Genomic DNA, 46,141 nt, shown 5'->3' on the forward strand with positions numbered 1-46,141 from the left:
GCCTTCGTCAACCAGCTTCATTACAGCAGTGGTAAGTAACATTTTACTGGTTGAACCAATGCCGTAGATCGTATTCGAAGTGAGAGGTATCTTGTTATTTATATCGTTTTTGCCGGTTTGACCGGACACTACAATCTCTCCAGCATCGATTAATGCATATTGCACACTGGTCGTACCGTACTTCTCGGTAAGGATCTTGGCTTTCTCCGCTACTATTTTCTTGGTTGGTTCATACGTCAGATTACTGCTGTTCAGGGCAGCCGGTGCGGCCATTGCAGACATTGGAGCTAACATCGTTAACACCAGGGTTAACGCAGCGATTGAAGTTCGTTTTCCCTCTTGTCGTCCCATTCACATCATCTCCTGAGTTTACATGTTTTGGTTGATTAGAGGTCTTCCGGATCTATAAACTTCACCTCTGGATACATGTCGCTCGGTCCCTGAAGCAGATTGCCACCGGTTCCTTTCAGCTGCTTATTAAAGAAATCGAGTACATATTGATTTACGATGTTTGATCCTCTTTTACCATTGATATCTCCTGTTATCCCCGATAGTTTAATCAACTCTGAATAGAATTGAAGGTCCGTGAAATTGAAATGTTGGGTTCCTTCTACATAAATCACATTTCCCCCATGATTGATTACATTTTTCATAATGTGCAGCTCATCTGAAAGAGATTTAGTTACTTCGTCATCCGAATTTCTATCAATTTCAAAATTGGCTAACCAGTCTTCAAAACTTCCCGATCTGATGAACATAAACGGCTTGTTTATATCATCTCTATTTTCCACTTCATATAGTGACCCGTCCATATTAATCCCGGCCTTGACTCTATGATCTAAATAAGTTGTATTAAATGCCGTTGCACCCCCAAAAGAATGCCCCATTACGCCTAAGTTATTTAAATCGATTTTTCCTTTAAACTGACTTTCGATTGCACCTGAATTCAGCTTTTCGATTTGATCGATTACAAACTCCACGTCTTTCGTCCATATATTCCCTGTTTTTGTACGTTCATCTAGTGTAGTCGTACTTTTTTTATAATCCGTTACACGGCCATCTGGAAAAAGGGTAGCAAAGGTGCTATAGGTATGATCGATGGTGACCACGATAAACCCATAACTGGCCAGATTCTCGGCCTGTGATGCATGTAGAACTTTACTGGTTCCCATGCCATGAGATAGCAGTACCAAGGGATAAGGACTTGTAGAAGACAATATTTCACTATTTTCATAAGAGTTGGTTCTACTATACTTCCAGTAGTCGAGAACAAATTCGGGCAGGTGTAAAGAAGTAGAGAAGCTCTGAATATACTTTTTGAACATTTCTTTATCTTTTGGAAACAGCGTGTCACGCTTGTTGTTATTAATGTTCTCAGTAGGGTACCAAACTTGAACCATTAGTTCCCTCTTATCACTTTGATCATCAGTTAATACTTCATCTCTGTTCTGATCTGTAAAATGAAATGTTTGAGTACCTACTTTCTCTGGACCATCAAGTTTCGGCAAATTAAAGACAGGTAAGTATACAGACAAGCCGGTAGATACAACAAGTAAAATGACGATCAAGGAAGATAAACTATATTTCAAGAACTTCCCTATTTTTAGATTCACCATCTTTTCGGAATGTCTGAATAAAACGATGAGTATGAATAGCGCCGTCATGATATATACCAAAAGCAACTGCCATCTGTATCCCTCAACAAACAATTGAACTAATAATATAACGCTACTTCCTATACCCAAACCCAAGCCTATTTTCTTTGCACTTCTTTTAATAAACAGTAGATCTACGAGTAACGCGAAACAGGATAGAACTAACAGTACTTCAAATAATCTCATGTTGAATTCCTCTCTCTCTTTAATCATGGACATCGTCCGAATTGGATTTACTATGAAAAACCGCCTCGCAGGACGGTTTTTCATATTCGTTCATGAACACCTGTTAAGTCAAAGAATGTACGTTTACACCCTATTTATTTCGCTTCGTTCATAAAAGCTCTAACGTCTTCAGCAATTTTTTTGAATTGAGTATGGTGTAAATAATGTGAACCATCCATTGTGATTACTTTCCCATGTACCGATTCTTTGATCTGTCCTTCATGCAGCGGTATCCATCCTTCTACACCTTCATTATTCGCTTGTACAAAGAGAAGAAGTGGAAGGCTTTTAGGGAAAGTTAAACCTTGAGCACCTTTAAAATTGGAATAAATATGATCCATTTCGTTTAATGACGTAGGATTATACATGTTTTTATTCGAGATCATTTTCATCTGCTCAACCGTCTGATCATCAAATGCAAGTCCCTCATAGGGGTCTGCACTCACTTTCATCATTAATCTTAAGAGGCCTGTATTTCTGAGAAGAGCAAACGTTTTTAATGGGAACTTGGCATCTGTAATACTTGGTTGGGTGGAAACACTACTGTCAATACCGACGAAAGCAGTTACCTCATCCGGATATTTGTTCACATAATCAATACCGTAAATGCCTGCAATAGAGTGACCCATGAGCATGTACTGATGAATATCAAGTTGCTGCAGAGCTTCATGAACTTCACTTACGATATTCTCTGTGGTTCTTTCTTTTTCTGTTCCATCACTTAATCCATAACCGAAAGGCTCAACTGCAACAACTTTGTAAAATGGAGATAATTCATCAATAAGCAACTTGAAATCAAGCGCTGGTGTTGCTGTTCCATAACCGGGCAGAAGCACAATCGTTTCCTTGCCTTCACCTTGAATGAGCACATTCATATTTTTCCCGTCTACAGATACATGCTGACCGTATGTCTCTATCTTTTTCGCCTCTGAATTAGTACTGATCACATTTGTGATATAAACAATACCTAGAAACAGAACAATGGCGATTACGATTGCTCCTAGTATTTTAAGTATAATGTTTCGTACTTTCTTGGCCCTCGATCCATTCTTCGCTTTCTTTTCCTCTGGTTGTGTCACTCTCATCTTCTCCTGTCTTGAACTGTTTGTTTGGCTTTCTTCTTTGCTGCTAATGAAATCTTAACCAATGAAAATGTACTCCCCGTGACGTCAATATGAACTGAATATGAACAAGCAAATAAATTAATAGTTACGGAGACGTCATAAACCCCCTGAATTTTTCAGCAATTTCTTTGGCATGGGAACGATACAAATAATGATTTGCTTCCAACAGCACCACTTCACCGTGTACAGAATCCTTTATTAACTTCTCGTGCTCGGGAATCCACCTGTCCGTTGCCGGGTGATTCTTTTGAATAAAGAAAAGAACAGGGAGATTTACAGGGAACGTTAGCTGTTCAGCTGCTATAAAATTGGAATACATGCTTTCTGCCTCATTTAATTGAGTGGTATTATACATATTTTTGTTTATCAGAATTTTCAATTGTTCTTTAGTTTGTTCATCATAAGGTAGTCCATCATAGGGATCAGCACCCAGTTTCAGTTGCAATCTGCCAAAACCTAATTCTCGCAGTATTTTAAGCGGTCTAGTCATGGAAGAATCAATCTTTTTTTCACTCAGCGCTGGAGCACTGCTATCTAGTCCGACAAATGCACGTACTTCATTTGGATATTTGTTCACATAATCCAGGCTATAGATTCCCGATATGGAATGACCCATAAGGATATAACGATCAATATGGAGACTCTGTAAAGCTTCATGAATTTCACTTACGATATTTGCCGTACTGCGTTCCTTTTCGGTCTGATCGCTCAACCCGTAACCAAAAGGTTCTACGACGACGACTTTATAATATGGAGATAGCTCTGTGATAAGTGGCTTAAAATCAAGTGCTGGAGACGCTGTTCCATAACCGGGTAGAATTACGACGGTTTCATCCCCTTCACCCTGAATGGTGACATTCATCCGTTTCCCATCTACAGACACATGCTGTCCATACGTCTCCATTCTTTTTTGCTCCGAATGACTACTGATTTTGTTAACGGTATACACGATGGCTACAAAAAGTAGGATGGCTATAACGATCGCGCCTAATACTTTAAGCAAAATGTTTACCACTTTTCTTGTTTTTGTTCCACCCCAAGGTGTTTTCTCTCTTTCTTGTGTCACACACATCTGCTCCTGTCCTCATCTGGTTAATGGCCGTAACAAGCCGTTAATGCAAGCCTAACCAACCAAGATGTCCTCCCCGTGACGACAACATGAACGGAATATGAACAAACACAAAAAGCCACGTTTCACATACAAGGAAGCTTGCATGTGAAACATGGCATGAAAATACGGTTTAGACAATCGGATGGATATTCTATACATCGACCTATCCTATAAGCCTAACTATCCATTGGTGGAGTGATTGGCAACGTGACAATAAAGGTTGTTCCTTGACCAGGTTTACTCTCCACTCGGATGTCCCCTTGATGAAGCGATACAATCTGTTTAACGATAGCAAGTCCCATACCACTGCCGTCATACTTGCGACTGTGAGAACGATCCGACTTGAAGAATCGTTCAAATATGCGCTTCTGGTCTTCAAGAGGGATACCAATACCTGTGTCGGAGATTCGAATAGTCACGTTCTTGATATCCTGCTTGGTGCTGACGTGAATCATACCGCCATCTTTGGAAAATTTGATGCCATTGCTGAGAATATTCGTCCATACCTGGTTCAACTGGTCGTGATCAGCCAAGACTTTAACGGCTTGGAGATCAAGCTCAAAGTGAATGTTGCGAGCAGACCATTGTGGCTGGAGAGTTACAATGACCCGCCTGATCTGTTCATCAAGGCTTAATGTGATGAGCCTCAGTTGCTGTGACTGAGATTCTAGCAAACTCAGCTTGAGCAGGCTATCGCTCATTTTGGACATTCGCTTCGCTTCAGCGATGATAATATCCAGATAACGGCTTCGTTCGTGATCTGAGAGATTGACTTGCTTAAGCGCCAGAGCGTAACCGGATATCGAGGTAAGCGGAGATTGCACCTCATGCGACACATTCGTAACAAATTCCCTCCGCATCTGCTCCAACTGCTGAAGATCATTCATCATTTCTTCAAAGCTGCGGGCGAGCGTCCCTATCTCACTCGTTTGCTTAATGTTCAGCTTGACGTTGAAATCTCCAGCTGCAATCCGCTTGGTCGCTTGGGTCAATTTCTTGATCGGTCTAACCAAAAATACAGAGGCTACCAGAATCAACAAGCTTCCTGCAACCAACGAACAGGTTGCAAAGATCAAGCCAAACTTGACTACAAAGGAAGCAGAGGGAGGTGAGAGTGTTTCCAGAAACATCGCTTTTGTGCCCATTTCCGTCTTGATCGGTAACCCCAAAAGAACGGTAGCGATACCCTTGGGCGTGTCCTGTACAACCCCTCCGTTTAAAACTTTCTTGAGTTGCTCCATCGATACGGCGGCTGATATCTGTCCGTTAAGCTTTCCATAAGACTGGAACTCACCCGTTACATCATAAATTCGAATGTGATACGAATTAAGCTGTTTCATTCTACTAATGAATGATTCCGCCTCATCAACAGGCATTGCCTTATAAATCTGTACTACATCTTGGCCAAAGTTGCGTATGTTAATTTGAGCGTTTTCGTTTAATTTATCCTCAAATATCCAGGTAGACACAAAAAAAGAAATGACCGTACCTGCGATGACTGAGACCAAAAATGTCAGAACTACACGGATATATAAAGATCTAATCATTCGTAAACCTCAAGCCGGTACCCCAAGCCTCGCACAGTTTCGATTCGAAAATCGGGTGTTGTTGCGAACCGTTCACGCAGGCGTTTAATATGTACGTCTATCGTTCGATCATCTCCGGCGTAATCAATGCCCCATATCTGATCAATCAATTGCTCACGTGTATAGACTTGTCCGGGTGTTCCGGCCAATTTATAGAGCAATTCAAACTCTTTTAGCGGCAACGTAAGCGACTCCGTCCCTCTCATCACCTTATAGGTCTGACGATCCAGGATGACGTTTCCGAAATGAATCGTCTGCGTGGAGCCAATTTTGTATCGTTTCAGTAATGCTCGAACACGAGCCGTAAGCTCCAACGGATCAAACGGTTTCGTCAGATAATCATCCGTCCCCAGTTCGAATCCTTTCACCTTCTCCCAGGTCTCGCCTCTCGCCGTCAGCATGAGTAACGGAAGATCAGGATTGGCTCTTCGCAGCTCTTTGCATAACGTCCAGCCATCCATGATAGGCATCATGATATCAAGCACGACAAGATCAACATGCGTTGAGCCGTAAACGGTCAGAGCCTCCTTGCCATCCGCGGCTTCAGCCGTTTCAAATCCGTCATTTCTCAAAAATAAACAGACGAGTTCACGAATGTTCGGATCATCGTCAGCAACTAGTATTGTAGGCATTTGTTTCCTCTTTTCCTGTTTCCATGTCATGTAGTCGTAATCATTATACTATTATTGAATTTGTAAAAAGCAAGAAGCAAGTAAGAATTATGAGATAGATACGAATAAATGATCTAACAAAGTAAGCGTATCCATTCCTTGCTGCTAGCCAGAACAGTTTAATCCCGCCATTCCCTCAAATTTTTCTGCATCCCCGCCTTGTTATGAAGAAACTGTTTCACACGAGAGCCATTGGCACCAGATGGATGAGGAAATCCCCATAAAATCTTCCCTCCGTCTATCCGATGTTCATCAAGCAATTGATGAAGTACAGCCTCCACCGACTTTCCTAATGGAATAATAAGAGGATGCTTCAGCTGTTCCAATTCAGGCAGAAAAGACTCAAGTACGGCTTCATACAGAAATGGATTTTTAGAAATGGAAGGCTGGTGACCATTGTAATTTTGCTTATTCACCAAGACTGGATATCGAATCAGGGAGGTTGTATGTAACAATGTACAGTCTGCCTCAAATAGTCTTTGCACATGGGACACTGTTAAGTAGTCATGCAACCCTATCTCCTGGAGCATTTGAATCAAGTTGGTACGCATGGACCCGGCCATTCTTGCCCCCATTTTGGCTTTTTTACAGGCTTGCTCATATGAATGATGTTCTTTCAAAGCTTGGATGGCCGTTCTATAAGCAATCTCCATCTGTTGCCAACCTGGTGTGATGCCCACAAGCATGACTTTTGCGGAAGGATTGATATATTCATTATGCGGAGAATAGAACATCTCAATCTCTCCCGAAGAGCTTAATTTCAGATCATTAATCAGCAGCTGTGTTTTAGAATACTTAGGTTGTATCGGGAATGAATTCATCACGTCAATCAGACGCTTTTGGTGAGTGGAAGATATCAGCACATTGCTCACTCCTTACGGCCTTATGTATTGGGCTACCCTGCAGATTATCGCTTATATACCTTATTTTGTACAAAAAAAGCCGAATTCATTGAAATAAAAAGGGTAATTGACAGACAACGTCCATCGATTGCCCTTTATGGTATTCTTTTTAGGCTGAACGGACCGGAAGTTGTACCGTGAATGTCGCACCTTCTCCCGGTTCACTAAACACAGAGATGGTGCCATCATGCATCTCCACAATCTTATGCACGATGGACAAGCCCAGCCCACTGCCTCCCATGGAACGTGTACGGGATTGATCCACCTTGTAGAACCGTTCGAATATGCGAAGCTGATCCTGTTTGGTGATACCGGGACCACTGTCCGTAATGCGAACATTGACCTTGTCTTCACTCTGCGAAAGGAAAACATCAATCTTTCCACCTTCTGGTGTGAATTTGATTGCATTATGAATCAGGTTGATCCACAACTGAATCATCAAGTCCTCGTCAGCAAAAATTTCAACTTCTTCCAGCTCTACGTTCATATCAATTTTTTTGTCATCCCATTGGGGTTCGCAAGCCAGAACAAGAGTCACCAGCTGCCGATCCAATCGGTAAGATGTTTTATGAGATGCATGCTCGGATGAATCCAGAACGGCGAGTTTCATTAAATTATCACTAAGTCTGGACAAACGGACACATTCCGTCTCAATGATCGTCAGATACTTTTCCCGTTTCTCCTGATCCATATCTTTATTTTTCAACGCCCTGGCGAACCCGCTGATTGACGTGAGCGGTGATCCGATCTCATGTGATACGTTCGAGATGAACTCCTGACGTAAATCTTCCATCACTTTGAGGTTCGCTGCCATATCATTAATACTATCTACCAGCTCGGCAAACGGATGATTATGTCCTGGCCTTCCGTTTCTTTTCACAAAATCCGAATCCAGATTCACACGAAAATCACCACGGGAAATACTTCTTAACGCCTGAATCATCTCGTGAAGGAAGTCATACTCCCTACCTTTGACCAGCGGGCCGATAATGACAATGAATAATCCGAAAAAAATAAATCCGAGCATGGCGTTGATGAGTAAACTAATCAAGTCATGCGGATTCCACGAAATATAGGCATACGCACTCTTGGTAATGTAGAATGCCGCTGTCCAGCAGGCAAACAGGGCCAGAGATACCAGAATGACGTTTCTGGCAACATGAAGAAATCCGGGCCCCTGCTTCATTGCCTTACCTCCAGACGATAGCCCAAACCTCGCATGGTACGAATGACGAAAGCATGCTCTTCCTCCGGAAACCGTTCACGAAGACGTTTGATATGCACATCAATCGTTCTCTCGTCTCCTTCGTAATCATAACCCCAGATCTTTTCGATTAACTGATCCCGGGTAAAGGTCTTACCAGGATAACTCGCAAGGGTAAACAGCAGTTCAAATTCCTTGCGTGGCAACACAATATCCTGATCCCCCTGCTTGCACTCATACGTATCACGCCGCAGGACAAGTTCTCCAAGGGGTATCACTTGTGAAGTCATAATACGATATCGTTTCAATAAAGCCTTCACCCGTGCGACCAGTACTAGCGGATCAAAAGGCTTTACTAAATAATCATCCGTCCCAAGTGTAAATCCTTTAATGATCTGCGAAGTTTCTCCTTTTGCCGTTAACATCAGGAGCGGCAGATCCGTCTGCTGCCTCAACTGACGGCACAGCTCCCATCCATCCATACCCGGCATCATAATATCGAGAACGACCAGGTCGACCTTATGGTCAGCGAGTAATCGCAGTGCATCCAGTCCGTCAACAGCCTCGATGACGTGCAAACCCTCCTGCTGCAAAAAATGTCCAACCAGCTCTCGGATATGCGGGTCGTCATCAACGACCAATATGCTTGTCAATGTGACCACCTCCATTTTTCCAACCTTGCCTTATACTCCACATTCTGTCAAGAAGGAGACGTTATACATAAGGGCATACGTCTCCTTCCTGACAACCAACACTTTTCAGCAAAATTTCATGACTTTCATTTACGTTCTGCGCATATATGCACGTACTGTCAATGGTGCAAAAATGGCTACAATAACCGCAGCTCCAGCTAGGCTAGTCACCAGATCTGTGCCCATGGTCCCTTGATTCGCCAATTCCCGTACCGCTGAGACCAAATGGGATATTGGATTGACATTGACAACCCACTGAAGCCAATTCGGCATCGTATCTACCGGAACGAAAGCGTTCGAAGCAAAGGTGAGCGGAAACAGCACGAGCATAGAAATTCCTTGTACACTTGAAGCTGTACGAGCTATAACACCGAGAAAAGCAAAAATCCAACTGATTGCCCAGGCGCATATAATGACCAGCAATCCCGCCAAGGCGACATGCCCTAGTCCACCTGCAGGGCTATATCCCAATAAATAACCAATCGTAAAGGTAAGGCACGTTGCAATGGTATACCGAATCGTATCTGCCAATAACGCTCCGGCCAGTGGCGCAATACGTGCTATAGGCAACGATTTGAACCGGTCGAATACCCCTTTATCCATATCCTCACGCAATTGCACACCAGTAACGACTGAGCTTGTAATTACCGTCTGCACCAGTATACCCGGAATAATGACCAACAAATAAGATTGAATATTTCCCGAGATCGCACCACCAAAAATGTACGTAAACATCAATGTGAAAATAATCGGCTGTAGTGTAACATCGAATAACTGTTCTGGTGTACGTCTAACCTTCAAGATCCCACGATAAGCCATCGTTAAGGAATTCCGGACGGTTTGCCCAAAGCTTGTGTATTTTCTCAGCTTCCGACTCGGGTTTGATTTCGCTATTGTACTGTTCATACTTGCAACTCCTCCACTGCTTTTGATTCTTGAGATGTTTGAGACGCATGGCCACTCGCATCTTGGCCTGTAATGGTAAGAAATACTTCATCAAGTGTAGGTTTCTGGACACTCATCTCTGCCAGATCAATGCCTGCGGAGCGGAAGGCAATCAGCAGATCTGCTGCAATATTCGCATTCGCCATCGGTGCAGTAATTTTCCCTGCTTCCGCCGATACACTGGTTTCTGTCCGGAGAATCTGCTCCACAATCTGACGGGCGTGTTCAATCCGCGTCGGTTCCTGGATGCGCAGCTGAAGAGATGCAGTGCCAACTGAAGCTTTCAAATCATCCACCGTGCCCTCGGCAACGACATGGCCCTGATCGATTACGGCAACACGGTCGGCCAGTTGATCCGCTTCATCGAGATATTGTGTTGTCAGAAGCACCGTTGAACCTGTTTTGACCAACTGGCGGATCGTATTCCACATCTGTGCACGTGTCCGTGGATCAAGTCCCGTCGTCGGTTCATCCAGAAAGATCAGCGGCGGCTGAGCAATAAGGCTTGCTGCCAGATCCAGACGGCGGCGCATACCTCCCGAGAACCCTTTGATCGGACGTTTCGCTGCTTCCGTCAAGCCAAATTCTTCGAGAAGCTCAGCTGTCTTGCGTTTCGATTCTGCACGGCCAAGGCCCAATAGCCGTGAAAATATCATCAAGTTTTCATTGGCACTAAGTGACTCGTCAACGGATGCATATTGTCCAGTGAGTCCAATCAGTTGGCGCACAATATGTGACTCCTTCACCACATCATGCCCAAATATTTTGGCTGATCCTCCATCAGGCCGGAGCAGCGTGCCCAGCATACGAATCGTTGTTGTTTTCCCTGCTCCATTCGGACCCAGTACGCCGTAGATCGTACCCGCCTTTACATTCAGATTCACACCATCCACTGCATGTTTATCTCCAAAAGTTTTCACAAGTCCCTCTGCCTCAATGGCCCAATCCCCAAGGTCATTGCCTGTTGTTCTTTGTTGTGTATTGTTCAATTGTGGTTCCTCCCATATCGTTTATAGGGGAAGAATAACGCACTTTTATGAACTGAATATGAATGGAAACGAAAGTTTGCAAATTCAAATCACAAAACCCCGCCAAGGTCCAAATGGACATCGGCAGGGCTCGAATCGGATTTATAATATTTTAATTTGCAGGTTTGATATCAAAAAAGTCCAGTTCCCCATATCCTTCACCTTTGGAGAAGCGAATTTTGTTCACACCAGCATTTAGCTGAACTCTCGCTGTAGACAGTCCCCAGTTCTCCCATCCCTTGTTCGTGATGTAGAAAGGGCTGGCTGTGCCTCCATTTAGACTCAGCAGCAGGTTGGACCAGTTGCCACCTGCTGTGCCATTCGCCGTCCTCGCCAGAAGAATATATTGGCCAGCAGTTGCTGCATTGACGTTAAATTCCACATAGCTGTCGGCCGTATCCATATGACCAGCTTTCATGCTGCCCGAACCGGAAGGGCTCTGGGAAGCGTAAGCGATCCCCCCAAAGGTTCCCTCTTCTCCTTCATATCGAACGATTGACTTTTCTCCCGAAGGCAGAGCAATAGGTGTGTTGGGATTCACCGGTGCACCCAAATTCGGGGTATTGTCGGCATTCCAGGTGAACTTCTGTAAGCGGATTTCGCGATTCCATCCGGAATTATTGAATTTAGCTGTGTGGTACATGATCCAGTCCTCAGTCCCATCAGGCGATTTCGTAAAGGAATGATGACCCGGACCATACAAGCCGTTTCCGGATTGGAAGATAGGCTGACTGCGCTTGCTCCAGGATGCCGGGTTCAGCAAATTGCTTGAGGCGTTGGCTGTAATAAGTCCCAGACAATAGTCATTGGTCCAACTTCCGCTTGCCGAGTACACTAGACTGATGACACCGTTTCGAACGATCACCTGCGGTCCCTCATTTACATTCGGGGAATGATTGGTTTCCCAGGCGTAGGTTGGTCGAGCAATCTCCACACGATTCGAATTGATGGTCCAGGGATTGCTCATATGGGCAATGTATAGATTCTGCCTTACATTTGTATCTCCTTCCCAACCCGACCAGATGAAATAGAGCTGTCCGTTCACTTGTAATACCGTCCCGTCGATGGCCCATTTGTTGGTTGGGTCCGTAATCTGTCCTTTGTATTGCCAGGTTCCCTGGGTGGGATCAGCTGATGTATTTTCCATAACATACATGCGGTGATTGACGTTGTCTCCATCATCCTTGGCATAATAGATATACCATGCACCGTTGATGTAATGAAGCTCAGGGGCCCAGATGCCGCAGCAGCCGGTATTCACCACTGTGGTTGGAGCCGCATCAATGGTTGTTAATTGTGCTGACTTCCAGATGGTAACGTTGCCACCTGTCGTTTTGGTGAAATAATAGAATCCGTCTGTGTGCTTGTAAACCCATGGATCCGCTCCATCCTGCATCACCACATTATAGAAGTTATTCTGAACGGTAGCTGCATGCGTCGTCTGTCCAATTGGGAAAATAAGAAATGCACATAAGGCCAGCAACAATTTGCTCCTGTAATTCACGATTTTCATCTACAGTCACACTCCCTATCCTATCGGATTATGAATCATGCACGTTACTAACCTTCAACGTTCAATCTTCGATGGCAGCCTTGCGGGAATTGATGCGGCGAATCGTTTCCGGGTCGAATTTGGGACGGCGGTCATACGTGAACAGTCCATTCACTTCCTGTTCCACATCATATAGCTGGGTATAACAAAACCCGAACATCTTTGGATGGTCCAGCAGGACATTGGTTAATCCCTCATAACGTGCAATGAAAGCTTCTTCGGATTGGGGTCTATCTCCATATCCCCAAGCATTCTCATCTTGCTGATCCGGGTTCCACCAGATGCCACCATACTCGCTGATAAAATAAGGCTGCCCTTCATACGTCTGCCGATCCGGAAAGGTATTGAACACTCCCCCGCCGCTTTTCATCGGTTCATATCTGGCCCGGAACGTTTCCGGGTTCTGATCATAGTCATGCAAATCGAAAATATCCGTCACCACATGAAAGTTACCGCTAGTATCAATGACAGGACGTGTCGGGTCCATACGTTTAGTCATCTCATAAACAATACGGAGCACATCGTTATCCTGCCGGGTTCCATCACGATCCCACGTTTCGTTGAATGGACACCAGCCGATGAGGGATGGATGATTGAAGTCACGTTCCATGCCTTCCATCCATTCCGGCAGGAACCGGGCGAGACTTTCGGTCGTTGTAATATCCTGTCCCCAGTTGGCATGTTCTCCCCATACCAGATAGCCAAGCTGGTCAGCCCAATATAGGAAACGTGGCTCAAACATCTTTTCGTGCAATCTCGCGCCATTAAATCCAAGCTCCATGGAGATCTCAATGTCCTTTCGCAGATCCTCGTCACTTGGTGCCGTGTAGATACCATCCGGGTAAAAGCCCTGATCCAGCACGAGACGCTGAAAAACGGACTTCTCATTGATGCGAAATGCCATGCCATCCAGCCTTACCGTACGTAGTCCGAAATACGAGGCAACCGTATCGCTCGTCTGATTCTGCCCATGCAGCCTCAGTTCCAGATCATACAGTTTGGCATGCCCAGGCTCCCATAAATGGATTTCAGATAATGGAACGGTAAGCTTCACAGAAGGCCCATGAACAACCGCCGTTACCGATCCAACATCCTTGCCGTCAAAGCGGGCAGTTGCAGCCAGTTCCCCTCCAGCTGCGTTACCGCATATTTTCACTTCCAGGTGCACGCATGCATTATCCGGATCAGCGGCGACTTTCATGTCGGAGAGATACGCCTCGGGCACCTGCTCCAGCCACACCGTTTGCCAGATGCCGGTAGTCCGCGTGTAATCGCAGCCATGCGAGTGGAATCGTTCGCTCTGTTTGCCTCGCGGCTGAAGTCCAGAACGCACATCGTCTTCCGCATAGACCGTGACTATATTCGTTCCCGGCGAAACGTGGGATGTGATATCAAAATGGAATGGCGAATAGCCTCCCCGGTGCTTGCCAACGGCTTTTCCGTTAACCCAAATCTCCGCTTCATAATCCACAGCGCCAAAATGGAGCAAAATGCGTCCATTCATCCAGTCATCCGGGATGGAGAATTCCCGTTTATACCATACCGCTGCCATAAAATCGGTATATGCCACCCCGGACAGCTTACTCTCTGGACAGAACGGAACCGTGATTATTCCAGAGAGGTGATGTTCGGACTGCTCATAACCGCGTTCTTTCCCACTTTTGCCATGATCCATTTCGAACTGCCAAGTTCCGTTAAGATTGGTCCAATTGCTCCGTACCCACTGAGGGCGAGGGTATTCCGGGCGTGGTATCACTGTCATCTTCTCTTTATTCATACGTTAATCACTCCTATTAGCCTTTGATTGAACCGATGTATACTCCTTTGACAAAGTACTTTTGCAGGAAAGGATATACCATCAGTATTGGAATGGTGGACACAACAATGGTGCAATATTTGACCAGTTCCCGATAAGCGGTCGAACTGCCCGCACTATCAATCACTACACCGCTTGCACTGCCCATACTTGTTGCGGTGGAGTCATTTGCTACCAAAATTTCTTTCATTAACAGCTGCAACGGAAATTTGTCCCGGTCCTGCAACAGAACCATGGCATTAAACCAGGAATTCCAGTTGCCGACCAGATAATAGAGGAAAATAACCGCCAGGGTGGCTTTGGATAGTGGCAAAATCACGTACATCAGTATTCGTGCCTGACTCGCCCCATCAATGGTTGCTGCCTCTTCCAATTCCAGCGGAATCGCCTGAAAGCCGGTCCTCAGAATGATGATGTTCCAAGTACTCAGCGCCGTAGGCAGAATCATTGCCCACAGATTGTTGAACAAGCCGATATCCTTCATTAAAAGGAACCAGGGAATCAGTCCTCCTCCAAAGAACATCGTAATCGTGATGACAATCATAATTGCATTTTTAAAGTACAAATCGCGTCTGGACAGGACAAAAGCTCCCATAATGGTCATGACCATATTGACGAAAGTGCCCAGTCCCACGTAAATTAGTGTGTTTTTATAACCCACCAGGAGACTGTTGTCCTTAAAAATCAACTTGTATCCATCCAAAGTGAAGCCTAATGGCTTGAGTAGAAGTCCCTTGTGCGCCACCAGTCGAGCCGGGTCGCTGAAGGAGGCAAACACAATATGCAAGATGGGATAGAGACAGGCCAGTGTCAACAGAGTCAGCAGTGTATAATTTAAGATATCGAACATTCGGTTTCCCATCGTTTTTTGATATTTCATTTCCGTTCACCCCCTCCCTACCATAGGCTGACCTCGGAGTGGCGTTTTGCAATTCGGTTCGTTGCCCACAGTAAAGCGAAATTGATAATTGCGCTCAACAGTCCAACAGCCGTGGAATAGCTCAGACTTGCTTCCCTTAACCCTCTCCGATATACGTAGGATGCAATGACATCGGCGGTATCATAGGTCAAAGGATTATATAGAAGGATAATTTTCTCGTAACCGGATGCCATCAGACCGCCAACTGCAAATATAAACAGAATGACGATAACCGGACTGATCTGGGGCAACGTAATATGCCACATCTTTTTAATTCTCCCTACGCCATCCATATCCGCTGCTTCATATAAAGTAGGATCGATCGTGCTCATCGCAGCCAGATAGATGATGCTCTCCCACCCAATACTCTGCCAGATACCCGAAAAGATATAAATCGGCCTGAACATGGAAGAGTACCCAAGCAGCGAACTGTATTCCTTACCAGTGATGAACTGCAATACCTGAGTAATGATGCCTTCATCTGCAGTAAAGATATGGATCATGCCGCAGACTACGACGAGTGAAATGAAGTGAGGCATGTAGGTAATGGTCTGCACGACTTTTTTGAATCTGCTGTTCCGAGCTTCATTCAGCATTAATGCCAACAGAATGGGGGCGGTGAAACCTAACACAATTCCCCACACATTTAACAGCAGCGTGTTCTTCACTACTCTCCAGAAATAGGGACCCTGAAAAAATTCAATAAAGTGCTTGAACCCAACCCACTGGCTGTCTGCGAAGCCAAGAAGGGGCTTGAAATCTTTAAAGGCAATCAGTACACCCCACATTGGTCCGTAACAAAAGACGAGAAACCAAGCGATCACTGGGATCGCCAGCATGTAGGCAAACCAGTTCTTTTTAAAATCCTTTTTTATGAGATGTCTTTTGTTTTTACGCCCGGGAGTGATCAAGCCGCCATGCCGTTTCCTGTTTTTCCGTACTGTCAGCATCAACTAGCCACCTCGTTTCCGACTCCTTACCGTTCAGAGATATACACTATCTTTGGTTATAGCGATCTAACGCTGCTTGATGAATGTTTAGAAACTCATCCAGGCCCATTTTCTTGGCAGCGGTTAGAAATTTGTCATATGCATCCACGGGCAGCTCACCCATAATAATCTTGGCAAAATACTCTCCACGCAGCGTGGACAGCTGATTTCCAAGCTCAGCCTCACGTGATGCTTCTTCCTGGGTAAAGGTAATTGGTGGCATGGCCATGCTGGTATCCATGCTCTCCGTCCACTCCTTCCGGATATCCCCGGAATAGCTTCCTTTGGCAACAATCAGTGGATTCGAATTATGCTCGTCACGAATGGCTGGCCAGGAATGCATGCGGTATTTCAACAAAGTCGTGGCAACAGGTTGGCCGTCCGGATCTTTGTAAATATAGCTGTCTTCAGGGAAGTACGGCTTGCCGTTCTCATCAATTAAATGAACGGTGCCGTATTCGCCGTAGTTGAGGATTTCCCATCCCTTTTTGCTATAGTTAAAATCAAGCCAGGCCATGGCCGCTTCAACATCTTTGCACTGGGTTGTGATTGCCGCTGTGGTTCCTGTTCGTTTGAAGTTCTTGTAGGTCGTTGCTGATTTATCACCTTTGTTCAGGACAGGATTGAGTGCACCAACAAAATCGATATCGTTCTGCTGCTTCCAATAGCTCCACATCGTATCCGGCGAATCCATCATCACAGCGGTTTTGTCCGAGATGGCGCTGGCCATTCTTTGATTAAAATCCGCGGTTGCCCAATCCCGATTGAGCAAGCCTTCCTTATTCCATTGCTGCATGGTCGTCAGATATTCCTTGGCCTTTGGCTGTGCAGGACCCCAGGCGACCTGGCCGTTTCCATCCAGGAAAGTCCAGTCCCATACGCCGTATGCACCGTTAATGATGCCTGTAAAGACCTGGCCGTAGGAAGATCCGTAATTCAGCGGTTCAGCAAACCCAACTTCCTTGCTTTTTTTCAAAAAGGCGTGCCATTCCTCGATCGTGGTCGGTACTTCCAATCCCGTCTTTTCCAGTGCTTCCTTCTTGATCAATGTACCGAACCAAGTCCATTCGGAATACGGTGCGATTCCGTAAAAACCGAGGAGCTTACCACTGTCGGTAACGGTCGTCTTTCTTCTCGTCTCGTCTGAGTTCCGCCATGCTGAATAATTGGGAGCGTTGGTCTCCATCAAGTCGGTGAGATCCAGATAAGCCCCGTCATTCAAACCTGCTTCGAGACCTCCCGGATAACGTTCAGGATTGATAATGATATCGGGCAGCTCCCCGGACGAAATCATCAAGGTAAAAGCGTCAGCCTCTTGTCCCACAGGTGGTGTGATGAAGTTGACCTTAATTCCGGTTAGTTTTTCCACCTGTTTTTGAACCACCTGTTTGTTCATATCCGGGATGTTGGGATTGGCTGGCATCCAAATGTTCAGCGTGGCATCTGTTTTATAGGGATAGGCTGAATAATCGTTGGGAATGGTCTCCTCGAACATATCCTCCAAATAGGTATCATTTAACGTGTGGTTTATCTCGTCACTCTGCGCTTGTGTAGGTGCCTTGTTTCCGCGGATGTCCTGACTTATATCTGCAAACGTGATGTTGTTCCTCTCTTTGGCAACCTCCTTCTCCTGCGATACCGCTTCTCCCGCATCATTTCCACTGCTGCATGCTGCAGTCGAAACAATAAGCACCGACACCATCAATACGCCGAATAACCGCTTTGTGAATTTCGCCATATCCATCCCCCCGCTACGAATTTGAGATTCTCCCCAGAACGATGTTGATCTGAATTGTAATTTTCTGTATTTGAATCAAAGTATAGTTACACAATAATTAGATGTCAACGCTTTCAATTCATTTTATTGTAATAAAATGAATTTGTTATTCTTGATTTTTTCTCCTAAAGCAACAGGATTAATCATTATATAAAACTGAATTTGCACTGTTAAATGCGGTATTATCCAATTCAATTCACATAGAAGTTTCGCTTCATTCAACGTCATGGCCGCATGCGTTTTCATCAAATTATTTACTTGCATTGTTTTTAATTACAAAATAATTGTAACTATAAGCTTACCTATCTCGAGTCTTTATTTCACTCTCCTGATGGAATTTGGAGCGCATGATCATCGCTGAAAGGCACACCGAAATCAGGTGTTCCATCCCTGTTCCATTCAAATTTTTGAATGCGCGTTGCCCGTAAACCGGTATCAGCACCCGGTGCAGGAAGAGCATGATATACGATCCAGTCCTCCAGACCATCCGGTGATGTTGTAAAGCTGTTGTGTCCTGTGGCATACACACCATTCTCCGCACTCTTCCGAAAAACAGGCTGCGGGGACTTGGTCCATGATGAGGCCAGCATCGGATCAGCCTCTTCATTCATGGTCAGCATGCCGAGTGCATAATCTTCCGACCAGGTTGTGCTTGCCGAGAAAACCAGAAAAACTCGTCCGTTTCGATGCAGCGTAACTGGGCCTTCATTAATCGCCATTCCGCCTTGCTTTTCCCAGGAAAGCGTCGGCGCTGTTAGCAGCACATGGTCACCTGTTATAGAGTAAGGGTCAGACATCCGCATAATATAGATCGCTGATCCATAGTCCGGAAAATGGCCATAACCTGCGTACAGAAAATAAAGCTCGCCACCCATCTTCAACACGGTGCCATCCAGACCGGGGACAGGAGTATCCAGTGCCCCCTTCCATACCCAATCACCTTCCATGGGATTCACACTTTCATTCTCCAGTACGCAAATCCGCCTTGAATCGTCCCCTCCTCCATCATTGGCCGTATAGTATATGTACCATTTCTCATTCAAAAAATGGATTTCCGGTGCCCACAAATGATGGCTGTAACGCCCACCAGGCTCAGGTGTCCAGATGATTTTCCGTGTCCCTTCGTCAATTTGTGATAATTGGGACGATTGAATAAGCTCCAGGTAATTAGAACGTGTGCGCATAAAATAGTAATTGCCATCGGAGTGCCTATAGACCCAAGGGTCTGCGGATTGCAGTGCCACCGGATTACAAAAAGTTGTCCTGTTCGTCATCTCTTTTCTCTCCCTTCATGTCGTGCTATTTTCTATTATCTGGCAGGATTCGTTTATAGACAATTGTGAAAACGCTTTAAATAGATTATAAAAAAAGACAACCTTCAAGCGATTTCGTCGGTCGAAAAAAACCGTCCGCAGACGGTTTTCCTGTTGAAGCTCTATTGAATGTTTTGCAATCTCCATTCTAGTGGGGTGACCCCAACAGATCTGACAAAATAATCATAAAATCTGCTGGACGAGGTAAACCCTACTTCCGAAGATATCATTTCGACTGCCTTGTTAGTTTGTTGTAACAACCGTTTGGCTTCCATTAGACGAAGATTGATAATGTATTGCTTCGGAGAAACCCCAACCGTTTCCGTAAATTTCTTTCGCAGATTGCTTTCGGACAGAAAATGTCGAGAGGCCAATTCACTAACCGTAATCGGCGTGTAGTAAGACGAATGAATCTCTTTCAGCACTTCCTGAATTATGCTTTGGCCTGTTGGATCTTTCACAGCATGAGGAGCTTCGTGCGAGCAATTCCGCTGGAACAGTAGCAATGTAGTCTCCAGCGCCAGACGTATTAAATGACTGGAGTCAATGCTTTGCTTGTCTGCGGACCGCCACTCCTTCTCCAATTCGGATAAACTGATATCTGCCCAGCGAAGACTGTCCTTATTGAGATGGGCAAGCTGAATGCGATTCCTCTGATGGTCCTGCCCATTGAAGAGATATCGACAATGCACAGGCAGGTATTCATTGTAATAATGCACGGAAACGCCCTGCCATGGCTCAGTACACACAAAACCGTGATAAAGCCCTGGCGGGATCATAATGAGGTCACCCGCAACCACTTTGACATTCTGCTCAGGTGAGCTGTAATACCCTTCCCCATCCAGAATAAGTGTCAATTCATCATAAGCATGTGAATGGGACTTAAATAAACCTTCACCCTGCTCCAGATGAAACAAGTTCGGTTTAAAACGCTCGATACTCACGATAAATGAGGTACCGTTATTTGGCATATCTCGCATCCTTATCACCCGCATTCATCGTATACCTCACCTGCATAATAATGTTCTGTTCATGATCCCCGAACTCATTACCAAACAGGTTTATGCCTCCCTGATGCTTCGCATCCGGATGAATTCCAATGCGTAATCTTAACTTGGGTTTATCCTCAAGATGAAGATCTGACAGAGACACATCCGAAATTTTATCCTTGTCCAGCATAGTCTTATTGCAGTCCACACGCCATTTTTTGAGAATGCCGTATTGTGTGGAGCCGTCAGACCACCATGCCGGATTCAGTTTACCACGGCGGTCGCCCAAATCTCCGGGACTTGTCCACATCCCAATCTCAGTGCCATTCACCCAGACGGAAATATCCGAAGGCCAGTCATTGTTGTAGGTGGCTACTTCAGAACAGATTTCCATGGACAATTCCAAAGCTTCAATCGTTGCACCTTGCGGAATATCCATCGGAAGTAAATATTCCAGATAACCTTTTGCCAGCCAAATGATCTGAGCATCAATATGCTTGGGATGATAAAAGCTTGCCGGGTCATCTTCCTTTAGAATCATATCCTCCGTGCTCGCCATGCCACAGGTTGGCGCAACTTCACAGTCGCTGTAATGACCGATCGGCATCTGTACTTCATAGACATTCGTATCCCGTGTAGCAAAGGAACTCACTCGATCCAGTGCAATATGAATATCATCATAATTGCGGCTGCAAACCTTCATCGCCCCGCGAGAGGCCGGGAGCATTTCCGTATGTATTAAATGGGCCGCCTCCAGCACTTTAATATGGTTGGCTACCGTTGACACCGGCAGGTTAAGTGCTTCGGCAATTTCAATAATGTTTAATTTGCTGGCATTTAGAAGCTGGAGAATGTCAATCCGGGAACGAGTCGACAGGGCGTGTGTTACAGTTACCAGTTTTTCCGGGTCGTTAAAGCTGAGTTCCAGCACGTATTTGCTCTCCTTTGGAAAATATTAATTAAAAATAATTCTACTGAATAAAAGGAATAAACACAATGTTGCCATGCTTCATCCTGCTTTCGGAAGAATTTATTTTGAGAACATTTTCCACGTAATCTTTCCTATAACGAAGGCAATGAATAGAAGTAATCTGTATTCTTGGGAGAGGAAGGTTATCGTGATAAGTGAAATCAATAGCTGGATCAGGCATATTGCTTCTAACTATATATTGATTATTGCGGCAGCTGTTATTTTCTTCGCGATTAAAGCGGTGATCGGATTCTATACCTACAAGCATTACAACAAACAATTGGACCATCTGCACCATAAAGTTGATTTGCTCATCAAAGAACAACAGCTTCTCGCTCAGCAGTTAACCATTCCTAATAGAAACAGAGACATGACGCAGAAAGAAGACCACTTCGAGTCTACATCGCAACCTCCTCTAATGTGATCTTCTCATATGAGATTATATGGTTACTCTTCTAAGTCCTTCTCTACTCTGTTACGTAAACAGCTGTTTTGTCATACGTATTATCATTTGCAAGCTTTAGCATAAATTCAGCTAAATTGCTACGGGACAGCTTCAGCTTGCGTGAGTTATCCCCATGAATCTCTGCCTCATGAATATACTTTCCATTATATGCATCTGATGTAAGAACCGGAGGTTGAATCAAAATCCAATTGAGCTTGCTGCTGTTGACGATTGCATCCTTTTCCCGGTGATCACGAAGCAAGTTCGTCATGAATGTTGGGATGATGTACTTGTATAAAAAGCCCAGTTTACCTGCGTCTGGATGAACACCGATAAAGGACACGTGAATGAGTTTCCCGATTTCGTTATTCTCCGCCGCCCGAACGATGTTCTTCATGGCATCAATCAATGGCAAGTCCCTTTTGAACATTCCTTTGGCACCCAACGCTGAAAAAACTGCGTCATATTTCTCCTTGCTCAGCACATCGTTGATATCCGAATAACGTGTCGCCTCACCCTTCTCTACGTTCAGATTACGATGCGATACACTAATCTTGGATGGATTTCTGACAAATGCAGTAACCGTGTGGCCTGCTTCCAGTGCACGTAACAACAGCTCATTTCCTGTTCTTCCGGTAGCTCCAAAAATAATGATATTCACATACTCACTCCCCTTTGATCGATTTGTCCTGAAATTCATTAAGAAAGGTTTCGATATTGCCAAAAAGTTTTCTAAGCTTCGAAAAATCACTCTTCGTTATATCCAAAAAATAAAAATTCATGGTTCCTTCCCGACTTACTTCAATAAGATTTGCATCTTTTAATATCTTCAGGTGATGGGAAACCGCTGGACGAGATAAATTCGTCTGTTTGGCCAGATCCCCCACACGAATTCCGCGATCACTGTCTATTTCACTCTGAATTAATGCTATAATAATGGATTGACGTGTCTGATCTCCAATAGCAACCAGCGCTTGTTGACAATCATTGAAATCACTTGCCAGTCTTTTCATGCGATCCTGTTTAGCCATGAGCCTTCCCCTCTGTCAAATGGTTTAATTCTACGAACCATCCTAGCACAAAAAACAACAAAATAATCATTGGGAAAGATAATCGAGACGAATGACTGAGACCTCTGCTTATTCAAAATAAAAACAACTGGTCAGATATTTCAAAAAATCACTTGAACGTTATACAAGCCGTAGATCGGATGCTGTATGCATCGAATCTACGGCTTTTGTTATTTTGACTGTATGATATTAACCTTTCTCCTAGTGCACAATCTTCACGGGCAAGTACGTCAGGGACTGACCTGGAGCCGAGACGGTAAGATTTTTTTCCAAATCAAATGATTCAACCGATTCGATAGAGGGCACCCTTTCTACAAATGCGGTCAAAGCAACACTCAATTCCATTCTCGCCAGCGGAGCACCCAGACAGAAATGTGGACCATTTCCAAAGGTAAGATGTTTTTTGTTATTGGGACGGTGAATGTTTAAGTCAAACGGATTCTCAAATATTTTCTCATCCATATTTGCCGCACTCATCCATGAGATGACGACATCCCCTTTTTTCAATTCTACACCCAATAGATTATTATCCTTCTTAACAGTCCGATGCCGTTTGGCGTTATGAAACCGATAACGAAGCATCTCTTCCACCGCAAGTGGGACGAGCTCAGGATTCTCTCTTAATTGAACATACAAGTTGGGGTCATCATAGAGAAAAGAATAAAATGTACTGGATACCATGTGACTGGTTGTTTCGATACCGGCTCCGAGCAAAAGCATTGTGGTCCGAACAACCTCATCATCAGAAAATTTCTCGCCGTCCACATCCACTTTCAACAGATCCGTAATGATATCGTCACCAGGCTGAGTCCGTTTCTGAACGACAATAGGGTACAGGAACTGGTAATACTCCTGCGCTGCGACCTGCTTCTTTAGTTCCATTTCCTCTGCATTTTCTTTAGTTGCCGGTTGAAACAGAATATCTACCCAGCTTTTGAAGCGATGGCTGTCCGTTAGCGGGATACCCAACAGATCAGCCATAACCATTGAAGGCAATGGTGCTGCCAGTGCTTGTACGATATCGATCGTTGTATCGAGCTCGATGTCATCCACCAGTTGCTTCGCAATGTTCCGAATCCGTGGCTCCCAGTTTTTCAAGCTGCGGGGTGTAAAAGCAGCAGAGAGTAACGAACGGCTTTTTTGATGGCGTGGAGGATCAATGCTCGAAATATTCATTTTGTCCGGCGGTGTACCTTCCTTGTTTTTGGCACCAACGGATATGGTTGTTCTTGAGCCTTCGGATGAAAAATATTCATGATTGCTTAGTACCTGCTTGACGTCGTCGTATCTGAACACATTCCAGGTGTCCGTATCCTCATGATAGTAGACAGGTTTCTCCGACAACATTTTCCGAAACCAGTGAAGAGGAAAAAACTCTTCCGATCTGGACTGGAAATTGGTTATATCGTGAACACGAATCACTTCTTTGTACATCCAAACACCGCCTCTCGAACTATTTTTATCCAAAGGAAAGAGTAAGAGTGATTTCTCCCATGCCACTGATCATCCATGTCCTGGCGCCACTCCAGTTCATCGGCTTGATTTTAGTTGCGGAATTATCGTTCACTTTCATTCCTCCTTTGTTGGCACATGAATTGACAGTTCAGCGCACAACCAATTTTATACTAACCGTATATTATTTGGAATGAAACTTTTGAACTAAATTCATAATATGTATAATTTAAGGTAGGTTTTTATACTATTCGTATATTTTATAACGATAATCAAGAAGGAAGCTGTTTTCATGCCAAGCAGTTTCATAACTCCTGGGATGAACATGTCTAAACCGAATATGTGGACCATATGGTTTACTATGGTATGCTTGAACACTAGGCTCATTTTTTGCACATCGGGGTTCGTTCGGGAGGGATACAGTGAATTGGATACGTCCATTGAATAGCGGAGAATCTGTCTTTAAAGTTAAAAATAATCGCATTATCTACTTTGCAAAATTATCTATTCCACTAAATGCCCTTATCGCAGTTGGAAAAATACTCCTGGGGATTTTCTCGCTCTCCTTCTTTTTATGCATTAACGCCTTTTATAATATCGGCATTGCTGTTGCCAAGTATTACGCAGCAAAAGCACATGAGGACTCGAATCTTGATGATTCCAGCCCGGAGGAAATCCTAAAAAAGCAATACGCTGCATACCGATTTATAGGCAATATTGTGCTCGCTTCAAGTGTAGTGTACATCATTTATTGCAGTAAGTTATTATTTGTTGCAGGCAGCAGAACACATTATCCTCACTATGTCGCCTTCATCATAGCTGCCGTTACTTTTACCGAAATCGCGGTATCTCTTGGGGGCGCGATTATGGCGAGACGGAATAATGAACCGGTCATTGAAGCCATCAAACTGACAAATTTCTCCTCCTCATTGATCTCACTTTCATTAACGCAAACTGCGATTATGTCATTCACATACAAAGGAGATCCCACCTTTTACAATGGGCTGTCGGGCATCATTTTTGGTGCTCTTGCAGCACTCATCGGGCTGTACATGATATTACGAACTCCGGCAGGTGAATAAACCATTTTATAAGCTGTTGAAAAGACATCTACGTATAGTTGAACCTGACTATAGCTGGATGTTTTTTTGTTATATCAAGTCATTGTAAGAATAAGCACGAATTAAAGAAAACTGTTTGGCAAGAAAATGCGGTGCATAGGGCATGTCATTGCGAAGCCACGAAACAATGGTGCCAATTAGGGCTGAGGAACTGTACCAAATTGCGATCTCCTTATGAATACCCGCTTGTGCAAGAGAGCTTCCTATCTCCAAACTTTCAATCTTGGCCGATACGAGTTTCGTTAGCAATTTCAAGAGCCTTTCCGTAAAAATGGGTGTTCGTCTGGAAGCAAGAACGACACGATAGAATTTGGAATGTTCGGCAAAGTGTTCAAGCAATTTCACAAGCACTGGCCAACCATCGTCTTTGGCAGCATCTTCAAATTGAGGAGCATGTTCGTCCACGATCCGTTCAATGTGCTCGATCATCTCGTCCGCCATTTTCTCCATCATGTCTGTGATGTCCCGATAATGCAGATAGAAGGTCACGCGGTTGATCGTCGCTCGTTCTGCAATCCGATTGACGGACAATTTCTCGATGTCCATTTCCTGTAAAAGATCTACAAATGCATCACGAATCAATTGTCTTGTACGAAGTATACGAGGATCTGTAGCAGACTTCTTTTCATTTTTCATGCACAATCACTCCTCAAATTTTAAAAATTACAATTTTAAATGATCAGTCGTTTATTTTCGATTTAGACTACATATTTTATTTTTTCGTAAAATAAGCAACGAAAATACCCAAAATCGTAAATTGTAATCTTCGGGAATATGTATATAATTCAATAAATACAATGTAAACTATACAACACGTTGTAAATTTAGTCACGTGTAGATTGAAAGGATGGAATGGATTGAGCCAGGCTAGATTAAAAGAAAGAGATGACGTAAAAAAAGGCCCCATACTGTTTGTTATGATTTTGGGTGCATTTCTTGCCACATTGAACCAAACCGTAATGAGTGTGGCAACTCCGGAGCTGATGGGTGATTTTAATATCTCAGCAGCAACAGCCCAATGGTTTACGACAGGCTACATGCTGGTGAATGGGGTACTCATTCCCATCACGGCCTATTTCATGCAACGCTTTTCGACAAGGCAATTATTTCAAGCTTCAATGTTTATATTCCTCATCGGTACGATTATATCTGCCCTTGCGAGTAATTTCGGTACATTGTTAACAGGACGTATGGTTCAAGCAGCTGGTGCTGGTATTATCATGCCATTGTTAATGCATGTCATTCTAACCTTGTTCACTCCTGAGAAAAGGGGCGCCGCGATGGGTATGGTCGGTTTTGCCATCATTTTCGCTCCGGCGATTGGGCCGACCCTTGCTGGTTATATTCTTGAGAACTACACATGGCAAACGATGTTTTACGGGATGATCCCACTAACCGTTATAGTTATTGGTTTTGCGTTTGTATATCTCAAAAATGTATCGGAACGAGTTAATACCAAGTTCGACTCACTCAGTGTATTGCTGTCCACGATTGGATTTGGTGCATTACTGTATGGCTTCAGCCGGGCAGGAAGTCTGGGATGGTCAAGTGCAGAAGTAATCATATGCCTTGCAGCAGGAGTCATTTCTCTTGGACTATTCACATGGCGCCAACTCGCGTCTGCAAATCCCCTGCTCGATCTGCGGGCTTTCAAGTATAATATGTTCTCTCTGACCACGTTCATTAATATCGCGATCACGATGATCATGTATGCTGACATGATGCTGCTTCCTTTATACCTCCAAAATGCACGGGGTTACACTGCATTGGAGTCCGGATTATTGTTGCTTCCGGGAGCGCTTGTCATGGGCTTCCTGATGCCGATAACGGGTAGATTGTTTGACCGTTTCGGCGCAAAATGGCTGGCGATTATCGGGATGGTTATCACAATCGTAACCACTATCGGGTTCATCGATTTAACTGATTCTACCAGTTATACGTACCTGGTATTAATGTCAACTGGTCGTCGGATTGGTATGGCCTTGCTCATGATGCCGATCCAAACTGCAGGTTTGAATCAGCTACCACCAAGACTTGGGCCACATGGTACAGCGATATCCAACACCGTCAGACAAGTGGCTGGCGCAGTAGGCACTTCATTACTCGTGAGTGTGATGACCAGTCGCACAACGACACATGCGCAAGATATGGTCGCAACAGGTGCAGCCAACGGTTTAACCCAGCAGCAGTTGGGAATGGAGTCCATGATCCAGGGAATTAATGATGCTTACGTTGTCATTATTGGCATTGCTGTTGTCGGATTGTTACTTTCCTTCTTCATTAAACGTACCAAACAAGCAACAGAGGAAGACTCCAAACAACCTGTAAGACAAAAAGTCTCGATGAATACAAACTAAGAAAAGCTTTTACATGAATTGCATCATGTAGAGTGCATAGTACCTTATACACAAAAAGCGGCAGATCAGGACCCTAAGCTTTCCGTCCGATCTGCCGCTTTTTTTTGTGTATTGCATAATAAAAATGAACAATAGCTTTTCCACTGAAGTTAGAACTACTTCGTTAACGTTTCATTTCGTGTCCATCGGGACCCGCCTGATTTGTTCGAGATACGATCTGCAATCGTTGACAATCCTGCTTGCCTCGAATTGAAGAGAACCCGACTCCAATTCCATTTGAAATGCCTGTAAAGTTACTTCCAACATGGAAATATTGATCTCTTTCTGCTCGACTAAGTAAAGCAAGCCTTTGGTCAGTTCTTTCGCTTTAATAGACACTTCCGATTGGAGAATGGAATGACTGAATTTCTGAAGACCTGCAATCAGGTTGTTTTTATCCAGGGCAATTTCTTTGGAATCAGGAGCAATCATCGAAAGACTTGGAAAATCAATAATATGCTCCTGTCTTTCCAGCATGGAACGAAGCAAAATTCCAATGTAGTTCAGGACTTTGGGCACAAGATGGTTCCAATCCGGTTGGTCAAGATGAAAATTTCTCCACGTATTCGAGATTTGATGTACCATGCCAAAACAAAAAATAGCTCCTTCAAACGCAAAGGGTTCTAATTCTTCGCCAAATACCTGTACCAGTCTTTCCGACAACCAGTTTAACTGCATGCGCGTCAGATTTTCCAGATCACAATCTTCAGAATAAAAGCCTGTCCAGAATAGCTCCACAACACGCTGTTTTTCAGGCAAAATCATCGGCATCATAATCTGATCCACCAATAAATCAAAATCGGAGGCATAACTTTGACTCTCCAAATCTTTGCGAATCTTCATATCTTCCTGTGCACGTTGCTCTAGAATGGCTAGAATACACTCATCCTTCGAACCAAAGAATTTATAAAAAGTTCCTTTGGACACACCTGATTCGTCTAGGATCATTTGTATGGAGGTGCTGGTCACTCCATGTTTCTCAAAGAGCACAAGCGCTGAGTCCAATAACATTTGTTTCCGTTTATTCATAAGTTCCCCCTGGATGATTTAGGTGGTTCACGTCACGATATCTTAATAATCTACCGCAAATCCACTGCAAACATCAGATGTTCCTTCCATATCCCCCTGATTTTAATATCCTGCCGGTCCATCTCCTGGAAGCCAGCTTTACGTAGCACTCGAATAGATCCGGCATTGTCGGGCAGCGCACCTGCCTCCACTCGTTTTATTCCCGCAACATTCATGGCAAAATCAAGTGCTAGTTGAAGGGCTTCACTCATGTATCCTTTGCCATTGCGCACCTGGTCGAGCACATAACCAATAATCCATTTTTGGGTGGAATCCAGTTCAAGCTCGAACAGAGAGATCTCCCCAATGAGCTCATGCGTCGTGTTCAGGAAGATCCCGAAAGAGTAACGCTTCCCTTCTTCTTTGGCCTTGTTCCAGCCTTCTAGAAGGGCGACCTGACCCTCCAGTGTATAGAATGTCTCCGATCGTTCACTTGCAGATATTTTTTCAAAAACAGCCCGGTTACGGAGCTGTAAATCTAGTAATGTTGCCGCGTCCTCCACGTTCAAAAATCGTAAATAGATGCGTTCTCCACGATTGTTCATCTGTATGTTCACCCTTGTCTCTGGTTGTAGTTAGTTTCATTCATCATCATAAGTAGGAGAGTTGCCGGTTATAAGCCATATCCCAGAATAGATATTCAAATTCAACGCTTCTTCTAAATATGTCTTCAATGGCTTCCAGTTCCTGCTCGGTTTTATGTTCACATAATGCATCCAGTGTATCATAGAACCATTCGAATGAGTCGCGGAATTCATCGCTTGCATAATTTTCAATCCATGTCTGATAGAAATTGCCCTCTAATGAATCCCGATATTGTTCTTTTAATCTTGTGGCATAGTCGTAATACGTCCACGCACAAGGAAAAATGACGGCAATGATTTCGGCAACCCCGCCTGTTTGTGCAACACTCATCATATTCGATGTATACGCCTTGTTGAAAAGAGATGGTTTCACAGTATGATTTTCATCCAGCGTAATCCCAAATTCATTCATGTAATTCCGATGCAAATCCATTTCTTCGTACAGAATAGCATGTTGAATGACCGTAAAGTTCGTCATCAGTTTTTCATCCGCAGCCTTCACTGCACCCATCGCAAAAATCTTCGCATATTCAATCAGATATGTATAGTCCTGAAGAAGATAAAACTTAAACACTTCCTGATCCAGCGTGCCGTTCCCCATTTCGTGCAAAAAAGGATGATTGTATCCATCCTCCCATACGGTTATGGACTTGTCTTTTAACGTTCTTGAAAATGACATGATCATATCTCCTTATCCAAATCATATTGTCCCATCTTCAATCCAGCTATTGCTTCCTGTTAGGAAATATGCAAACCAAAAAGCCCTTGTCCTATTTTCGGCAAGGGCAAAATAACATGAGTACATGTCATTTGCTCCCTACGTCAGTATTAACTAACAGGTTCAAAGGGTCAGGTTTTAACCTTCTCAACTGCGAACAGTCCCCCTGCAAATAGCTCAGGCTTATTACAACATGTGTATTTCCAAATGTCAAACCATTCCTATTAATCTTCGAGTTTACCTAAATCATCTTGCAAGTTCTTAAGACGGGCGCGAATGGTTTTAATCATACTCTGTACTTTGTTTAACTGATCCACCAGTTTCTGCTCATTAGAGATGTTCGGCACTGAAGTTGAATACGCTGGAGACGTTCTTAACTGGTTCAAATCCGCTTCGTGTGCTCTTTGCTCTTCCTCGGCTTTTGCCAATTCATCCTCTGCAACGCCAATCTGGTGCTCCAGATATATGATGTCAGAGGAACTACCATGAGTTAATCGTTGTGAATACGTCATGATTCACCTCATTTCTGGTCTTCCATTGCTTTTCCTATATCATATGGCTGAATATCGATATCCAAATCCATACCCAGAGCCAATTTGGCCAGTTGACTTCCAATAAAAGGCCCCATCGTCAGACCGGACGCTCCAAGCCCGTTGGCTGTGATCAAGCCATCCCAACCAGGAACAGTACCCATTACCGGAAGAAAACCCGGTGTGAACGGACGGAAGCCTACTCTTACTTCCTGAAACGTGCTATCAACTAAACCGGGAGCCAGTTCCAACCCTTTATTCAAAATTTCCTGCATTCCACCTGCGGTTACTCTTGTATCATAGCCTTCAATATCATTTTCGTGAGTCGCCCCAATCACAATCTTCTGTTGATCAAAGGCTAACAAATATTGATCCGAAGGAGGCATGACCACAGGCCATTTCCCCGTGTCTTCTCGATCGTGAACCTGCAAATGCATAATTTGCGCCTTCTGATAATGAACCTTAAAATCAATGCCCAAGGGCTTGAACAGTTCATTGGCCCAAGCGCCGGCACATACAATAACCTCGTCAGCCGATATGACTTTTCCGTCAACAACTACTCCAGTTATCCGGTCCGATTCATACTGAAGAGTCGCGTCCCCATCAATCAGGACCGCTCCATTTCGCTGTGCCGATCGGATTAAGGCATCACGCAGCGCACGTCCATCGATACGCGCAGCGCCGCTGATGTACACAGATTGAAAAGTTTCCTCTAGTAGAGGAAAACGCTGATGGGTTTCTTTTGCATCCAAAAGGGTAATATCTGCAATCTCCGGTGCATCTTCTTTACGAAGATGTGCCCGTTCCTGCATCTTATTAATTTTCTCCACATCAGTATGAATACTAAGAGCCCCCACTTGAGCGTAACCCGTTTCCGTTTCCCCTTCACTCTTAAGTTCTTCAATCAACCCGGGATAAAAACGTGCACCTGCCTTGGCAAGCTGATACCAATCCTGATTGCGGCGTTGGGATAACCAGGGACAGATAATCCCGGCGGCCGCATCCGTAGCCTGTCCTCGATCTTTCCGATCTATAATCAGGACCTCTGCACCCCATTTTGTTAATTGATAGGCTGTTGATGCCCCTAGAATTCCTGATCCTACGACGATGACTTTCTTCATGATTGCATCCCTTTCCTAAATCACTGTATCCATTATAGCGTATACTGTTTGCTCTGATAATGGCAAGGCATCGACAAGGTGATACATATTCCTAAAAGGTTTTCGAAAAGTGGGGCATCGAATTGAATAGATCGTTTAAATTACTGTTATTTATGTAATATAATTCAAATCAAGTTTCTTTTAACTCTGTATCTTCGCCATTTACACACACGACCTTTAACGAAATGAGGAAAAAAACAACGATGCCGAAACGTACTATGGGGAATTTACTGGATACCGATATGCCACTTATGATTACAGGTCAAAACCAGCTGACCGTAGATGAATTAATGAATTGGAACGGCCATTCACGGGATTACAGCATTGTGCAGTGTATCGGGGGAACAGGGAAAATCAAAGCCAAAAATCATGAGTACTCGATTCGGGAAGGAACAGCTCTTATTATGTTTCCAGAGGTGACATACCGTTACGACAATCTTAGTGATTCATTGTTGTTCGATTGTCTCTCCTTTAATGGCTATTTATTGCCCCGGTTTCTACATACCTTGCAGATCGGGGAGCTGCGCGCCTTCAAGCCGGACGGAATGCTTCATATCCTGTTGCATGAAATTACGTTGGCGCTGCAGTCCCGGCACAAGGATCAGATCTGGCATGTATCCGCACTGCTGTACATGCTTCTAGTCAGGTTAACGCTTGATGGAGATCGTTATGGTACTTATGAACGCTCGGATGCACGATTAAAGCTGGCCGGACTTGTTACTTTTATCAAGCAAAATTATCATCATGATATTTCGCTCTCCATGCTGGCTCAGCAGATGAACGTCACCGAACAGCATTTGAATCGGATATTCAAAAAGGAATTTCAAATGACTCCACTTGATTATCTGACACGATATCGGTTGTTGAAAGCCAAGGAAATGCTCGTCCATGACGCCGGAATAACTGCCCACGAGATTGCCCGGGCTGTCGGTTTCAACAGCGCCAGTTATTTTGGATCCGTTTTCAAAAAATATGAAGGGATCTCCCCTATCGAGTTACGCAAGCAATACCAGGGTTAAAGAATTTCCATCGTGATCTCTGCCAGCGAGGTTAACCGCAGATCATACTTCGAGAATTCCAGATTACGCGTTACCTCGTTAGGCACAATGACACAGCGAATTCCCGCGGCTTTGGCTGCCTTCAGTCCATTTGGCGAGTCTTCGAACACAACCGCTTCGGATGCCCCTATCCCGAGACTTTCCAGGGCAAGCAGGTACAATTCCGGGTCCGGTTTGACCCGCTTGACGTCCTCGGCCGTATGAATGACATCGAATAGTTCGAAAATGCCGAGTGTTCGCAAATAACCATGAACCCAATCCCGGGTAGAGCTGGAAGCAACGGCAAGTTGAATCCCTTTTTTACGGGCAGACTGGAGCAACTCATGTACACCTGGAAGAATTGCTGCCTGTCCCAGATATGCTTCGTATTTCTGTTCAGAGAGCAACTTGATATGATCGTGATCAATCGGCTTTTGCAGTGCTTGCTCTAAATACAGAAAAGGATGAAATTCCTCAAATGATGTCCCTACATTTTTCGACCAAAGCTCCACGCCAAGTTCAAGTCCATGCTCTTTATAAATATCCCGAAAAGCATAGAACCAGGGAGTCTCCGTGTCTACAATTAGTCCATCAAAATCCAAAATAAAGGCTTTTACCATTCAGCTTTTCTCCTTCCATTAATCAGCCGATTGGTAGGGGATGAGCTTAGAAGCGTGCAGTCACGTCCGGACGGGTAACATTCATGGATAAGAATTGACAGGTACAGCCCGTTCCGGCTGGTGACTGTCCAACAACTCCAGCCCGGATCTCCCCCTCCATCGGCATGCCAAAATATCGAATCAGTTTCCACTCCACCCCATCGGGTGAGTAAAAAAATGAAATGCAGTCCTCCACTTTGCGTATGCGCAGATAAGGATTGGTTACAGGAACTTCAACCGAGTTGCAATCGTCGGATGAACCATCCTTCGTGACCACCGACACAATAGTAGCTGCTTTTCCATCGTACTCAAAACAAAGCTTGCACCAATTTCGTTCATCCGCCATCACCATTAAACATCCGGAATCATACTGGTGTTTCATGTCCACGGTTAGCTGGGTTGTCATTTCAAAATCGGTAGGCACGGGCATCGACAGAAATGGCGCAGTTGCACGGATGTGTTTACCCGCCGGGTCCTGGAAAAAGTCTGTATCGGCCTGAGCTTCTACAATGAGTACGCCTTGTTCAGTATACGACCAGGTATTCGGCTCATTGATCCACTTCATTTGGTTTCTTGTTTCTGCTGCAAATACATTTGTCATCTCTTTGCCTCCCAGGTTCATTTTCTGTATTATATATTCGTTTCATATACAGAAAACCCCTCCTCCTACATATTTTTGTAAGTACTGATCACTTGGGAGTGTTTCTGGGGATCAGGGAGGAACAGCATAATGACCATGAGTACGATGTAAAGTACAAGAATGACACTAAACAACAGAACGGGATTATAGTGATACAACAGACCTGTCAAATAACCTGATGGAATCGCTGTTAACGTCATGACGGTCTGTACTGCCGAAAACATATCCGCTTTTTCATGTGTACCCAATCGGTTCATGAGCAGTGAGTCGCGGTACGTTTGCAAGATGAAATTGCCTGCCGCCAGTACGATCAGAGTCAGAAATAACATGGCTATATTCCCTACAGGTATCAACAGAAAAAGGATTGCGCCCACTGTACTCAGAATGATGGAGAAACCGACATACTTTTCTTCCGAACGCCGTTTCAGACGCGGGATGATGACCAAATACAGCAGCATGACGGTTACTGCGGTGACGACCGGGATAAATGAAATAATCTGATCATTGAATTTTAGCTGTTCCTTGAAAAAAATGACCTGAAAAAAATTCAGCTGCAGGATCAAATTGGAAAGTACCGTAATCAGAATAATCGGTAAAAGCCTCCGTTTGTAGAACGATTTGCCGAATAGCCGCAGACTGGAAGTCAGACTCTGTATCACCCGGATCTGGCTATGCATTCCCATGAGCTCCTTCCCGACTGCGGTCTCATCCGTATAGCGGTTGCGAATGAAGAACATCACGGTCATCAGGATTCCACCGACAAAATAAATACTGGCTAGTGTTGGCACAATGCCAAAATCGGCAATCACTACCCCGGCAATCGGCGTCAATACTCCAGCACCTGTAATAATCATGTTGAGAATGGCGAATACCTTGGATCGCTTATGTTCCTCAACATCCTCGATAATTAGACAGTTAAAGGAAACCGTCACAAATTTGGAGGTGGCATTCAGCAGGTAAGCGATAAGAAACAGCCAAAAATTCTGAGAGAAAGCCCATATGAACATGGGAACACTCCAGGCAATCAGATCAAAAATCAGCGTTGTTCGCTTGCGACCGAGCTTATTCGTGATTGAACCCGCAAATAACTGAAATATAAACGCAAAATAAAGATTCACCGAATTGATCAAACCGATTTCAATATCCGAAAGTCCGGCTTCCTTCATATATAAGGGAGCATAAAAAAGAACAATCGTGCCCGGAATGGCCCATACCGGTTCAAGTAAGATGGAATACCGCGGATTTCTCGGCAAATCCTGTAGCAGCTTCAATCGATATCTCCCCCTTTTCTGCGGTGGTTTTCACCGCTGCGAATTCCTGCTTTTCGCAGCGGCAAACCCGACAATGTCTACATACTTACAAGATCAAAGCTGTTTTAACCGAATTCATGGGCAGGGTCTCTCCGGTACGCAGGTTATAACCAATCGTCCCGTTGAACGCCTGTTCATAATCACTCAGCAGTTCTGAAGATGTAACCATTTGCTCCAGTTCCGGAATGCTTTGTGCGAATTTCAGTGCCGTACTAATCATCGAGTGATTAGCTACCGCGCCGATTATACTGATACCGTCATTAATCACATGTGTTGATTTAAACGTCACTTCATAGCTGTCGTCATAGCCCATGGGAATGATTCTGCCCCCTTTGGCAATTAGCTCAAACCCTACATGAAGCTGGTTTCCGACAGCATCCACCACGATATCAAATTTCTTATTGTTGTTGATCTCGTATACTTTATCGAGCGTGAGTTCCTGAGGATAGAAAACATGATCGGCTATGCCTTCAGCAAACTCTTTGCGGTATGAATCTACTTCTGTTCCTACAGTAAGCCGGGCTAGTCGTTTACTCACAAGCTGGCATAACGAACCAATGGCCCCGGAACCCAGGACGAGAACAGAATCACTCGGCTTGACTCCCGCTTTCATGAACGTCTGCAGAACACATCCAAGCGGCTCAATCATCATCGCTGTTTCCCAGCTCATGGAATCCGGAATTGGATAGATATATTTCTCATCCCCGACGTAATATTCTGCAAATGTACCATGGGTGGTCATACCTACCTGATGGTCATCAAAATTTTCGCAATAGATGAACAGACCTTCACGGCAATAAGAACAAATGCCACAGGATTGAGTCGGGTCAATTAACACCCGATCTCCTACCTGAAGTCCCCGAACCTCTGACCCCACCTCAACTACAGTGCCCACGCCTTCATGACCAATAACCGTTCCTTTGTTGGCTGGAACTTTACCTTTGACGATGTTCAAATCCGTACCACAGATGCCAGAACCATAAATCTTCACTTTAACCTGGTCTGCCTTTTGAATGCTCGGCTCCTCAATATCCTGAAACGCCACCTGTTTAAGATCCTGATACACGAGTGCTTTCATTGAATATTCCTCCTAGTCAATTTTCCTGTTTGGATAAAAATTATAAACGTTTTCGTAAATCTCAATTCGAAAAGTGTTCCTGTTTCAGAACTTCTTTCCAGTCCGATAGTGTCTGCAAAAGAGCTTCCTCCACCCACAGCAATTCTTCCCGCGTATGTGCATCTGAGAAAATAAAGTACCCTTTGGTGAAAATTCCGAAGTGGGCCATTCTTTTTACCATAAACTCACGGAAAGGATCGATATGAAAGTTATCCTCCGAAATAGAGCTAATGGAGAAGCTAGCATAGGTCCCCTTCAACACCAATTGATCAGTTAATCCAAGAAGCACGAGCTCAGCTTCAATCAGATCCATGATCCGGACTGTAGCATCTCGCCAGCTTGGCCACACCTTCGCACTCTTCATCAATCGCTCACATGCAATCGCTGCCGCAAGCGCAGTGGTCTCGCTGGAATGGGCGTTGCTGAATCTGACCTGCCCTGATAAAGACATCAGATGTTCCGGTCCCATTACAGCTGCGAGTGGCAATCCATTCGCCATGCCTTTGGAAATACAGAGCAGATCCGGCCAGATGTCATACTCCCCTGCTGTAGCTTGCTTGCCCATTCGAATGCCGGAGGTGACTTCATCAAAAATGACAATGATATCCAATGACCGACATAGGGACACGACTTGCTCCAACGGCTCACGTTTCCATTCATTTGGACAAAGAACAATACAGGCGATATCCTCGGGAGAGGATTTAATTTGGGACTCGATACGCTCTGGCGAGGGCTTGTCTATCCAGATGGTTGTGCGTTCGATATCCACGGGGATGCCTCGCTCTTTCGTTTCACGGCCATAGTACCCATAGGCAGACCAGTCATGCCACCCATGATAGGCTGTCGCGATGACCCTGCTTTTGCCACTTCCCGCACGTGCCAGACGTACAGCTCCACTGACTGCATCAGCACCGCTCTTGGTAAATCGCAATGAGGGGTAGCGGCCTTCAAAACGCTCCAAAATCAATTCAGCGCATTCAAGTTCAATGTCAGCAGGAATAGAATAGCTTGTCCCTTTTTTTAGCTGATGGATGACGGTCAGTTGAACTTCGTGCCGAGCATGTCCCCATGGTGCCGTACCCATGGCCATTTCACAATCCAGCCATTCATTACCATCGATATCGATAAAACGGGAATTGTGTGCTTCTGCGCAGCATACGGGCGTATATCCCGGAAATAACCGTTCTGGTGACTTGGCTAACGTACTGCATCCGCTCGGAATTACCTTTTCGACATGTTCCAACCACTCCAGATTCCGGGTAAACCTTACGGCACGGTCCAGCGTGCTCTCTTTTGATTTCACCTTTGGTTCCTCCCTGTTTACTTGGTTTGTGAGTTAGCGAACTTTGGAGCCTGGCCAGCAGCCATCATATATGCGATCCATAGTAATGACATTGCCATACAGATCAATAATCAGATCTTTGGCCCGATGAGCATGTCTCATCTCGATCCAGTAACGGTTTTCGAGCAAACGGGCGAAATTGTCCACCAGAAACAAAAATCGGTTCTCGCTATGAATCAGCTCCTTGCCCAGAACCTGCGGCAGCCAGATGGCTCCATTCGAGTTAAAGCGGTTGGAATAGTCACGTACCTCAGCAACAGGTGCAATGTCAGCTTCCTCCAACTTGGTCCAGAATGTATCCGCGTCACTGCGAACTTCTGCAAGATCAATACCAACGATTGGCAGATGCTGATATTCACGCTGGTTATCCAGCTGTTCTTTCAGATGACTGAATACGAATGGCCAAACATCAGCCTCAATTTCCCCGCCCCACTTTTTCCAGAAACGTGCCAGATTGTTTTTCCGGTTGAAGTTGCGATGAATGCCACTGCTCCGTTCCCAGTGATAGGCGAGAATATTCGGGTTAATGACCGTATCATACCCGGCTGCTCGTGCTCGCATCTGATAATCAAAATCCTCATATCCGTTAAAGAACTTCTCGTCCAGTTCGCCTACCGTTTCATACACCTCCCTCTTCATGCCGAACATGGCGAATACGACAAGCTGAACCGAAAATGTTTCCTTGGGAATGTCTTCAGGCGATGCGTTCAGGAATAAGTGCCGGCCAATTGTGTCGGCAAATGCAATACCACAATGCTGCACACCTCCCGTTTGCGGATATAACAAAACCCCGCCAATCATACCGATTGTAATGTCAGTATCCAGTGTCTCTTTCATCATCGGTTGCCAGTTCGGTTGAAGAATCGTGTCGGAATCCAGGAAGAAAATATACTCCCCCTCTGCCCGCCGCAGTGCACTATTGATCGATACAGCGCACCCAAGTGGAAAATCATGCTGGAGAATCTCGATGGTTACACCTTCCCTTACCTCTTGCTTCAGTTTCTCCAGATGCTGTAAGACCGCAGAACCGGAACCATCGTTGATAAAAATGATTTGGGTGGACGGGCTTAAGGTCCGAAGCAGTGAATCGGTGAACAGGTTCAGAATGTTATAGTCCTGGTTGACTGGCACAATAATGGTGTAAAGCATGGAATCCCTCCTGTTGGATATGATGGAATGCGTACGCTAAGCAGCTTGAAACGGTATCGGCTTCAGTGCAGATTATCGACCTCCTTGTCGCAAAATAACTGTCTTAATTTGGTAATGATTTGAATCTACTAGAAATTTATATCATTTTTTGTAAGTTTTAAATCTTAAATTCTGAACACTGTTAAATTTTGAATATGTATCCATAAGATCAATTTAATGCTTTGGTGCATTTTTGTTAGCCTTCCACGCAAAAAAAACACGCCGAGAGCCATTCCGTATCAATTGACACGGTTGACTACCAGACGTGCTTCAAATTCAACAACATAGTCACATAATTAGCGGCTACGATCTGGCCCTGAAGCCATGATAGAATGTATCCACTACCAGAGAAGCTGCCGATTTACGAGCAATATCACCACTTACTACCTGCTGCCAAGTCAGAAACAGAATAGAATACAGCACATCTACAATCCAGTTTTTATTGACATCCTGACGAAAATAATTCTTTTGCTGCAACAAGCTGACCGCATGCAATATCGGCTCTCTCAGCTTCAAATCTGCTCCCTCGATCTCAGGGTTGTAGTGAATAGCTGCATCATGGGTAAGGAAAAATATTTTATCTCCTAACGGAATGAGCACTTCAATCAATTCCGGAATATACGTTTCACAGTTTTCCTCATCCAGATGAATGTTTTGCATGGCCTCACTCACGACCTCAATCGCACGCAAACCCAGATAAACCATTAATTGTTCGCGACTCTCCACATAACGATGCAGGGTGGCAATGCCGATTTTTGCAGATTCTGCGATGTCATTCATGGATGCATTGGGCTTTTCAATCAGCAGTTTGGTTGCTTCGTCCAGAATGGAGTTAAGTCTCGTTTGCTTCATCGATGTCAGTTCTTTTTTCAACGGGTTTACACCTCTTGGGGAGTTTATTCTATAAATTGATTCAGTAATCCATCATTTGATTGGAATGATACTATAAAATTATAGCATAGTTCCTCACAATACCAATGCCTGAACGGAACAAACGTCCTCTAATATTGGTGATGTAGATGGAAAGCTTAAAAGCCGCCTTTCGGCGGCTCTTAGCATCTATAACATTTCCCGTTGCTTATAGCTCGATAATTCTCGTTGCAATATTTGCGCAAAATTCACTGTCATGCTCTACAAACAGAAGGGTCGGGGAATATTCCAACAGCAACTCTTCAATTTGCATGCGAGAAATGACATCTACAAAATTGAGGGGTTCATCCCAAACGTGCAAATGAGCTTTCTCACTAAGACTTTTGGCAATCAGCACTTTCTTTTTTTGGCCTGCACTATACGTCGAGATATCCTTCTCCAACTGCAATCTGGAAAAATCCAGCTTTCTTAATATCGATTTAAACAGGCTTTCATCAATACTCTGAGCGGCCGCATAGTCAGATAAATGGCCTCCAAGATCAGACGTGTCCTGTGACACATACGAGATTTTAAGCTGGTGATCCTTTCGAAAAAGACCTGTATAAGGGATATTTTCACCACAGATCAATTTAAGGATACTTGATTTTCCAGATCCATTTTTACCATAAAGCGCGATACGATCCCCTTTTTCAACTGAGAAACCCACTTCCTTACAAACTACATTCGTATCATATGCAATCGATACATGTTCCAATTCGACGAGTTCCTTCTTGTGATAATCCAGTTGATGAATCTGAAGGCGTTCTGCATTTTCAATATTTTTGAGCAGTTTGGACTTTTCTTGGATGGCGGATTGCTGCCTCTGCTCGATATTTTTGGAACGTTTCATCATTTTGGCAGCCTTGTGTCCAATATAGCCTTTATCCACCTTTGAACCGGAATTTCTCGTGCCATTTTTGGTTCTTTCGACTTCATGCGACCATCCACCCGTCCGTTTGGCGGAGTCGGATAAACGCTTGATGTCCTTTATTAATTTCTCATTACTGGCAAGCTCAAACTGATCTTGTCTCTGTTTATTTTCCCACCATGCGGAAAAATTCCCTTTCTGAATCTCGATGTTATTTTTATTGATGGACAGGATATGATCCACGCTGTTATCCAGAAAGGCTCGATCGTGGGATACCAAGATAAATCCACTTTTGCTGCGCAGATAATTACTGACGAGTTCTCTCGCATGAATGTCGAGATGATTGGTAGGTTCATCAATGAGCAAAAATCGATTATCCTTCAGGAACAAGGCCGCCAGCATCACCTTCGTTTGCTCTCCGTTTGATAAGGAGTCGAAAGGTCGATACAGAATATCTTCCGACACTTTTAACAGGTTAAGCTCACGCACAAGCTGCCAGTGCAGATACTCAGGATAGATCTCTTCAATGACATCGAGGGTCATAGCTCCTTTGTTCTCAACCTGAAACGGAAAGTACTCAAAGCTGACATTTGCAGAAATAGTTCCGCTGTATTCATATTTACCGAGCAACAGATTGAGGAATGTCGTTTTGCCTCTTCCGTTCCTTCCGGTAAAGCCTAATTTCCAATCGGAGTCCAACTGAAAACTTACATTTTCAAATATATTATCGTAACTGCCATCATAGGCAAAGGTTAGGTTCGTAACGTTGATTAAAGACATAAGGATCATCCTTTTTATGTGAAATATAAAAGTTAACCGGACGGAGTATTCACCACGACATGGTCCCTCACTTTATATTTGAACATAATCAGAATTTCAATCCGCTCTTGAATAAATGACACAATTCCCCGTGTCAGAGTTATTAAGATATCCTCAAATGAAAAAACGCAAAAAAGCCCCTACTCACCGGTGCTTTTTTGCGTTACATCAACCTGACTATACGATAATGAAACCTGGCGTCCTAGAACTTAACGCCAAGATGATCTATGCATAGGAGGATAAAGTGCCGGATTCTGATTAGTTATATTGTGAACCATGCCAATATTCATGTTCGCTGACAGGTTCACATAAACATCTACAACCTCTAACTCAGTCATCACTCTATCCCCCCTTTAAAGGCTCAACAATTTAATACCAGAAACTTAACATGGAATACAGCCATGGGTCAAGACGAGATATCAAGTCAAACCCTTTTTAAAATTGCCCTTATCAGACCCACATGGATTTATAGTCATCCTGCGCTGAAATCAATTCCATTATTGAACGGCTGCATACAGCGGTTTGTACACCGGATGCCACATAGCAGCCTTGACAGCCTCTTCCACGTCTATAAGTTCCACACGTGCGACACCATCTTCCACTGCCGCTTTGGCGACCGCGACTGCCACTTTGTACGAAACAGCTTGCAGCTCTTTTATTCTTGGCAGAAGTGGGGCACCTGGTGCCGAGCAATCTACCGAATTAGCTACGGCCTCTGCTGCAGCGGTGAACATGTTTTTGGTGAATTTCGATGCTTTTGCAACGATAGCGCCCAGACCCAAACCAGGGAAAACAAAAGCGTTATTGGATTGACCAATTTCATATAAAGTGTCATTAAACTTGACAGATTCAAATGGACTACCTGTTGCAATCAGCGCTTTGCCATCCGTCCATTCAATCAGACTTCTTGGTGCAGCTTCGGCAAGGGATGTCGGGTTGGACATCGGCATAATGATTGGACGTTCCACATGCTTCGCCATTTCTTTAATAACTTGTTCATTAAAGGCACCTGTCACACCGGAAGTCCCAATCAGGATCGTTGGTTTAATCTGTTTCACAGCTTCCAGTAAACTAACCTGCCCCTGCTCATTTAATGCCCAATCCTTCATTTCCGCAGCTTCACGTACATATGGTTTCTGGAATTCGAATAGACCCTCCGTCTCATCTGTAAGAATTCCGCGGTAATCGAAGGCCCAGAACCGGCTTTCTGCTTCCTTCTGCTCAAGCCCTTCTTCCATCATGGCATCACGAATCTGATCGGCGTTGCCAATGCCAGCGGCCCCTGGCCCAAATACAAGAACACGATGCTCACGAAGAGGTACACCCGTCACTTGAACTCCAGACATGATAGCCGCAAGCGTGACAGCGCCCGTTCCCTGTATATCATCATTAAATGTAAGGAGTTCTTCCCCGTATTTCCGAATAATATTTCTGGCATTCACGCTGCCCAGGTCTTCCCAGTGAAGCAGAATATCTGGGAACCACTTTGTTGTTTCTTTTACAAATGCCTCGATAAATTGATCATATTTTTCCCCACGAATACGTTCATGGCGGTTGCCCACATACAATGGATCATTCAGCAATTTGGGATTATTGGTTCCAACGTCCAGCACAACAGGCAATACACGGCTTGGGTCAACGCCTACGGCTGCTGTGTATACAGCCAGTTTACCGATAGCAATATTGATGCCGCCAACACCCCAGTCTCCAATCCCGAGGATGCTCTCCGAGTCCGTCACAACGATCAAATCCACATCTCCAGCATGCAAGCCACTATTGCGGAAGGCTTCTTCCAGCCCATCCACATCATTAATGGATAGATATACACCACCTGGTCTGTGATACTGATTGCTATACTCCTGAATGGCTTGTCCAACCGTAGGTGTATACACAATCGGCAGCATTTCACTAAGATGCTCCTTCATTAATCGATAGAATAGCACAATATTTCGGTTGAACAGATCACTAAGCATGATGCTCTTGCGCAAATTATCCGATTCATTTTGCAATTGCTGATATACGCGACTTACTTGTTCTTCAATATTTAAAACCATTGGTGGCAAGATGCCATTCAGGTTAAGCTCTTTTCTCTCTTCTTCGTTAAAGGCAGTGCCCTTGTTCAACATCGGATTGGACAGAACATCCTTGCCTTTCAAAGAGGTTTTTAAGTTTCCATTGGAATCTACAAAAAATGAGTTCATTTACTGATTGCCTTCTTTCATGACGTCTCTTTGTTGTCTATTCAGTTTCTTTTTAACACTTGGTAACTTTTAGTTAGTCACAGATCTTCCGATGACCATTATAAAATATTTTCTATGGCATGTAAACGAACTCATGAAACTTTCATGAATGAAATTAAATTTCTGCTTGATAAATAAAATTTATCACTTTGCGTTTTTTCAACAAATTCATTTTATGAATACTTTTCCGCAGAATACAAAAAAACCACGAAATTTCGTGGCTTTACCTACTTTTCTCTATGGCCTTAAGTATTGCTCCTGCTTTTGGTATGAGAGCTCTTTGTACTCAGTACAAATAACCTAAAAAATCAAGTTCCCCTTCATTCCATGGCATTGCTCCAACTTCTCGAATCATTAACCCATCGACCTTCTGAATTCCAACTCCAATTGAAGTTAAGGTTTCATGGTCAATTTTCAACCATTTACAGGTGTTTGTTACCGGTTTAAATCCATTTTTGCTATATAAGTCCTTATGATCAGCAAATAAAAGTACAAAATCAATATGCTCTTTGGACAGCTTGTCCACTTCTGCTAGCAACAAGGAACCGATTCCTTGAGAGCGATGTGAAATGGAGACACACAGATCAATGATCCCCAGCACTCTTATTGCTTTTCCATTTAGATTCATCATTCTGTAATCTAGTCCCACATGTCCAATCAGTTGATTATCTGGGTCGAATGCTAATATTCTGCAATGTGGAATTTGCTTGAAAAACAATCGGTCTTTCGGATACACTTCTGGAAAACTGGCAATAAGCAATTCCTGAAGAAGCGTTGACGATTCTTCGTTCAAATCCATATCATAAGCTTTAATTAATTTCAAAAAATATCCCCCTAGATTAAATCGATTTCTGTTCTTTATTTCGTCTCTGCAACCTTACACACTTCTACGTATATCTTGATGATATACTCATCCGGATTATTTTCCGCAAAATAACTGAGCAGATCCATGGCATACACGTTTCCACAGATCTCAAATCCCTCACGTTCTATATACTCTTTGATGATTAGATACGTTTTGGGCATGCTTTCATATGATCCTCGATGATTCATGACAGCATACAATCCTTTGGGCTTGACTAGCATCGCTTCGCCAGGAATCGGTGCTTTTATTTGGTTGCAAAAGTAGTCCGGATAGAAGTGTCCCGTCTCAAAACTCTCCTGACAAACTACAGTCCATACCGGAAACTCATATTCGATCATTCGCTCTTCGCAATGGTTTCGATATTCGACAAACTTGCGGGAAAACTCCTTGTCTCCATCCCCCCGTTCCAGTTGAACGGCAATAAAATATTCTTTCTCGCATTCTTCAAAAGCCAGACCTTCATATGAAGTACTCATAGCTTGTCGTGTCATGACAATGGCACCATTCAAGAGCTTTTGCATACGTTTGATTCGGAGTTGTTCTAGCTCCAGTTCCTTCATTTTCTGTTCAAACAGCTCGATTAATAAAGGCGTATTTTGATTTTGAATAAAAGACTTAATTTCCTCGAGAGAGCTTCCCGCCTTCTTCAGCACATGGATTACATCAAGTACATAGGTTTGCTGAATACCGTAATAACGGTAACCGTTGGAATTCGTAAACTCCGGCTTTAACAGTCCAATCTCATCATAATGAAATAGAGTATGTTTAGTGACTCCGCAGATTTTTGCAAATTCACTGGTAGTAAATTGTTGTGTATGGTTTCCCGACATTGTACATGCCTCCGCTAGAATCTATGGTTCAAAAGTAAATTTGACTATAGGGTTACCCTATAGTTTATGGTTTGAAAATGCAAGTTATCTATATATATTGTTGGAGGGAAACATGTCAAAGTTAAAACGTTGGATGATTCTTGTTATTGTATCAAGTGCACTATTACTAATTGTGATGGACATGACCATCCTATACACCGCTTTACCTAGCTTAACCCATGATTTAGGTGCGTCAGCCTCAGAAAAATTATGGATTCTGAACGGTTACTCCCTCGTCATGGCGGGGCTTCTGCCTGCAATGGGAA

Annotated in this window: 43 protein-coding genes, 1 pseudogene and 1 riboswitch; of the genes and pseudogenes, 5 read left to right on the forward strand and 39 right to left on the reverse strand. The window is 44.1% G+C overall.

Translation table 11 applies throughout. From position 1 onward, the window contains the following. The 19 genes from AMS66_RS19245 to AMS66_RS19335 form a co-directional block, all read right to left on the reverse strand. On the reverse strand, positions 1-351 hold a 351-nt coding region (locus AMS66_RS19245), incomplete at its 3' end, for a serine hydrolase (protein ID WP_144424544.1). A gap of 35 nt (positions 352-386) precedes the next feature. After that, on the reverse strand, positions 387-1,841 hold the full coding sequence (locus AMS66_RS19250) for an alpha/beta hydrolase family protein (RefSeq protein WP_053782415.1): 1,455 nt from the start codon (positions 1,839-1,841) through the stop codon (positions 387-389). Positions 1,842-1,975: 134 nt separating this feature from the next. Continuing rightward, positions 1,976-2,959 carry an alpha/beta hydrolase gene (locus AMS66_RS19255; RefSeq protein WP_053782328.1) on the reverse strand — a complete coding sequence of 328 codons (984 nt, stop codon included), beginning with the start codon at positions 2,957-2,959 and terminating at the stop codon, positions 1,976-1,978. A 130-nt stretch (positions 2,960-3,089) separates the two neighbouring features. Continuing rightward, entirely contained in the window at positions 3,090-4,076 is a 987-nt protein-coding gene (locus tag AMS66_RS19260) for an alpha/beta hydrolase (protein ID WP_053782329.1), read from the reverse strand. A 215-nt stretch (positions 4,077-4,291) separates the two neighbouring features. Continuing rightward, complete coding sequence (locus tag AMS66_RS19265) at positions 4,292-5,662, reverse strand: sensor histidine kinase (protein ID WP_053782330.1); 1,371 nt, start codon at positions 5,660-5,662, stop codon at positions 4,292-4,294. After that, positions 5,659-6,333: a response regulator transcription factor gene (locus tag AMS66_RS19270; protein WP_053782331.1), complete on the reverse strand. Its 675-nt coding sequence runs from the start codon at positions 6,331-6,333 to the stop codon at positions 5,659-5,661. Before AMS66_RS19270 ends, AMS66_RS19265 begins: the two co-directional genes overlap by 4 nt. Positions 6,334-6,491: 158 nt before the next feature. Continuing rightward, on the reverse strand, positions 6,492-7,244 hold the full coding sequence (locus AMS66_RS19275; protein ID WP_236703523.1) for a hypothetical protein: 753 nt from the start codon (positions 7,242-7,244) through the stop codon (positions 6,492-6,494). Positions 7,245-7,383: 139 nt separating this feature from the next. Beyond that, on the reverse strand, positions 7,384-8,460 hold the full coding sequence (locus tag AMS66_RS19280) for a sensor histidine kinase (protein WP_053782332.1): 1,077 nt from the start codon (positions 8,458-8,460) through the stop codon (positions 7,384-7,386). After that, positions 8,457-9,131 carry a response regulator transcription factor gene (locus AMS66_RS19285; protein WP_024634373.1) on the reverse strand — a complete coding sequence of 225 codons (675 nt, stop codon included), beginning with the start codon at positions 9,129-9,131 and terminating at the stop codon, positions 8,457-8,459. Before AMS66_RS19285 ends, AMS66_RS19280 begins: the two co-directional genes overlap by 4 nt. 129 nt (positions 9,132-9,260) lie before the next feature. Beyond that, entirely contained in the window at positions 9,261-10,076 is an 816-nt protein-coding gene (locus tag AMS66_RS19290) for an ABC transporter permease (RefSeq protein WP_053782333.1), read from the reverse strand. Continuing rightward, complete coding sequence (locus tag AMS66_RS19295) at positions 10,073-11,104, reverse strand: ATP-binding cassette domain-containing protein (RefSeq protein ID WP_053782334.1); 1,032 nt, start codon at positions 11,102-11,104, stop codon at positions 10,073-10,075. Before AMS66_RS19295 ends, AMS66_RS19290 begins: the two co-directional genes overlap by 4 nt. A gap of 151 nt (positions 11,105-11,255) precedes the next feature. Further along, the gene (locus AMS66_RS19300; protein ID WP_053782335.1) at positions 11,256-12,656 is read right to left on the reverse strand and encodes a family 43 glycosylhydrolase; all 1,401 of its coding nucleotides are present in this window, start codon (positions 12,654-12,656) and stop codon (positions 11,256-11,258) included. A 61-nt stretch (positions 12,657-12,717) separates the two neighbouring features. Next, on the reverse strand, positions 12,718-14,472 hold the full coding sequence (locus AMS66_RS19305; RefSeq protein ID WP_269084565.1) for a glycoside hydrolase family 2 protein: 1,755 nt from the start codon (positions 14,470-14,472) through the stop codon (positions 12,718-12,720). A 16-nt stretch (positions 14,473-14,488) separates the two neighbouring features. Beyond that, positions 14,489-15,391 carry a carbohydrate ABC transporter permease gene (locus AMS66_RS19310; RefSeq protein WP_053782336.1) on the reverse strand — a complete coding sequence of 301 codons (903 nt, stop codon included), beginning with the start codon at positions 15,389-15,391 and terminating at the stop codon, positions 14,489-14,491. Positions 15,392-15,408: 17 nt separating this feature from the next. After that, positions 15,409-16,380 (reverse strand): ABC transporter permease, encoded by a 972-nt coding sequence (locus AMS66_RS19315; protein ID WP_053782337.1) that lies wholly within the window; start codon positions 16,378-16,380, stop codon positions 15,409-15,411. 46 nt (positions 16,381-16,426) lie between these two features. Continuing rightward, complete coding sequence (locus tag AMS66_RS19320; protein WP_053782338.1) at positions 16,427-18,157, reverse strand: extracellular solute-binding protein; 1,731 nt, start codon at positions 18,155-18,157, stop codon at positions 16,427-16,429. Between the two features lie 359 nt (positions 18,158-18,516). Further along, a complete protein-coding gene (locus AMS66_RS19325; RefSeq protein WP_053782339.1) occupies positions 18,517-19,470 on the reverse strand; it encodes a glycoside hydrolase family 43 protein in 954 nt (317 codons plus the stop codon). Positions 19,471-19,631: 161 nt separating this feature from the next. Beyond that, positions 19,632-20,480: an AraC family transcriptional regulator gene (locus AMS66_RS19330; RefSeq protein ID WP_053782340.1), complete on the reverse strand. Its 849-nt coding sequence runs from the start codon at positions 20,478-20,480 to the stop codon at positions 19,632-19,634. Then, the gene (locus AMS66_RS19335; protein WP_053782341.1) at positions 20,470-21,429 is read right to left on the reverse strand and encodes an ArsR/SmtB family transcription factor; all 960 of its coding nucleotides are present in this window, start codon (positions 21,427-21,429) and stop codon (positions 20,470-20,472) included. Before AMS66_RS19335 ends, AMS66_RS19330 begins: the two co-directional genes overlap by 11 nt. A gap of 187 nt (positions 21,430-21,616) precedes the next feature. Between AMS66_RS19335 and AMS66_RS32400 the strand changes: the two genes are divergently transcribed. Then, a complete protein-coding gene (locus AMS66_RS32400) occupies positions 21,617-21,892 on the forward strand; it encodes a hypothetical protein (RefSeq protein WP_144424541.1) in 276 nt (91 codons plus the stop codon). A gap of 43 nt (positions 21,893-21,935) precedes the next feature. On the opposite strand, the gene AMS66_RS19345 is transcribed toward AMS66_RS32400, so the two are convergent. The 3 genes from AMS66_RS19345 to AMS66_RS19355 form a co-directional block, all read right to left on the reverse strand. Next, positions 21,936-22,574, reverse strand: a complete 639-nt coding sequence (locus AMS66_RS19345) for an NAD(P)-dependent oxidoreductase (protein ID WP_053782342.1) — start codon at positions 22,572-22,574, stop codon at positions 21,936-21,938. Between the two features lie 4 nt (positions 22,575-22,578). Further along, positions 22,579-22,944 (reverse strand): ArsR/SmtB family transcription factor, encoded by a 366-nt coding sequence (locus AMS66_RS19350; protein WP_053782343.1) that lies wholly within the window; start codon positions 22,942-22,944, stop codon positions 22,579-22,581. A gap of 240 nt (positions 22,945-23,184) precedes the next feature. Then, positions 23,185-24,417, reverse strand: a complete 1,233-nt coding sequence (locus AMS66_RS19355) for a cytochrome P450 (protein WP_053782344.1) — start codon at positions 24,415-24,417, stop codon at positions 23,185-23,187. Between the two features lie 458 nt (positions 24,418-24,875). Here AMS66_RS19355 and AMS66_RS19360 point away from each other — a divergent pair, with 458 nt between their 5' ends. Beyond that, positions 24,876-25,517: a hypothetical protein gene (locus tag AMS66_RS19360; RefSeq protein WP_201782199.1), complete on the forward strand. Its 642-nt coding sequence runs from the start codon at positions 24,876-24,878 to the stop codon at positions 25,515-25,517. Between the two features lie 69 nt (positions 25,518-25,586). Here AMS66_RS19360 and AMS66_RS19365 read toward each other — a convergent pair whose 3' ends face one another. Next, on the reverse strand, positions 25,587-26,192 hold the full coding sequence (locus AMS66_RS19365; protein WP_053782346.1) for a TetR/AcrR family transcriptional regulator: 606 nt from the start codon (positions 26,190-26,192) through the stop codon (positions 25,587-25,589). Positions 26,193-26,473: 281 nt separating this feature from the next. On the opposite strand from AMS66_RS19365, the gene AMS66_RS19370 reads away from it, so the two are divergent. Continuing rightward, positions 26,474-27,913 (forward strand): DHA2 family efflux MFS transporter permease subunit, encoded by a 1,440-nt coding sequence (locus tag AMS66_RS19370; RefSeq protein ID WP_053782418.1) that lies wholly within the window; start codon positions 26,474-26,476, stop codon positions 27,911-27,913. A gap of 171 nt (positions 27,914-28,084) precedes the next feature. Here the strand turns inward: AMS66_RS19370 and AMS66_RS19375 are convergent, their stop codons facing one another. The 5 genes from AMS66_RS19375 to AMS66_RS19395 form a co-directional block, all read right to left on the reverse strand. Beyond that, on the reverse strand, positions 28,085-28,981 hold the full coding sequence (locus tag AMS66_RS19375; RefSeq protein WP_053782347.1) for a TetR/AcrR family transcriptional regulator: 897 nt from the start codon (positions 28,979-28,981) through the stop codon (positions 28,085-28,087). 50 nt (positions 28,982-29,031) lie between these two features. Further along, on the reverse strand, positions 29,032-29,565 hold the full coding sequence (locus AMS66_RS19380) for a GNAT family N-acetyltransferase (RefSeq protein ID WP_053782348.1): 534 nt from the start codon (positions 29,563-29,565) through the stop codon (positions 29,032-29,034). A gap of 46 nt (positions 29,566-29,611) precedes the next feature. After that, on the reverse strand, positions 29,612-30,283 hold the full coding sequence (tenA, locus tag AMS66_RS19385) for a thiaminase II (protein ID WP_053782349.1): 672 nt from the start codon (positions 30,281-30,283) through the stop codon (positions 29,612-29,614). 118 nt (positions 30,284-30,401) lie between these two features. After that, a riboswitch (TPP riboswitch) is annotated at positions 30,402-30,500 on the reverse strand. Between the two features lie 46 nt (positions 30,501-30,546). Further along, entirely contained in the window at positions 30,547-30,834 is a 288-nt protein-coding gene (locus tag AMS66_RS19390) for a hypothetical protein (RefSeq protein WP_053782350.1), read from the reverse strand. A gap of 8 nt (positions 30,835-30,842) precedes the next feature. After that, positions 30,843-31,973, reverse strand: coding sequence for an NAD(P)/FAD-dependent oxidoreductase (locus tag AMS66_RS19395; RefSeq protein WP_053782351.1), 1,131 nt, complete (start codon positions 31,971-31,973; stop codon positions 30,843-30,845). A gap of 242 nt (positions 31,974-32,215) precedes the next feature. Between AMS66_RS19395 and AMS66_RS19400 the strand changes: the two genes are divergently transcribed. Next, entirely contained in the window at positions 32,216-33,031 is an 816-nt protein-coding gene (locus AMS66_RS19400; protein ID WP_053782352.1) for an AraC family transcriptional regulator, read from the forward strand. On the opposite strand, the gene AMS66_RS19405 is transcribed toward AMS66_RS19400, so the two are convergent. From AMS66_RS19405 to AMS66_RS19455, 11 genes are all read right to left on the reverse strand, one after another. Then, positions 33,028-33,669, reverse strand: a complete 642-nt coding sequence (locus tag AMS66_RS19405) for an HAD family hydrolase (protein ID WP_053782353.1) — start codon at positions 33,667-33,669, stop codon at positions 33,028-33,030. The two genes, AMS66_RS19400 and AMS66_RS19405, sit on opposite strands and share 4 nt — an antisense overlap. Positions 33,670-33,715: 46 nt before the next feature. Further along, positions 33,716-34,309, reverse strand: coding sequence for a DUF1349 domain-containing protein (locus tag AMS66_RS19410; RefSeq protein WP_053782354.1), 594 nt, complete (start codon positions 34,307-34,309; stop codon positions 33,716-33,718). Between the two features lie 65 nt (positions 34,310-34,374). Continuing rightward, the gene (locus tag AMS66_RS19415) at positions 34,375-35,619 is read right to left on the reverse strand and encodes an MFS transporter (protein ID WP_053782355.1); all 1,245 of its coding nucleotides are present in this window, start codon (positions 35,617-35,619) and stop codon (positions 34,375-34,377) included. Positions 35,620-35,704: 85 nt separating this feature from the next. Continuing rightward, a complete protein-coding gene (locus tag AMS66_RS19420) occupies positions 35,705-36,736 on the reverse strand; it encodes a zinc-dependent alcohol dehydrogenase (RefSeq protein ID WP_053782356.1) in 1,032 nt (343 codons plus the stop codon). Positions 36,737-36,797: 61 nt separating this feature from the next. Further along, positions 36,798-38,078: an aminotransferase class III-fold pyridoxal phosphate-dependent enzyme gene (locus tag AMS66_RS19425; protein ID WP_053782357.1), complete on the reverse strand. Its 1,281-nt coding sequence runs from the start codon at positions 38,076-38,078 to the stop codon at positions 36,798-36,800. A 33-nt stretch (positions 38,079-38,111) separates the two neighbouring features. Next, the gene (locus AMS66_RS19430; RefSeq protein ID WP_053782358.1) at positions 38,112-39,266 is read right to left on the reverse strand and encodes a glycosyltransferase family 2 protein; all 1,155 of its coding nucleotides are present in this window, start codon (positions 39,264-39,266) and stop codon (positions 38,112-38,114) included. A gap of 342 nt (positions 39,267-39,608) precedes the next feature. Then, on the reverse strand, positions 39,609-40,178 hold the full coding sequence (locus tag AMS66_RS19435; RefSeq protein WP_053782359.1) for a TetR/AcrR family transcriptional regulator: 570 nt from the start codon (positions 40,176-40,178) through the stop codon (positions 39,609-39,611). Between the two features lie 205 nt (positions 40,179-40,383). Next, on the reverse strand, positions 40,384-41,862 hold the full coding sequence (locus tag AMS66_RS19440; RefSeq protein WP_053782360.1) for an Lsa family ABC-F type ribosomal protection protein: 1,479 nt from the start codon (positions 41,860-41,862) through the stop codon (positions 40,384-40,386). 536 nt (positions 41,863-42,398) lie between these two features. Then, positions 42,399-44,102: an NAD-dependent malic enzyme gene (locus AMS66_RS19445; RefSeq protein ID WP_053782361.1), complete on the reverse strand. Its 1,704-nt coding sequence runs from the start codon at positions 44,100-44,102 to the stop codon at positions 42,399-42,401. A 325-nt stretch (positions 44,103-44,427) separates the two neighbouring features. Further along, on the reverse strand, positions 44,428-44,964 hold the full coding sequence (locus AMS66_RS19450; protein WP_053782362.1) for a GNAT family N-acetyltransferase: 537 nt from the start codon (positions 44,962-44,964) through the stop codon (positions 44,428-44,430). Positions 44,965-44,999: 35 nt separating this feature from the next. Next, positions 45,000-45,836 carry a MerR family transcriptional regulator gene (locus tag AMS66_RS19455; protein ID WP_053782363.1) on the reverse strand — a complete coding sequence of 279 codons (837 nt, stop codon included), beginning with the start codon at positions 45,834-45,836 and terminating at the stop codon, positions 45,000-45,002. 112 nt (positions 45,837-45,948) lie between these two features. Here AMS66_RS19455 and AMS66_RS33955 point away from each other — a divergent pair. Further along, a pseudogene (locus AMS66_RS33955) lies at positions 45,949-46,141 on the forward strand (MFS transporter); the annotation flags it as partial.

Source organism: Paenibacillus xylanivorans (assembly GCF_001280595.1).
Classification (GTDB): domain Bacteria; phylum Bacillota; class Bacilli; order Paenibacillales; family Paenibacillaceae; genus Paenibacillus; species Paenibacillus xylanivorans.

Bases quoted from the DNA above. Each gene is read 5' to 3' on its own strand.
- AMS66_RS19365 (WP_053782346.1), bottom strand. From the start codon at position 26,192: ATGAAAAATGAAAAGAAGTCTGCTACAGATCCTCGTATACTTCGTACA.
- AMS66_RS19390 (WP_053782350.1), bottom strand. From the start codon at position 30,834: ATGACGTATTCACAACGATTAACTCATGGTAGTTCCTCTGACATCATA.
- AMS66_RS19270 (WP_053782331.1), bottom strand. From the start codon at position 6,333: ATGCCTACAATACTAGTTGCTGACGATGATCCGAACATTCGTGAACTC.
- AMS66_RS19305 (WP_269084565.1), bottom strand. From the start codon at position 14,472: ATGAATAAAGAGAAGATGACAGTGATACCACGCCCGGAATACCCTCGC.
- AMS66_RS19260 (WP_053782329.1), bottom strand. From the start codon at position 4,076: ATGTGTGTGACACAAGAAAGAGAGAAAACACCTTGGGGTGGAACAAAA.
- AMS66_RS19380 (WP_053782348.1), bottom strand. From the start codon at position 29,565: ATGAACAATCGTGGAGAACGCATCTATTTACGATTTTTGAACGTGGAG.
- AMS66_RS19350 (WP_053782343.1), bottom strand. From the start codon at position 22,944: ATGGCTAAACAGGATCGCATGAAAAGACTGGCAAGTGATTTCAATGAT.
- AMS66_RS19315 (WP_053782337.1), bottom strand. From the start codon at position 16,380: ATGCTGACAGTACGGAAAAACAGGAAACGGCATGGCGGCTTGATCACT.
- AMS66_RS19250 (WP_053782415.1), bottom strand. From the start codon at position 1,841: ATGAGATTATTTGAAGTACTGTTAGTTCTATCCTGTTTCGCGTTACTC.
- AMS66_RS19395 (WP_053782351.1), bottom strand. From the start codon at position 31,973: ATGAAGAAAGTCATCGTCGTAGGATCAGGAATTCTAGGGGCATCAACA.
- AMS66_RS19280 (WP_053782332.1), bottom strand. From the start codon at position 8,460: ATGAAGCAGGGGCCCGGATTTCTTCATGTTGCCAGAAACGTCATTCTG.
- AMS66_RS19325 (WP_053782339.1), bottom strand. From the start codon at position 19,470: ATGACGAACAGGACAACTTTTTGTAATCCGGTGGCACTGCAATCCGCA.
- AMS66_RS19355 (WP_053782344.1), bottom strand. From the start codon at position 24,417: ATGTACAAAGAAGTGATTCGTGTTCACGATATAACCAATTTCCAGTCC.
- AMS66_RS19430 (WP_053782358.1), bottom strand. From the start codon at position 39,266: ATGCTTTACACCATTATTGTGCCAGTCAACCAGGACTATAACATTCTG.
- AMS66_RS19265 (WP_053782330.1), bottom strand. From the start codon at position 5,662: ATGATTAGATCTTTATATATCCGTGTAGTTCTGACATTTTTGGTCTCA.
- AMS66_RS19410 (WP_053782354.1), bottom strand. From the start codon at position 34,309: ATGACAAATGTATTTGCAGCAGAAACAAGAAACCAAATGAAGTGGATC.
- AMS66_RS19320 (WP_053782338.1), bottom strand. From the start codon at position 18,157: ATGGCGAAATTCACAAAGCGGTTATTCGGCGTATTGATGGTGTCGGTG.
- AMS66_RS19400 (WP_053782352.1), top strand. From the start codon at position 32,216: ATGCCGAAACGTACTATGGGGAATTTACTGGATACCGATATGCCACTT.
- AMS66_RS19290 (WP_053782333.1), bottom strand. From the start codon at position 10,076: ATGAACAGTACAATAGCGAAATCAAACCCGAGTCGGAAGCTGAGAAAA.
- AMS66_RS19300 (WP_053782335.1), bottom strand. From the start codon at position 12,656: ATGAAAATCGTGAATTACAGGAGCAAATTGTTGCTGGCCTTATGTGCA.
- AMS66_RS19455 (WP_053782363.1), bottom strand. From the start codon at position 45,836: ATGTCGGGAAACCATACACAACAATTTACTACCAGTGAATTTGCAAAA.
- AMS66_RS19440 (WP_053782360.1), bottom strand. From the start codon at position 41,862: ATGTCTTTAATCAACGTTACGAACCTAACCTTTGCCTATGATGGCAGT.
- AMS66_RS19405 (WP_053782353.1), bottom strand. From the start codon at position 33,669: ATGGTAAAAGCCTTTATTTTGGATTTTGATGGACTAATTGTAGACACG.
- AMS66_RS19420 (WP_053782356.1), bottom strand. From the start codon at position 36,736: ATGAAAGCACTCGTGTATCAGGATCTTAAACAGGTGGCGTTTCAGGAT.
- AMS66_RS19310 (WP_053782336.1), bottom strand. From the start codon at position 15,391: ATGAAATATCAAAAAACGATGGGAAACCGAATGTTCGATATCTTAAAT.
- AMS66_RS19330 (WP_053782340.1), bottom strand. From the start codon at position 20,480: ATGCCAAATAACGGTACCTCATTTATCGTGAGTATCGAGCGTTTTAAA.
- AMS66_RS19375 (WP_053782347.1), bottom strand. From the start codon at position 28,981: ATGAATAAACGGAAACAAATGTTATTGGACTCAGCGCTTGTGCTCTTT.
- AMS66_RS19445 (WP_053782361.1), bottom strand. From the start codon at position 44,102: ATGAACTCATTTTTTGTAGATTCCAATGGAAACTTAAAAACCTCTTTG.
- AMS66_RS19370 (WP_053782418.1), top strand. From the start codon at position 26,474: ATGATTTTGGGTGCATTTCTTGCCACATTGAACCAAACCGTAATGAGT.
- tenA (WP_053782349.1), bottom strand. From the start codon at position 30,283: ATGTCATTTTCAAGAACGTTAAAAGACAAGTCCATAACCGTATGGGAG.